A 57,671-nucleotide genomic window follows, 5' to 3' on the forward strand; every position below is an offset into this window, starting at 1 on the left:
CCGTATTATTCACAGTCGCAGATGGCCACTGCGCTTAACCAGACGACCGATGTTCTTGCTGCCAACAGTGACTTGAAGGGTATTTTTGGAGCGAATGAGCCGACCGCAATCGGCATGGGCCGGGCGATCAAGCAGGCAGGCAAGGCGGGCAAGGTTACTGCAATCGGTTTCGACGGGAACCAGGATCTGCAGGAATTCGTCAAGGACGGCACACTCTCTGCAACTGTTGTTCAGGGCTCATACCAGATGGGCGATATAGGCGTTGCGACGCTGCTGAAGCTGCTCAAGAAGGAAAAGGTCGAAAAGACAATCGATACTGGTGTCGTTGTTGTCACAAAGGACAATGTCGACAAGCCGGAAGCGAAGAACGTTCTTTACTAAGTTAAGGCTGGCGCGCGGAACATATCCGCGCGCTCTTTTCTGTTGGATTGGGAATCGGCTCATCATGAAGGTTTCAGACAAACGCAAGTTGCGCAATCGTGACGTCTCGTTCACGCTAATGGGTCTCGGCTGTGCCCAGATGGGTAATCTCTATCGAGTGACGAGTTATCAGGAATCTCTGAGTGCTTTCGATGCGGCTTGGGATGCTGGTATCCGTTATTTCGATACAGCGCCATTTTATGGCTATACGCGTTCAGAGCGTCGCCTCGGCACCATGGTCACGGAGTACAAGCGCGACGAGTATGTGATCAGCACGAAAGTTGGGCGTATCATGGTGCCGGACGAAACGGTCGGGCCAGAAGAAGACGCTTATGTGGAGCCGCTGCCATTCCGACCGACTTATGATTACAGTTACGACGCGATCATGCGTTCCTTGGAAGCAAGCCGCCAGCGCATTGGAGTGTTTGCTCCTGACGTTCTGTATATTCATGACATTGGTCGCGCCACCCACGGCGATCGTCATCAACACTATTGGGACCAGCTGACCAAGGGTGGCGGGTTCAAGGCGCTTGGAGAACTGCGTTCTGCAGGTTTGGTAAAGGCCGTCGGTTTAGGGGTCAACGAATGGCAGGTCGTATCCGACGCGATGCAGGAATTTGACATCGACGTCTCCATGCTCGCTGGCCGCTATACCTTGCTTGAGCAGGAAAGCCTTGATCTTCTCGACCGTTGCCACCGCGCAGGCGTTGGTATCGTCGTGGCGGGCGCATTCAACTCCGGTCTTCTGGCAGGCAATCGAAAGTTCAACTACGCTGAAGCGCCGGGTGATCTCCTTGGCCGTGTCGATGAGATCCAAGCGGCATGCGAATCCGAAGGGATTACCATGCAAGCGGCTGCGCTGGCCTTTCCTACGCTGCATCCGGCTGTGGTCACGGTCGTTTCGGGTGCTCGCAATGGCGAGCAGATGAAGGCAAATGTCGATTGGTTCGAGCAGGAAATTCCAGCTTCCTTCTGGGTACGCCTGAAGGATAAGGGCGTGATTTCGGCCGACGCGCCAACCGGTTGATCTGATGTAACAATATTGAAGGCAATGCTGGCCCAGGAGAGCTGACTACAACTCTCCTGGGCTTTAATTTTCACATAGGTTTTGTCCGAATTTCTGGGTTTTTATCTAAGAATAGCTCGAACCCGTTTGATGACTTCATCACGCTCTTGAAGCGAGGCGGTGAAAACTAGGAGGCGTGCCAATTATTCTCTTATAAGCACGGCTGAACGACGCTTCGGAATCATAACCAAGTTTGTTGGCAATGGAGGCGACGCGCTGGCCTTCACGTAACCACTGATGGGCCTGCTGCATACGCGTGCGTGCCACATAACGGGCAGGGGTTTCCCCTACGATATCAAGAAATCGCTGGGCAAAACTCGACCGTGACGCGCCCATAATGCTTGCCAGTTCTTCGACCGACCAATGGCGCGCGGGGTCAAGATGAACTGCCGCAAGTACCCGACCCACTTCATGATTGCGCAGCGCAGCAAGCCAGCCTGTTGCCTCACCGCATCCATGCTCGACCCAACTGCGTATCATCGTTGCGGTCAGGACATCGGCCAGCCGTGCCATGATCCCACACGCTCCAACACGGTTCATTTCGGCTTCCCGCGACATGCTTTCAAGCAGAGACGGAATGGAAGGTTCCTTGATTGCAAAGTCGTTTGCTCGGATAAAGCCCGGCATCAGTTGAAGAAGGGGATGGAATCTGTCCAAATTGAATTTCATAACGGCAAAGAAAAGCAGATTTCGAGCGTCGGCGTTGGGGCATTCGACATTGACGATGCCGTCTACGCTTTTACTTGGAAAATCGCTGATCGGTACGGGTGTGATGCCGGGACTGCTGGCAATCACATGTTCATCTCCACGCGGGAGGAGGACGGCATCGCCGGGCCTCAACTCATGCCAATCGCCGTCCGGCGATTGAATCCAGGCTGAACCCGAGACAAGAAAGTGGAACCGCGCCGGCTCACCGGATGGGAACAGGGTTGCCCATGGAGCACATGGCTGGCAGCGGCCATATTCAACGCCGTCAAGTCTTATGCCGCGCAGAATCTCCGTAAGTGGATCGATCATCGTGGTCTCGGCATATTTGGACGAATTGTCATGTTATTCGGATTTACTATCATAGAAACAACGAGGCGTCACTCCTATTTTCTGCCTAACTTAGGAAATGGAGTTCGCCATGGACATGAAGATAAACACGCGAAATGAATCCCGGGATGGGATTGAGGAGGCGGTGTGGCCTGCTATAATTTCGCTCTCTCTTGGCGTTTTCGGGCTCGTAACCGCTGAGTTTTTGCCGGTCAGTCTGCTCACGCCGATTTCAGCCGACCTTGGTGTGAGTGTGGGCGCCGCCGGGCAATCAATGACAATGACCGCGATCGTCGCCGCATTCGCCGGACCGGGCATCGTTATTGGAACGAGGCGCTTCGACCGCCGCTACGTTCTTTTGAGTCTCACTTTCGCACTCATCCTGTCCAGTCTCTTGTCGGCTTTCGCGAACAGTTTGACAGCCCTTTACGCGGCCAGAATTCTTCTGGGCGTAGGGTTGGGCGGCTTCTGGGCAATGTCCGTTGCATTGGCGATGAGGCTTGCGCCCAGTAAGATTCTACCGAGAGCCATGGCTGTGATCATGACAGGAGTGTCGGTGGCCACGGTGTGCGCAGCGCCTTTGGGGGCTTGGATCGGGGCGACGTTCGGGTGGCGCTATGCCTTTTTTGTTGCAGCGGCTATTGGAGCGGTAACCTTCATCGTACAGCTTTTGACAGTGCCGTCGCTGCCTTCTTCTGGCGATGCCAGCATTCGTACGCTCGTGGCGGTGTTACGCCGTCCTGTTATTCGGGTCGGCCTGACCACTCTTCTTTTTGTCGTTGCCGCTCATTTTGCCAGCTTTACATATATCCGGCCATTTCTGGAGAATGTCCCGCAGTTCGGTATCGACTCGATTTCGGGAATATTGCTTGCATTTGGCATCGGTGGTTTCTTTGGAAACTTGCTGGGCGGATTTATGTCTGAACGAAGCACCCGAATGTCTTTGGCGATCGCGGCGGCTGGCTTGTCATTGGCAACGATTGTGCTTTTCGTTTTCGGCTCTGTGCCCGTTGTGGCCATCGTGGCAACAGTGATCTGGGGGGTAGCGTTTGGAGCGGTGCCGGTAAGCGCACAAAGTTTCACGACACGCGCTGCGGGAGACGAAGCGGAAAGCGCGGGTGCATTGATGCTGACGACATTTCAAATAGCGATATCGAGCGGTGCGGTGCTCGGTGGGGTGCTCGTCGATTTGCAAGGAGCTGCAGGAAGTCTGCTGTTCTCTGCTGTGGCAGCGATCGCTGGAGCAACTCTGATAGCCACAAGTGCCACCGCGAGGATACAGATGGCTCAATGACTATCGGAAAAAATAGGGTGGCGCGTATTTTCGCGGCCACCCTGTCAGTCTTGACCGGCAATCTATTGGTAGGATTGGTCGTCGGCGATGATCGCCTTCCAATTCTCTCTATCTCGTCAAACCGTTAGAATACTCTATCCGATAGCGGAGTTGATGGCCGCTGCGATTGCAGAATCGCTTATGGGCTTGCGCACGATGGTTATGTCGCGAAGCTTTTCGGGGATGAGCACCCTGTCGCTATAGCCCGTCGTAAAAAGAAAAGGGATTTTCAGCTTTAGAAGCAATTCGGCGATATTCTCCGAAGTACGGTCTCCCAGATTAAAATCGAGGATTGCAAGGTTGGGTTTGGATCGTTCAATCATCTCAAATGCCTCTGGCGCACTGGAGGCAAGATGAATATGTTCGGCGCCCAATTTTCGTAAGGTGTTTTCCATATCAAGGGCGATCAGGCTCTGATCTTCGACAACCAGAATCTTCATTCCATTCATGTGGGTTTTCTCGACAACGTCTTTTGGAATATCTGCCGTTATTGCTTCATCGCTGAATTGCGACACATATAGAGATGGAACAGAAAACTGCGCTTGAAGCCCATCGCGATGGTATTCGATCCTGGCTTTACCCCGGAGGTCGTATTCGAAAGAATTTCTTATCAGCTTGCTACCGAACCCCGTTCGTGACGGCCACGTAACGGATGGCCCATTGGCTTCGTTCCAGAATATTTCGCAATCACCGGATGCTGCCAGTTTCCAACTGATTTCCAGGCGTCCTTTCGGAACCGAAAGCGCGCCATATTTCGCAGCATTGGTCATCATCTCGTGAAAGACCATGGCGATAACGCCAAATGCTCTTTGATCGAGATGGACCGGTGGACCCTCCAGAGTTATGCGACCGGGTGTGTCACTATAAAGATTGACTTCGGTTTTGAGCAAATCTGCTAGCGAACCGCCGTTTTCGCCGTCCAAAGACTGGTCGTGTGCTGATGCGAGCGCGCGTAATCGCCCTTCAAGCGTTTGAGCGTAGTCAGCAACATTTGCAGCGTTGACTCCTGTCTGAAGCGCAATCGACTTGACCAGAGAAAGAATGTTCTTAACGCGATGATTGAGTTCGGCGTTCAACACTCGACGTCGCTGTTCGGTTTTCGCTCTTTCCTGTTCAGACAGCTCATTTTGCCGAAGGATGACGTCGCGTAAGTAAGTGCCAATCGACTGCGCTACTGAGAGATCTGTAGTGGTCCAGGGCGTTGAACGCCCGCGAACTTCTTCCCGCCAGGTGTCAAAGCTGCCTCTGGGCGTTAATCTGGAACCGAAAGGTGTTTCGACGGTGGCTTTCACCGGTTCGCCCGCCCATTCGATAGCGTGGGCTTCTTCATTGCGGAACAGAACAAGATAATCATTGAACGCCATGGAAAGTGGAATTGCGAGTATGCCTGCAACGCTTCCGGCATAGTCGGCCAAGTGGGTTCTGATTTCCTGGCTTGCCCAAAGCTCGCGCGGAGAGTCATCGCCTGCGACTTTGAGCAGTTGGCGCGTTTGATGTTCGTTGAGTGTATCGCCACTTTGAAGCCACTGCCCATTCATCCACAATGCAGCTCCGTTGCCTGCAACCAGTTCGGAAAACCGGCTGAGTTGTTCTCCCAGACTGTCGCGAATTTCATCACTGATACTCAGCTGCGATACAATAGTGTCGAGCTTGGTTCTTGCGTCGGCTGTGATCTGCAGTGTTTTTCGTCTGTCACAATCGGCGATATGTAGCGAAAAATACTGCCCGAACAGTTCAGCTCCTATACGCAGGGGAAGAGGGGTCACTTTCGGGCTGCCGTGATGACAGGAAATCAGGCCCCATAGTTCACCATCAACAACAATCGAAATCGACAAAGAAGCGGAGACACCCATATTCTGCAGGTATTGGCAATGGATCGGGGAAACACTGCGCAACTGTGCAAAGGACATGTCGACAGCAGGTTCATCTGCTGCAAGTGAGGGACAAAGTGCAACGGGCTGATAGGATGTGTCGGAAATCATCCTGATTGTATTGACAAGATAGAGACGTCGAGCCTGGAGGGGTATATCCGATGCAGGAAAATGTTGTCCCATGAAGCTGCCAAGCGTGGGTGATTTTGCCTCCGCGATGACGCGACCTGCTCCGTTATGGAGAAATTGATAAATCATCACGCGGTCGTAACCCAGCATGGCCCTGACGAGGCGCGCGCCCGTTGCAGCGACCCTCTCTACTGTTTCCTCGCGACCAATGCGATGGATGACGCTACGCGTGAGATCAAGTGCCTGACGAGCACTTTGCCCTCGATCCGCGCAAGGCTCTATTTCGACGAAAGTCTTTCCCAGATGCGTGTGGATTACAGCGTCAAAAAGCGTGGATTTGCCTGGAAAGCGAAGCCCAAGTACCACAGACGATAAGCCCGGCTCTCTCGCTTTGGCGGCGGCGTTACGGAAATCATGCGCATTTTTCTCGCCAACAATCAAAGAAATGGCGGTGCCAGGGATCAAATCCCCTCTATAGCCCGTTATGCATGGAATATTAGCAGAAGCAAAAAGGAGATTTTGGCCAGACTGATCCATAACGAGCATTGCGCCGTGCGGTTGGATCGAACCTGGGATGTGGATTGGTTCGCGATCACAATTGGTGAGATTGACAGGTTCGGACACATCCATTGCGGCAGAACTTTCCCGGACTTAACCGTTCGTGAGCGCACCTTTTGCAGGATTGCTAAACTATCTGAGAGCTGAAAACGGCAAGACGTTGAGACCGCTGACAAACGAAAATATCCGTTGAGATTGTATTATCAACGATGGAGCACACAAACAAACCCGTCTTTTCAATGGGTTACGTTAATTACGTCTAAAAGTAACATAGACCGAAAGGATCGTCCGTCCACTATTGGACACAACGGCCGCGAAAAGAGGAACTCGACTGTATGAATTTAACATCGACCCACGAGATGTCGGGCAATTTGCTTCTGATGATGCTCAATGAGGAAGACCGACAAAAGCTGCTGCCCCATACGGTCTTCTACGAACTTGAGGCGGAGGCTGTTTTGCAGAAGGCCGGAGACGATGTTGTTCACACCTGGTTTCCGTGCGGATCCGCGTTGGCGAGTTTTCAGCGCTGGGTCGATGAAGACAACAGCGCTGTCGAGATTGCGTTGATCGGAAGGGAAGGGGCTGTAGGAGGTATTGTGTCGAACGGGAGTTTACCCGCCTATGCCACCGCCATCGTTCGCAACTCGGGAAGTTTTGTCAGGATAAAAACGGCTGCGCTCGAACAGTTGAAGCTGGATTCCATTTCGCTTCGGCACTGGTTTGCGCGCTATTCTGATTGCCTGATGGCTCAGGTATTTCAAACGGCCGCGTGTAACGCGACCCATACGATAACACAGCGAACGGCCAAATGGCTGCTATCAGCGGCAGAACGAACCGGCACAGATCAGTTTGAGATGACGCATGATCAGTTGTCGGAAATGCTTGGAGTCGGCAGGACATTTGTAACGCGCATTATCGGTCAATTGCGCAATGAGGGCATCATTGTCACCAGGCGCGGGTTATTTATCATAAAAGACAAGAGCGCTTTGAAGCGCAAGTCGTGCAAGTGCACACAGGAAATAGAAGAGCATTACGATGCCGTAATGCACGGAATCTATTCATAACGATATTATGTGGTCTTGGCCCGTGTAACGAACTATGGAAAGTTTGCTAATGAATCAACGCACCGTCCTGCAACGTCGTTGGGATTTGAAGGCGGCTACCGCACCCTACCACGAACGGATTGACAGGCTTGGTTTGTTATATGGCATGTTCAATTCGTTGGACGCCTACCGGAAATATCTGAAAGCCACCTGGCGCAGCAGATTGACACTGGAAACATTGCTGGATGTCAGTGACCTGAGACGGGTATTCTCAGATTGGGACAATCATAAAATTCAATCTGAACTTCAAATGGATTATGCGGACCTGTCGGACGGGGAAGAACTGAAGAAGCCGGAATTGCAGTTCGACGCAGGGGCGCCTGTCGATCTGCCTTCAGCGATTGGTACGCTATACGTGCTTGAAGGTTCCGCTTTGGGGGCAACAGTGCTCATCCAGAAGGCGCGATTGCTTGGTCTCGACGCCGGGTACGGTGCGCGACACCTGGCAAAGCAGGTCGGAAATCTGGCCGGTTGGAAGAAGACTGTTTCTTTGCTTGAAACCATGTCGCTCGACAAAAAAGATGAAGAACGGTGCATCGAAGCCGCGATTGACAGCTTTCGCACGTTTGAGATCAATTACGAGAAAGCGTTTGGTGAGCCATAAGATCGCGAGCAAAATAAGAGCTTGCTGGGCTGTTATGAATTCACTCAGCTGATGCATGATTTATTGCTGAAAAGGCAGAGTTCCAGAGTGCTGCTTGTGATGACGCCCTACATTTGAAATCTGGTGTGATCCAGATTAAATCTGTTTGCGTATAATGCTGATGAACACAAAAGTTTCGTTCCTCTCGCAACAGTGGCACATGGAAGCTCAGCGTAATTTACAGGTTCTGGCTTCGCTACATCTGAGCGGATGGGGTTTAATACGGATGAATGGACAGACCGCACCTGAAGATCAGCCCTCAATGGAGGAATTGATGCTGGCGGTCCGTTCCCGACGCGACGTGGACGCTTTCGAGGTGATTTTCAAGCATTTCGCACCCCGGGTGAAGGCTTATATGGCCAAACTGTCTGCTGATACGCAAACAGCGGAAGAATTAATGCAAGAGACCATGATTGCAGTCTGGAACAAGGCAGATCAGTTCGATGTTGCCAAAGGAGCCTTGTCCACCTGGATTTTCACCATCGCACGAAACCAGCGCATCGATGCGGTGCGACGCGCCCGGCGCCCGGAGTTCGACCCAACCGATCCGGCCTTTGTGCCGGATGAGGAACAGCCCGCTGACATGAGGATTGCCGAGCGGCAATCCGCCAGCCAGTTGCGCGCGGCAATGGCTGACTTGCCGAAGGAGCAATCCACCTTGCTTGAACTCGCTTATTTCGAGGAAAGCACGCATAGCGCCATCGCAAAGAAGCTGAACCTCCCGCTCGGCACGGTTAAATCCCGCCTGCGGCTGGCATTCAACAAATTGCGCGCAGCGCTCGATAATTCGGGAGCGCACTGATGGATATCAAGCATCATCTGAGCGACGAACTCCTTTCAAGCTATGCTGCAGGCACGTTGGCCGAGGGTTGGAGCATCGCAGTCGCCACTCATCTTGCGCTCTGCCCGGCCTGCCGTTCAAGGCTCAAGCAGTTTGAACAGATTGGCGGGCAGCTTCTTGACGCGGTTGAGCCGCAGAAACTCGAAGCATCCACATGGGATAGTTTCAAAGACAGGTTGCAGAAGACACTGCAATCAACAGAACATTCGGCACCGCGCTTCGAGATAAAGCAGCCTGCCGTGATACCGGAACCGCTGCGATCCTATGTCGGTGGCGATTTGCCGGACCTGAAATGGAAATCGCTTGGCCGGGGCGCCTATCAGGTGCCAATCGAGACCGGCGACAGCGAAACGCAGGTTCGCCTTTTGCAAATTCCCGCGGGGAAGCCAGTGCCAGAACATGGGCATGGCGGCCGCGAGCTGACATTGGTGTTGAGCGGCAGTTTCCATGATGGAACCGGGCTTTTTGCACGCGGTGATATTGAGGAAGCGGATGCTGATCTCGTGCATCAGCCGATTGCCTCACCGGAAGGCGATTGCATTTGTCTTGCGGTGACTGACGCACCGCTCAAATTCCAGAGCTGGCTTATGCGGCTCGTGCAGCCATTGATCGGCATCTAATGAAAAAGGCGGCATATTTGCCGCCTGTTTCATGAGTTCAACACGACAATTGCCGCATTCAACGCTGTCGCCAGCGATAGCCATATGAGATAAGGCACGAATAGCAGCGCCGAGATGCGATCTGGTTGCCATGCGCGCATGATAAACAAAAGTACGCAAAGCCAGACGCCGATGATTACGACAAGCCCCAGCACGGTCATATGAGCGCCGAAGAAAATCGGCGTCCAGATGAAGTTCAATACCATCTGGCCAAACCACGGTCCGCGCCGCTTCCACCCGCTATCACTTATCCATGTGCGCCAGCCCGTAATGGCAATGAAGATATAAAGTATCGTCCAGATGGGGCCAAAGGCTGCCTTAGGCGGGGTAAACCAAGGCTTTTGAAGCGCTGCATACCATTCGCCCGGCGGGAAACCGATGCCGATTGCCATTCCTACAACAATGATGACAAAGACGAAGACGGCCAGAAGACCCCATTTTTGCATATGCTTACTCCAACCTAGCCGCTGATCCGCGACGTAACCCAATAGCCAATATAGGCTGACGCGGCAGACAGGACAGTGCCCCAGACCACGTCTGCGATTGTCAGGGTCCATGACCAGTTTTTCAAAGTGGCCTGATTGGTCAGATCATAAGTCGCATAAGCGACGAATCCGAGAAGCGCCCCGTGAACGAGCGTGACTGTACCACTACCGGCCAGAAGTCCGGGCTTGACCGCAAAGAAAACCAGTCCAAACACGAAAATCACATAGAAAACGACAGCTGGCGCGAGACGAAAACTCGGTGCAAGCATGTCGCCCATGACAGGGCGGTAAAACACGTTCGCCATGTTGGATAGCCACACGGAGTCGATTGCCAAAAATGCAACCGCTGTCACCACATAGGCTATGAGATAATCTTTCATCGATAACTCGCTCTCTTACTTGATGCGGGTCCAGCCCACATTGCGACACAGGAGGCCCGCCAGAACGCAGCCATTGGTCGTCATAGTGTCGCCGTCGACTTTCACGCTGATCTTGTAGGTCAGGTTGCGTTGCGGATCGAAAGCCGTACCTGAATATCGCCCGTCCGCAGTTTCGTTGATGCTCATCACCAAGCGGTCGCCGGTTTTCTCTTTTGGTGTTCCGGGCTTGATCCAGGTGTTGGTCGCGCAGATATCCTTGCCGCATCCGGCAACTCTCACCCGCGCATTGCCATCTCCGCGCGCCCAGTTACCGTTGATCTCAGCCGCCTGCGCCGAGAAGGGAAACAACACCGTCATCATGCCGACCGTCAGTATCCATTTCATCGACGCTTCCTCCGTCAGTCGGTGTGGAGCCTAAGCATGTTCAATCGTGTAGAGCCCAACATTGATTGCACCTTCCTCGAACCCACCTTCGCAATAGCAAAGGTAGTATTCCCAAAGCCGCCGGAATTTATCGTCAAAGCCAAGCTTCTCGATTTCGGGCCAGTTGGCGATAAAGCGCTGACGCCATTCGGCAAGCGTAAGAGCATAGGAATGGCCGAAATGCTCGGTCTCCTTTAGAACCAGACCGGCCTTCGCAAGGTCGCGCTCAAGCACTTTATCTGACGGCAGAAAGCCGCCCGGAAAGATGAATTTCTGGATGAAATCGGCCTTGCGGCGATAATTTTCGTAGCGCGTTTCTTCTATTGAAATGACCTGCAGGACTGCTCTGCCGCCGGGCTTGAGACAGCGCTTCAGGGTTGCGAAATAATCCGGCCAATAGGCTTCGCCGACAGCCTCAAACATTTCAATTGATACAATGCGGTCGAACTGGCCCTGAACATCGCGGTAATCCTGCAAGCGAAGGTCAACGGCATCGCTCAGTCCCACGTTTTCAACGACGGCTTTTGCCCAGGTGAGCTGCGATGGCGACAGGGTTATTCCTTTCACATGGGCATTGCGATAGTTTGCGAGATAGCCCGCCAGGGCACCCCAACCGCAACCGATTTCAAGAATTTTCTCGCCGCCCTCAAGCGCCAGTTTTTCAGCGATATACTGCAACTTCTGCTCCTGCGCACTTTCAAGGCTATGCGTCGTTTCGTTCCAGATCGCAGATGAATAAAGCATCGAAGGGTCGAGCCATCGGGCATAGAAATCATTGCCGAGATCGTAGTGGGCTTCGATGTTGCGCCGGCTGCCGCGGCGCGTGTTTGCATTGAGCAGGTGGCTGATACGGTTCAGCGCCCGCATCCAGCCAGATCCGCGTAATGTGGATGTCAGCGTATCGCTATTGCGCGCCGCAAAGCGGATGACCGATGTGAGATGGGGCGATGTCCATTCGCCTTCGATATAGGCCTGCGCAAAGCCAATATCCCCGCCCGTCAGCAGGCGACGCAGGCTGTTCCATTTGACGATTGCAATTTTGGCTTCCGGTCCGGGCAATCGACCATTAACGGCAATGACCTCACCGCCGGGCAGCGAAAGTACCAATCGCCCATGCTGGACCTGCTTCAGCAGCCGTTTCAACACGATAGCCGAAGGGCTGAAAGCTGGTCGTTCAGTCCGGCTTGACGCCGATAGTTGATGATATTCGTCGAGCTGGCTCATGCGGCCTTGTTCCTCTGCTGGGCGGTCTCGTTACGAACAGATGTGATGGAAATCTTGGGCGCTGCAGGTCGTTTGCGTAAACTGATACCCTTCAACCATATTTTCAGCGCTTCCCAGTGAATGCCGCCAATCACTTTCAAGGTGAGAAACGGAATCGAAAAAAAGGCGCGTAGCAAGGCGGCGTCGCTCAGCTCAACCCGCCGCGCCAGATGGCGGGCCGTCAAAAGCAGGCCTTCATCATCAAAACTGTTGATGCGGATGGAAAGCCTGTCTGTGGGTGGCGTGACTTCAAACTCGTATCGCAGCTTCATATCCATGAAGGGCGATACGTAAAAAGCCTTGTCGCAGCTTTGTACGATGCGTCCGTTATCGCAGTTCTGGACCGGGATCATATAGCCGTGGCGCTGGCGAAAAGTGTTGTCAACTTCCCAGAGGATCGCCACGAGTTCGCCACCACAATTATAGCAGAAGAAAACACTGAGCGGGTTGAAAGCCCAGCCCGCAATACGCGGCATTGTGAGCAGGCGGATTGCACCGCCATCAGGTACTATTCCGGCTGCCTCCATGGCGCGTTCCACCTGCTCGCGCAGCGGCAGAGCCGATCCATCGCCTCTGTCTTTCCTGTAGAAAGAAAACAGGTTGAAACGGTCGAGAGAAAACAGTTTCAACTTGCGATCAAGGGCTTCCAGCTCGTCCAGATCGAGCAGGAGCGAGTAGATTTTATAGGCCAGTTTGTGAACCTTCGGTCGCAAACGCGCATGGGTCACATGACCGGGAAACAGTGCCGAGTGGAAGCCTTTGCTCATGCCAGCGCTCTTTCCCGGATATGCAAAGTCTGGCGAACGATGCGCCCACTTTCCTGCTCGACCTGCCATGGGCGGCGTAGACCGCCCAGATCTTCTGCCACGGCAAGACCGGCCTGAAGCCCGTCCTCATGAAAGCCAGAGCCGAAATGCGCGCCGCAAAACCATGTTCGGCGGCGCCCCTGCAATGACCAGATTTCCTTCTGCGCACGATCTGTCGCCATGTCGAAAATCGGATGTTCATAAATCTCGCGACGGATCGCCAGTTCCTCGCGCGGTGCGCGACAAGGATTGAGCGTAACAAAAGTCTCAGGCGCGTTGCCCAGCGGTTGCAGGCGGTTCATCCAGTAAGTGATGGATGGCTGCGCCGGGCCAGTGGCTGCATTGGTAAGGTAATTCCAGCTCGACCACGCCGCGCGGCGTTTGGGCATCAGCGACGCATCGCTGTGCAACACCGCTTCATTACGTAAATATTGAAACGCGCCGAGAATGCGGCTTTCATCTGCGCTCGGATCGGCCAACATTCGCAAAGCCTGATCCGCATGCGTGGCAATCACAACATCGTCGAACATATGAGTAATACCGTTTTCGTCGATCAACTCGACAGAATGCTCGGAACGTCGCACGGATTTGATCGGTGTTGAGAGCCTGATCCGGTCTGCATAGGGCTTGGTGATCCGCCTTAGATATTCTCGGCTGCCGCCGGTTACCGTGCGCCAGATTGGCCTGTCACGAAGAGCAAGAAGACCGTGATTGCAGCAGAAGCGGACGAAGCTTGCAGCCGGATATCGCCCCACTTCCATGGCGGGGGTGGACCAGATCGCTGCCGCCATCGGATAAAGATGATCTTCACGAAAAGCCCGGCCATAACCATTGCGTGCAAGATAATCATCAAGCGAAATACCGCCCATGATACTCAGGTCTTTGGGTGCATTGCGATAAAATCGCAACAGATCGCGGATCATCGACCAGAAGCGCGGGCTGACCAGATTGGAGCGCTGGGCAAAGAGGCCGAGGCCGGTACCGCCGGAATATTCGTAAGCGCCATTTCCGACTGAAACGGCAAACGACATGTTCGACGCGGCGGTTGGAACGTCAAGCGCGCGAAACAGGGCAGTCAGATTGGGATAGGTCACTTCATTATAGACAATGAACCCGGTATCGACGGCCACAGGACCGTGACCGCTCTCAAATTCGACAGTGTTGCTATGGCCGCCGATGCGGTCCGATGCTTCAAATAAAGTCACATCGTGGCTTTGCGAAAGCAGCCATGCAGCAGACAATCCGGAAATCCCGCTCCCGATAATCGCGACGTTGAGACGTTTAGGGCTGCCCGGACTGTTCGTGATATCCATAGTCCCTCTCTTCACCGCACGTTGAGCTGCGTGTGTGCTGCATTTTCATCGTTTTACGTTTTGAGAAGAAGTTTGGTTCAATCGGCGACTTATTTTTTTAATTTTTTTGCGTCGCTTAAGAAACCAACCGGTCAAACGGAACGTATTGCATAAGGAAAAGCGAGCTCTCCACTAAAGGTCCGCCATGCAACCCGGTCTGCTTTTAATTGTTGCCATTAGTCTGTCTGCCATCATGGCATTTGCCTGGGCGCTTGAACGAAAGACCGACAAAAGCGGCTGGATCGATGCCATCTGGTCGTTTTCGGTGGGGACGGGCTCAGTCATAGCCGTCATGCTTGCAGATGCGACCTGGCAACGACGTTCAGCGATACTGATCCTCATTCTGGCATGGTCGCTTCGCCTTGGCATTCACATCGCCAAGCGCAGCATGGGCCATGGTGAAGACCCTCGTTATGCAAGGCTGATAAAAGAATGGGGCGAAAACGCTTCCGTTCGCCTCTTCTGGTTTTTGCAGATACAGGCTCTCGCAGCCTTCATTCTGGTTCTGGTAGTCTATATCGCAGCTGTAAGTCGCCCCGGCTTTCCATATTTCTGGGATATGGTCGGGATCGCAATCGTCGCCATAGCACTGACGGGGGAAGCGCTATCTGACGCGCAGCTTGCTAAGTTTCGCAAAACCTTAGAAGCCAAAACTGAAATTTGTGAAACCGGTTTTTGGGCCTATTCCAGACATCCAAACTACTTCTTTGAATGGCTGTTCTGGTGTGCGTGGCCGCTGATGGCAATCACCGCATCGTCATGGAGCTGGTTGTCGCTGCTTGCTCCGATCCAGATGTATTGGCTGCTGGTGCATGTCTCCGGCATTCCCCCGCTTGAAGAGCACATGCTGAAATCGCGCGGTGAAAAATTCCGCGCCCTGCAACATCGCGTCAATGCATTCTTTCTCGGGCCGCGGAAAGGCAATGGAAGATCAAGGGGATCGATATGAATATGGTGGCCTCTGCGTGTCCGAAAATACGTTTTGCAACACATAAACCAAGGATTATTGAATGACCGCGAAAGCGCTTGTCTGGTTGCGCAACGATCTGCGCCTTGCTGACAATCCTGCCCTTCATGCCGCGTCTAAGCTGGGGGGCGCGGTCACGGCACTTTTCGTACATGAAACCAATCCACAATTGCGTGCACCCGGCGGTGCCGTCCGTTGGTGGCTGGAGCAGAGCTTGAACTTGCTCGAGAAAAGCCTCAACGAACGAAATGTCGAATTGATTGTTGCTGATGGCGAAGCGCTCAATATCATTGAACAGTTAATCGAGGAAAACGGTTTTGATACGATTTTCTGGAACCGCCGTTATGCTCCCCAGGAGCGTGAAGTCGATGCGCTCATCAAATCCATTTTAAAGGACAAAGGATTGCACGTGATGTCCTTCGCGGGCAATCTGCTGGTGGAACCCTGGGAGATTAAAACCGGCAACGGCAGTTCTTATCAAGTTTTTACACCATATGCCAAATCGCTGCGCAGGCACGGCGTGAGCAAACCACTACCCTCACAAGACCGGTTGGTCGAGCTATCGACCGTCAAACACAAGCCCAAGCGACAAATCTACAAAGAGGCAATCTGGTCAAGAAAGATGAGCGGTCTTTGGCAGATAGGTGAAGCGGCTGCCATTGACCAGCTATATCATTTCTTTGATGCAACTATCCGCAACTATGCCGGGGATCGCGATCGTCCCGACCTTGAAGGCACATCAAAACTGTCGCCCCATCTTCGCTTTGGCGAAATGAGTCCAAGACAAGCATGGCATGCTACGCTTTCGCTCATGGATCAGGATCAAAGCACCCAAGCTGGCGGTGAAAAATTTCTTTCTGAGCTGATCTGGCGCGATTTCCATTATCATCAGCTCTATTATCGTCCTGATATTGCTGAAAACGACATGCGCGACACATTGGCTGATATCCGTTGGCACAACGATTCAGAGATGTTTGATGTCTGGAAAACGGGCAAAACCGGCATCCCATTGATTGATGCCGGCATGCGTCAGCTTTGGGCGACAGGCTGGATGCACAACCGTGTGAGAATGCTGGTGGCTTCGGTTTTAAGCAAGAACATGCAGATCGACTGGCGTGAGGGCGAGAAATGGTTCTGGGATACGTTGGTGGACGCGGATATTGCCAGCAATCCGGGGAGCTGGCAGTGGGTAGCTGGTTGTGGCATGGATGCTGCGCCTTACTTTCGTGTGTTTAATCCGGTCTTGCAGGGCGACAAGTTCGATACCCATGGCGTCTATGTACGCAAATGGGTGCCCGAGATCGCCGCACTACCGGACCGCTGGATTCACAAGCCATTTGCAGCGCCCGAGGCTGTTTTGCGAGAAGCCGGGATTGTTTTGGGAAAAACTTACCCACTTCCCGCATTCACCGCACCTAAGGCCAATTAATGGTCTGTTTCCAACATTTGCATCCCTCGGTTCAAGCGCTGAGCAAATGCTGGAAACATAGAGACCACTAGCGCTTTAACCTGCGTCCGAAATTGATAGTATTTTGAACTGGACAGTAAGTTCTTGCGTCGCGGCAGAAGACCGCTTCGAGCATTGAAAAACGTTAACCAACAGCACGCTATCCAAGTATCACCACCGCTTAAATACGGCACCTGCCGTATATCATTCTACTTCAGCGAAGCCTAAATCTCTCAGCGTTTTGTCGATGGGGGAGGAACCATCATGATGTCGCTGGAGTTATTGATACCGTTTGCCGTCGCAACGCTGACATTTGCATGTATACCTGGGCCTGCAATACTCTACATGACTGCGCAAACCCTTGCACACGGTCGCAATGCTGGTCTGATGGCTGCTCTCGGCGTTCATCTTGGCTGCTATGTCCATATTGCGGCGGCTACGATCGGTCTTGCCTCGTTGATAGAGCATGCTCCGACCGTTTATGTGATCATAAGATTTGCCGGTGCCGCTTATCTTGTCTGGCTGGGGCTCGTCATATTCTTTGATTGGAACAAGGCGAGCGATCATATCAGCAGCCCGGTATCAAAGACGTTTCGGGATAGCATCGTTGTCGAGGTTCTCAATCCCAAGACGGCGCTATTTTTTGTGACCTTTCTCCCGCAATTTGTACAACCGACAGCCGAAATCCCACTCTGGCTCCAGTTCCTCGTTCTGGGCGTTGTGGTGAACCTGATTTTCTCAATAGCCGATGTTGCGGCGGTGGCTGTCGCCTCATTCGCTTTTGGTCGGTTCAACAGCGATAGATCGGGTTGGCTCGTGCCAAAGACTTGCGGCACCATTCTGATGGGATTGGGTGCAGCGCTTGTCAGCCATCACTTTTAGCGACAGCACGTCGCAGATGTGTGGGCTGCAGGTGTCCCGATTGTTAAAGATACAGCCCTGATCGAAGTGGGTCTCCTTCGGAGCGGGTTGTTGTTATGCCTTTGATCTGAATGTCCGATTTTGCCGATCTAGCACTGCGAAGCTGGCTGTCGTCGGCAAGCGACCCATACCGGACATTCCAGATTAGGCCTCATTGTGGTCGCTCAGAATTGCCAAAGGTCAATCTCAGATAGCCATTTAATCAATATTTTGTTCGGGCAATACGAAGAGCGATGGTATTTCAATCGGCATCATAGTGCTGTAGCGATCAACTCACTACCTAATTTTAAATGCATCCTGTCAACTGGCGAGATAATCCGGAAACCGTCGCATCAATGTCTGAAGCTCCCACAACACAGTCCTCATCTGATCGACTTGAAGCACTGAATATCAATGTTTCCTATGGCGACAGGCAGATCATCGAGGATTTGTCGTTGCGCGTTCCTGATGGAAAGTTCACAGTCATCGTCGGACCCAATGCCTGTGGCAAGTCAACGCTGTTGCGTACGCTCGCCCGAATTATCAGGCCGGACAAGGGTTCGGTGATACTGGATGGCAAGCAGATAGAGCGCGTCCCCGCCCGTGAAGTTGCGCGTATTTTGGGGCTTCTGCCGCAGAGTTCCATTGCTCCGAATGGAATTGCGGTTGCCGACCTCGTTGCCCGCGGACGTTATCCGCATCAGACTTTCTTGCAACGTTGGACCGTGGCGGACGAAAAAGCGGTCAATTGGGCGATGCAAACAGCTCGGGTCGACGATCTCGCTGCGCGTGCCGTAGATGAATTGTCCGGCGGACAGCGCCAGCGCGTCTGGATAGCGATGGTTCTGGCGCAGGAAACGCCGTTGCTTCTGCTTGATGAACCAACGACGTTTCTCGACATCTCGCATCAGATCGAACTTCTGAACCTGCTGCGTAATCTTAATCGCAGACAGGGTAATACGATTGTGGCTGTCCTGCATGATCTCAATCAGGCGTGCCGTTATGCTGACCACATCGTCGCCATGCGGCAAGGACATATTGTTGCCGAGGGCAATCCGCGCGACATCATGACTGCGGAACTGGTGGAAACGGTTTTTGGCCTGCCTTGTGTGGTTATTGACGATCCGATAACCGGTGATCCCATGGTGGTTCCGTTGGACGATGCGAGAGATGATTAAATCCGTCGGGATCGTGTCAGGTACCAGATGAGATAGAGCCCGCCCACAAGGCCGGTCACACGGCCCACTGGAAGGACGAGGCGGAAAGCTGCAAGCTGGATCAAAAGATCTGCAGCAATGAGTAGACAAGCCCCCATCAACGCGGCGCTGACGATTGGAATCCCATTTATCCTCGTCAGTCGGCTGACCAGTTGTGGCGCGGCAAGGGCTATGAATGCAATTGGTCCCGCTGCGGCTGTTGCGAGTCCCGCCAGCAAAACTGCACATAAGATCATCGCGAGACGGGTTCGTTCGACCCCTATCCCCAATTGCCGTGCCTGGTCGTCGCCCATTTCCATCATGGTTAGTCGCGTGGCGAAAAGGCTGATGAGCGGGATAATAAGAAGGCAGCCAGCCATGAGGGGTAAGACATGCTGCCATGTGCGACCGTTCAAAGAGCCAGCCAACCAGAGATTTGCGGTGATTGCGTTGTCCAGATCGCCTTTAACAAGCATGAGCCCGTTGAGGGCGCTCAGAGTAGCGCCAGCGCCGATACCAATCAGAACCAGCCGGTAGCCGCTTGTCGTGCCGTTTTTGAACGATAGAAGATAGACGATCCCTGCAGTTATTATACCGCCAGCGACTGCCGAGACAGCGACTGCGAGCGGGCCGCCACCCATGAAAACGATTTGCAGCAAGGCTCCCGTGGCTGCGCCCATGGTGAAGCCGATGATATCCGGCGATCCCAGCGGGTTGCGCGATACCGATTGGAATATGGCGCCTGAAACGCCGAGAGCTGCGCCGGTAAAGATGGCCGTCAATGTGCGTGGGAGGCGCAAATTGAGCAGAATCTGCTGCTGCATGGCGCTTGCATCGCTGTGACTGAACAGGATTGAAACCGCGGTTTCGACGGGAATATGGACCTTGCCGATCGTCATTGTGAAGAGGCCAGCAGCAGTGATCAGAACTGTCAACAACAGCATACAGACAACGAAGCGCGGCTTTAGGCTAAAAGACAGGCTGCGGCTGCGCCAGATCCATTCGTTCGAGCGTGTGAAACGTGACTGTTTCATAGTTGGGACATGCGATTTCGCCTGACGAGCAGGATGAAAAATGGTCCGCCGAAAAGACCGATCATGATGCCGACGCTGATCTCGCCGGGAGGTGCTATAGTGCGGCCGAGTGTATCGGCAATCGTAACCAGAATGGCGGCGACAACCATCGAATAGGGCAGGAGCCAGCGATGGCCCGGACCGGCGAGAAGCCGGGCGATATGCGGAGCCGTCAGACCGACAAAGGCGATAGGACCGGCGGCGGCGGTTGCTGCCCCTGATAGAAATATGATGGAGATTGCAGCAAGGCTCCAGACCCTGACTGGATTGGCGCCCAAGGCCTTGCTCAGGTCGCTGCCGAGTGCCGCCGTGTCCAGGGCGCTTGCGAGTGAAAATGCCAGAGCCAGGCCAATGAGCGTGAGACCGCCGACCGGAAGAAATACGGAATAGCCGCGCCCTTGCAGTGAGCCGACCGACCAGTTGCGGTATTGATCGAAGACTTGATCCGCGCTGTTGATGAGCACGATCTGGGCAATTGACATCAGGACAACGGAGACCGCGGCCCCCGCGAGAACAACGCGCAACTGACTGTCTTTTGCGCCAACATTGCCGAGCAGATAAACCGCAGTTCCGGCGAGACCAGCGCCGATGACACCGAATGCCATATAGAAAGTTACATCGCTGAAGCCGAGAAGCGTGATCGCAATGACGATTGCTACTGATGCGCCGGCATTGATGCCCAATATTCCGGGGTCAGACAGCGGATTGCGTGTCAGCGCCTGCATGACTGTTCCCGCCCCGCCGAGCGCGGCACCGACGATAATCGCCAGCAAAGTGCGCGGTATTCGCAGATTGCGCACAAGCAGATGGTCACTCGACTGCGGGTCGAAATGGAACATAGAGTCCCATGTTGTTGTAAGCGTCACCGGACGCGTACCTATTGTGAAGCCGAACAAGGCGCAGGCCACCAGAAGTACGAACAACCCCAGAAGAACAGCCAGACGACGGCCCGCCTCCGAATGGCGTCGTTCCATCGTGGACCCGGCTCCACTTCTGGCGCAGTCTGCTTTCAAAAATCAGGCTCCGAACTTCTTCACGATGTCGTCGACGATCTGTCGTGCGCTGTAATTATCGATGCGAAATGAATTGACGCCAAGACCGTAAACCTGACGGTTTTTAACTGATGGCACATTGGCAAGAAAGGGGTCATTCAGGAAAGTGGCGGCACCTGTATCATTCACGCGCAGGAGAAATGTGACGTTCGACTTCAAGTCGATGAGGTTTTCATAAGGAGCCCAAACGAAGTCTCCTCGACTTTCGGCTTGCGTATGCCAGGCCGGGTTGGGGTCTTCGATTGTAAATCCGAGTGAGGCCAGCAAAGAGGCATGAGGTCCGCCAACGCGTGCAATGGGATTGGCCTGTCCGGCCCCGTTGAAGCTGATGATATTGGCCATGCCATCCGGCAGTTTGATCTTTGCCTTGGCTGCGGCGACATAGGCGTCGAAATCGGCAATGGTTGCAGCGGCGTCCTTTTCCAACCCTGCGGCCTTGCCGAGTGTTTCGGCGAGTGCCTGCCATGTTTCGCTGCCGTCATCGACAAGAATGGTTGGCGCGATCTCACGGAATGCTGCAAGTTGATCCTTCGCCGATCCGGCGCCGCTGACTGCTACGACGATCAAGTCAGGCTGTGTAGCATAGACGGTTTCTAGATCTACCGCGCCTGCAGGCCAGGCGTTTTCCACGCCGCGTTCCTTGGCGACAGCATCCCATTGTGCGAAAAACTTGCCGTTTGCAGCAGAAGCGCTGGCAACAACGGGCGCGTCAATGGCAAGAAGTGTGCCGGTGGTTGATACAGATGTGGAGAGAATGCGCTCCGGTTTTTTCGGTATGATGGTCGTGCTACCGTCCGCGTTGATGAAGTTTCGCGGCCAGCCTTCATCTGCCCGGGCAATGCTGATCGGTGCAAGCACCATGAAGCACAGCGCGATCAACAGCGCGAGTAACTGGCGGATATCAGCAATTTTCATTTTGAAAATCTCCGGAAAAGATCGAACTGTTCGATCCCTATTAAATTGGCGGCATGTCTCGGGGGAAGTCCAAAATCCCGATTTTCTTTGTTTGGCTATCACAAAATCTCGATTGTCGGGATTAGGCTGCGTTTCATGGAGCGGGAGCAGTTGCCTGTTTGCGCAATGCGGATGGTGGATAACCAAAACGCTTTTTAAAGGCATTGGTGAAGTTTGGCAGATGGATATATCCGGCATCGAAAGCGATGTCAGAAATGGTATGGTTGCTGAATAGCAATGCTTCATGCGCCTCGTCCAGCCATCGGTAGCGGATAAACTCGTTCAGCGAACAATGATGACCCTTGCGCACCAGCCGCTGAAGTGTCGCCTGGCTCATTCCCAGCGCTCCTGACATGTCTGCCGCAGACAGATGATCATGGGCGGAATGCCTGTCGATATACTGTATCAAAGCATAAAGGCGCTGCTGTTCAAGCACAGTAAGATCGCTGGATTGGGCAACCGCTTCACTGCGATTGCTGAATGTCGTGGTCAATGCTTCCGCAATGATGGCAAGCGTGTTGCTTTCCAGGAGAAGCCCGGCAAAAGGCGGTTTACGCACGGCGACATCGAACATCTGACGGGCCAAAAATTCGACTTTCGGCCCCGGGTTCCATTGCCAGAAGCCAGTTTCTCCACTGAGCAGTGCTCTGAACCCCGCCGATACTTCCTTATTATCATTCCAACGCTGCAGCCATTCGCGCGACATGCCGATGACCATCTTGTCCAGATACTGTCCCTTTCGGGCGCGTCGGCGTAAACGCGCACCTTTTTCGTTGGAGACGATAACTGCGGAAGACTGCCACCGCCCTTTTGCAGTGCGTTTGGGCATGGGCAATGGTGTGCCGTTCAACGAGGCTTCGACATAGCCTTCAAGAAAAATATTGATGCAAACACGCGCGTCGAGCTCAAGCTCCATTTCGAGGTCTTCGAGCTGCATGCGACGACCGAAATTGGCATAGACGCCGCAATCCATCCGCACTTTGCCCACAACGCCGCAGCCGACAACCGCTTCCGTCTGGTCACCCGTATCGAGAAAGCGGACACCGCGCTTGCGCAAGGCGTGTCGCGTCAGAGTAGGTGTCTTATGTGCTTCCGCTGACGGAAAAACGCCGATTGTGCTGTTCACACCGGTCTCCTGCATAAGTTTATGCGTGGCAAACGTAAGCGGAGCCCCGCTTGACCTCTTATAGGAATATATGAAAGTTACAGTCAAGATTAGCGGATGCGAGAGCGATTTTCAGTCCGACCCGTTTTGGGGAAGGCAGTCTCTGCGGCGCTTGGGGGTGTTGAAATGAAGACGAAAACAATCGCAAATAAGTACCGTGTCGCCCAACTGACGTGTGTATTGCTGGGAACGACCATGTTGGCTGGGTTGGCGTTTGGCGCGCATGCTCAGGACACTGTTCAGGAAGCAGCGCAGAACGCAGTCAAGACCGAACAGGCAGCCGGTACGACGGTTCTTGCGCCGGTTGTGATCGAAGGCGCCAGTTACGAGACCGAAGGGACAGGCAGTTACGCGACCAAGATGATCAGCGTTGGCGACAAGGATACGCGCCCGCTGCGCGAAGTCCCCCAATCCACGACTGTTCTGACTCGCGAGCGTCTTGACGACGGTAGTTTCACATCGCTCGATACGGCAATGCGCAAAACGCCGGGAGTCGTCGTTCTGACGAATGATGATGGTCGTTCAAGTATTTATTCGCGTGGTTTCGAATTCGACACGATCTATATGAACGGTCTTTCGACGCCGATCCAGTCGATCTATGGCACACAGCCCGATATGGCGGTGGTTGACCATATTGAAATTCTGCGTGGCCCATCGGGTCTCTTCGGCGGAACCGGCGAGCCTGCAGGCGCAATCAACATGCGTCTCAAGCAGGCTTCCGATGAATTCAAGGCAAGCGCCAATACCATCTTCGATTCATGGAGCGGCAAGCGCATTGAAGGGGACGTCACTGGGCCACTCACTCCATCTGGCAATGTCCGTGGCCGTCTCGTCGGCGTGCTGTCGGCCAAGGATAGCTGGGTGGATGACAATGACAACAAGGTTGGCGTGCTGTACGGCACCATTCAGGCCGACCTGAATGAAAATACGACCGCAACCTTCAGCATCAACCATACCGAACGTAACATCACACCGTTTAATGGTCTTCCGACGCTCTCGGATGGAACATTGCTCGATCTCGACCGATCCACATTTACCGGTGCGGATTGGAACAATTTCGAAAGCAATGTCACTCAGTATATTGGTGAAATCGAACACCGTTTCGACGATGGCGGGCATGTCAAAGTGTCGGCACTCTATTCGCGCGTCGACACGAATTTCCTCTATGCCTATGCCGCAGGTGCGGCTAATACGTCGGGCATCGTCAGCAGTGGCACGCGCTGGTTGGCACGTGACTATCAGCAAGATTCGGTTTCGCTCGACGCGCATATCAGCCGCCCGTTCGAAATGTTCGGTCTGGAAAACAACATCATTGGTGGTGTCGATTATCGCGGTAGCAAAGACACGCTTTATTCGGCCACAGGTGTGATCTCTGGCGCTCAGAGCTTGTATAACTGGAACACCCATCTTGCCGAGCCAACGGTAAAATATGGTAGCCCGACCAAGACCGAAACCGATCAATATGGCGTTTATGGTCAGTGGCGCATCAAGCCTGTTGATAAACTGACCTTGATCGGTGGTGGTCGTTTCAGCTGGTATGATGGTCAGTCAAGCGGCGATGAAGTCAAGATCGATGGTGAGTTCACACCTTATGGCGGTGTGGTTTACGACCTGACGGATTGGCTTTCGGCCTATGGCAGTTACACGGAAATATTCCAGCCGCAATCGGTTACGGACGCAAACGGCTCGATCATCGATCCGCGCACCGGGCGTCAGTTTGAAATAGGCTTGAAGGCTGATCTGACCGATAATATCAACGCTTCGCTCGCCTGGTTCGATCTGAGCGACAAGAACCGCGCTGTCGCTGATCCAAGCAATACCAGCGACTATCTCGCGCTGGGCAAGGCGCATCTGAAGGGCGTCGAATTCGAAGTCAACGGCGAAGTCCTGCCTTATTGGGAGGTAACTGCCGGCTATACCTAAACCGACACCGTGTATGAGGATACGCAGCGCGCTGCCGGTTCGGAATTCTATACGCCGGAACATATGCTACAGCTGTTCACCAAGTATACATTTAACGGTCGTGGTGACTGGACAGATGGCATTTTCGTTGGCGGTGGCGTTAAGGTATTCTCGTCATTCAAGAATATTTCAAGAACTGCCGCTGGTGGTGCGACGACAATTGAGGCGCCGGGCTATGGTGTGGTCGACTTACAAGCGGGTTACAAGTTCAATGAACATGTGACCGCCACCCTTGCCGTCAACAATGTGTTCGACAAGAAATATTACGAACGCGTTGGTGGAACATCTGTCTTCAACTTCTATGGCGAGCCGCGCAGTGTTTCGTTCAAGTTGGGAACGACGTTCTAAGCAACGGATACAAATACCAATATAAAAAGCCCGAAACGTTGGTTCCGGGCTTTTCTTCTTTTACGTGAAGGCGCCTTCTTAGCTGAAGGCAAGCAGTTGCACGCGTCGTACGCCGTGCATCAACATATCGAAATGATCGTGATCCTTGGCAATGATCAATTGCATCTCAAGATACGGGTTTGCTTCCGCAATCCTCTGTGCCGCCTCGGTGATGTTGTCTACCATTGCGCGTCTGTCCAGATGCGCCTGCCGCTGGTCGTTCAGGGGTTGCGAGGCATATTGCTCGTCCTGGCCGACCGTAATGACCAGCTTTTCACACGCAGTGATTGCTGGGAGTGCGCGGAGACGGCGGAGCATCATCGTCTCACTGAACCATAGCGAAGGACTTGCGGCCCAATAACGCTGGAAATGACCGGGATGGTTCAACAAAACATGGATGGCAAAAAGCCCGCCATAGGAATGCCCGAAGAGTGTTTGTCGTGTGAGATCGAATGGGAATTTTGCAGCCAGAAGGGGACGCAATTCTTCGACAATGAAAGACAGGAAGTCAGAAGCATTACCGAACTCATCGGAAACACGATCGTCTGTCTCACCGTCCGGTATGGGGGTGTAGTTGCGCGCGCGCGCTGCGGGGTTGCGGAGCGGGCCGCCCGGAAAACCTATTGCGATGATCAGGCCATCGGCTGTTTCCGCACCATCGACCGGCGAGCCTGCTATAAAGTTGCGTGTGGGCCGACTGTAGGTCAGCGGAAAACTTCTTTCGGCATCCAGCATCCACAAAACCGGATATCCACTTTCCGGAGCAGGATAGTTTGGAACACGCACCAGAACTCTGTATGACTCACCAGTGTGCTTTGAGTAGAGCTCAAAGCTTTGCGATCCGGACAGATATACCGGTTGCCATTCACTGGTTTTCATTTTCATTATCCGGCTCTTTTCAACGAGATACGATAGCTGGGCTCAATTCTTATACGCATCAAAATTGTCATGATTTCAAGCGGTAACGTCACCTTGAATGCGCGAATTTTTCCGAGAGACATAATAGATGCCAAAGGCCATGCATTTTGGATATTTATTTAATAATATCAGGCAAATAGATGCCAGTAAGAACTGGTGGAGCATCCCCACGTATCTGAACCAGAATTCAACAGCATTGCCACCATTTCCTTCTGATTACGCAAGCTCGGATTATAGGCCAGTTGCCATCGCCCGCATAAAAGTATCCCTGACTTGCCGAAATGCTGCGCTATCGGTTGACTCAGAAGCCAAATGCCAAAATAATAAACATGTTAAATAAATGGGTGGAGGAACCAGAATGTTCATGACTGGATAGCGTTTCAGTTGGATCGCTTGATGACCAAGCTTCAATCGGAAGCGGGGAAACTCACAGAGGCGCGATAGCGAGAGCATGCCGTGCTGGCGTCTTAGTCAGCGCAATAGGTTTAAATATCTACAGCATCATTCTCTGATTGTGGCTGCGTTAAGCGTTTCCAACACAGGAAAACCCGAAGTCAATTTTATCCCTTCACATTTGAGGTTTGCAATGAGCATTGTTTCTCTTCTGCCCGAGGTGGAAGCGTTTATCGGCCGCGAGCATGGTTTGTTTATTGATGGCGTCGCGACGCCTGCAACGACCACAGGACGGATCAGCATCACCAACCCGGCGAATGGTCGGATTTTCGCATCGATCGCGGATGCCTCTGATGAGGACGTGGACAAGGCCGTTCAGTCGTCGCGCAGCGCTTTCAAGGGCGTGTGGGCCAGGACAAGCCCTGCGGAACGCGCGAATATTTTGCTGCGGCTTGCCGATCTTTTTGGCAAGTACCGCGAGGAACTTGCACAGATTGAGACCCTTCAGTCGGGCAAACTCATCCAGATATCGCGCGGGTTTGAAGTTGATGCGGCGGCGGCATTCCTGCGCTATTATGCAGGATGGGCTACCAAGATTACCGGTGAGACCATTCAACCATCGCTGCCTTCGTTCAATGGTGAGCAGTACACGGCTTATACCCTTCGTCAGCCTGTTGGTGTGGTCGTTGGTATTGTACCGTGGAATTTCTCGATCCTGATTGCAGTCTGGAAATTTGCATCCGCACTGGCGACTGGTTGCACATCGATTATCAAGCCGTCGGAGTTTACGCCGCTGACTATGCTTCGTATTGCGGAGATCGCGAAGGAAGCCGGTGTGCCTGACGGGGTTCTGAATGTTGTTACGGGTACCGGCAAGGTTGGAGCCGCTTTGATTGCTCATCGGGGAACCAACAAGGTCAGCTTCACCGGGTCGGTGCCGACGGGTATTGCCGTTGGCAAGAGTGCATTCGATGCGAAACTCACCCGCGCGACGCTGGAGCTAGGTGGCAAGAACGCTGTTGGCTTCTTGCGTGATGTCGATGCCGACAAGGCGGTGAATGGCATTTTCGAGGCGGGCTTCATCCATCAGGGGCAGATCTGCGCGGCTGGTGAACGCTTTTATGTGCATCGCTCGCGCATGGATGAAATTCTGGAAAAGCTCTCGGTCCGGATTTCCAGTCTGAATGTCGGCAATCCAATGGATGAAGATGCCCAGTTCGGCCCACTGTCCAATAAGCCTCACCTTGAGAAAATCGCCGGTTTCTTCGAGCAAGCCCGTTCTCAAGACGCGCAGATAATCTGTGGTGGCAAGGTTCTTGATCGCCCCGGTTTCTATGTAGAGCCGACGGTCATTCGCGTTGATAAGCCTGACGCAGCGCTGATCCGAGAAGAGACCTTTGGTCCAATCGGCACGTTCTTTGCCTATGACGATGAAGAAGAGTTGCTGGAACTGATGAATGATACGCCATTTGGGCTTTCTGCCAGTCTGTGGACGGAGGATCTTTCCAAAGCGCTGCGCATGATCCCACGCATTGAAGCAGGTACTGTCTGGGTCAACATGCACACCATACTTGATCCGGCAGTCCCATTTGGCGGGATTAAATCATCGGGCATTGGGCGCGAGTTTGGGAGTGCATTCATCAATGACTATACGGAACTCAAGTCGGTCATGATCCGCTATTGAATTGAAAGGCCCCAACGTCTCATCTGACGTGGGGGCCTTTTGCTTGTTATTGCTATAGTCTCAACACTCGCACTATCGCGCGGCGATTCCCTCGCACTGATCGTCGATCAGGCAGGGGCGGCTGGATGAATAAAGGGCCACGGACTTGTCTCAGAGGCGCGTTCCACGGTGACCTCGATAAGTGCGGGAGCATCAAGAAGAAGCGCTTGTTCCAGAGCCTTCTTCAGGTCGGCGGGGTTTTCAGCGCGCCATGCTGCCACACCAAAACTCTCGGCAAGTTTGACGAAGTCCGGGTTATCAAGGTTAGATCCGATGTAGCGTCCCTGATAGGCCTGACGCTGGTCACGGAGCACGTTTCCATAAGACTGGTTGTTGAAGACAACAGCGACAACATTGATCGCGTGTTGCGCGGCGGTGGCGAGTTCTTGTACGCCGAACAGAAATCCACCATCGCCGGATATCGACACAACTGCCTTATCGGGGTTGGCAACTTTGACGCCAAGCGCCGTATTATATCCAAAACCCAGATTGTCCTGATAGCCACACGTCACATACTGACGTGGAGCATAAACAGGGAAGCCAAATCGCGCGGTGAAACCAACCTGGCTGATTTCTTCCACCAGAAAGCCATCACGGGGCAGAACTTCACGTATGGCGTCGAGATAGGCCATTTGCGGTTGAACGCTGGAGAATGCCTCACGCGCTTGTAGTTTTCTCTCGCTGAACTCTGCCGTACGATCCTGACTGGTCGGGTTGACAGCATTCGTAAGCGCAAGCGTTGCTTCTGCGGCATCGGCCACAATTGCAACATCAGGCTTGAGGCGAACCATTTCTGTCGCATCGATATCAATACGAATGACTTTGATGCCTTTGGGCATCCAGCGCCAGCGCATGAATTGCAGTTCGAGACGGCTGCCAATACCGATGAGAAGATCGCAATCTTTCCAATAGTCGAAACCAGCAACCGAGTTGAAAGCGTAAGGATCATCGTCCGGTACGATACCCTTGCCTGAACGGTGCGCGGTGACGGGCGCTTGTATCGCCTCCGACAGTGCCTTGATTTCGGCAGCTGCGTCGACAGCACCACCGCCAACCATGATGAGAGGGTTCTTCGCCGCAGCAATCAGTTTGACGGCGGCTTCGATGCTGTCGGGATCGACCGGCGGTGGCGCCAGCGGCTCGCCAACCAGGGGAGAAGCAATCAGTCCCTTCTGGCCAAAGACGTCCCACGGGGCTTCAACCGCAACAGGTCGCTGCCGTCCGGACGACATCTGTGTGAACAGGCCTGCCATCACGTTATAGGTTGAGGACGGGTGTTCGATGCGTTCCGCCACTTTTGTCAGGCCACGAAGCGTACCTAATTGATCCGGTAACTCATGCAATTGTCCACGGCCACGACCGATCAGGTCTGCCATGATGTTGCCGGTGATACAAAAGACGGGAGCATTGGCGCCATAGGCTGTGCAAAGCGCTGCGCCCGAATTGAGAACGCCGGGGCCAGGGACAACGGTATAGACGCCGGTTCGCCCAGAGGACTTGGCATAACCATAGGCCATGTAACCAGCGCCTTGTTCGTGGCGCGTATGGATAAAACGAAGCTTGTCCCGGTATTCATAGAGCGCGTCATTGAAGTCATACATATGTGCGCCGGGAATACCAAAGACCGTATCGACGCCGTTCGCAATCAGGGACCGTGCGATCTTCTGACCTGTCGTTTCATGCTCATTCATGGTCTGTTACTTTCTTTCGTCTTCGTTCCATTCGCAACGTTTTTAACGCTGGTTGACGATTGCAGCGGAAAACCGCAGCGCCATTAGCCCGCCAAGAGCGATCAGTGCGGCCAGCACATACAAAGCTATCGATGAGCTTTGCGTTTGGTCGCGCATCCAGCCAATAAAATATGGAGCGACAAATGCAGCCAGATTTCCAAGGCAGCTAATGAAAGCAAAGCCGGCTGCCTGCGTGCCCGGTGCAATGAAGGAGGGGGGCAACTGCCAGAACTGTGGCAGCGAAGCGCTCGCACCCATGCCGGCAATGATAAGACCCAGCATAACAAGCATCGGGTTTGGCGCAGCAAAGCCGACCAGAAAGAGGCCGCCAGCGGCCATCAGAGACGGAATGACAAGGTGCCAGCGGCGCTCGGCGCGTCGGTCGGAGGAATAGCCAAAAGCAACCATGGCTATACAACCCGCAAGATACGGAAGAGCACTCAGAAGACCGATGGTTGCGTCACTTGCTATGCCGGTTTCGTGAATGAGTGCAGGCATCCAGAAGGCGATGGTGTTGACCGCCAGCATGACCGAGAAATAAATGCCGACAAGTTGCCAGATCTTTGCATCGCTGATGCATGCCCACAAAGACGTATTGGCGACGGGACTGGCTTCGCGCGCCAGTTGATTGGTGAGGTAGTCTTTCTGGGTCTTGTCCAGCCAAGGCGCATCCTTGATGCGATCTGGGATGACGCAATAAACGATAACGCCCAATAGCAAAACGGGCAGACCTTCCAGCAAGAACATCCATTGCCAGCCACGCAATCCGGCGAACTGGTTGAAGCTTTCCAGAATCCAGCCTGAAACGGGACCGCCGATCAGCCCAGCCGCCGGTACAGACAGGCTGAATATTGCGATGATCTGACCACGGCGACGTCCGGGAAACCATCGGTTGATGTAAACCAGCATGCCGGGATAGAAACTGCATTCGGCAATACCAAGCAGAAAGCGCACGACGTAGAATTGTTGGGCAGATGTGACCAACAAGGTTGATGCGGAGAGAATGCCCCATACTATCATGATGAAGGCGATCCAGCGTCGTGGACCGACCTTGTCGAGCATTATATTGCAGGGGACGCCGAAAATAGCATAGGCGATGAAGAAAAGGCCGGCTCCAAGCCCATAAGCCGTGTCGCTGAAGCCAAGATCCGACGTCATTTGCAGCTTGGCAAAGCCGATATTGATGCGGTCCAGATGCGCGAATATATAGCTCACGATCAGGAGCGGCATGATACGCCATGTCACGATGCGGTGGATCGTGTCGCCAAGTTTGTCTTCGTCAGCATGACGGCTATTCAGTACTGCTTCCGCAGGTGCTTGTGATGTTAATCCCTGAATTCTCATATTGCCTCCCAGCAATCACGGTCCTCTTCCGTGGTCCATTTCCTCGATCAGCTTTTCAGCTGGTATGCGGTATCAACTCTTCAATTTATTAAACATGTTAAGTAAATAGATATACGAGAAACGGCGGAATAGTGTTGAAACCGATTGAATCATGCGGTGAAATATCATCGATAGATAGAATATTCTTAATTGATTTGCAGGTATATGTTCTCTTAGAAAATTCCAATCGGTGTATTATATAATTCTTACAAGTATAATAATGTAAATCAATGAATTCATCGTGGGTTATCTCCCAAAAACCGTATGAAATTTATTTCTGGTCGCATTTGTTGCGAGGCATCGTATCTATTCGTTACATCTAATTTTCGATAAAGTGAACATGTTAATTAAAAGTAGGTGCTTCCGACAAGCAAGCCGGGCCGACGCGTTATAGGCGCGGTGCGATCATTGTGGCGGGCACTATCAAGGAGGACCCCGCCTGCTCAAGCCGCAATAGGGAAACGGTTGGAAAAGGCTGGAACTAGTCGTTGATTGCTGCCAAATCTTCCAGTGTGTCGAGAAGTTGCTCGATGCGCTCGCGTCCAAAGCGTTCTTCCAGTCTTGCGTAGATCAACCGGCTTTCCGGCGCGACGTCCTTGATGATAGCCAGGCCGATGGGGGTTATTTCCAGCAGCACCCGGCGACCGTCATTATGATCCTTGGCTTTGGTGATAATTCCACGCTCTTCCAGAGACCGTATAATGCGAGTCAGGCTCGGAGCCAGGATGAAGGCCTTGTCAGCCATCTCCGACGCATCGACCACGCCCATTTCTGCCAAAATACGCAGAACGCGCCATTGCTGCTCAGTAATATCATGCTGTGCAAGCATTGGCCGAAAGTGGCTCATAACGGCCTCGCGGGCACGCAGCAATGCAATCGGCACCGAACGCCGCGTGTCGCGAGGTAGCAGGTCTTCTTGCGATGATTTCGATTTCGGAGCGGAATGATTTTGCATGCAAGCTTTATCCTGCATTTTCCAACGCTTTTCAATCATGTGTACGCTGCATCCCCTGTCGTGTCGTTTAGCGGGCTTGACATTATCATTAACATGTTAAATAAACCCTGCTATACATGGTCGCCAGATATTGATGGCCACCAAATTTGGTTCAGTTCGTGGGAGGAACGATGCCGCATTTCACCATGGAGTATTCCGCCAATCTCGATATGGCGGTCGATTTCGACGGTCTGTGCGAAGCTGTGCATGCGACCATGATGGAGACAGGGCTTTTCGAGCTTGGTGCGGTTCGTGTGCGTGCATTCAGAGCTGAAGCCTACGCTGTAGCAGATCTGCTAGCCGAAAATGGTTTCATCGACATGTCCCTTCGCATTGGCCATGGTCGCAGCGAGGATGAGAAGCGGAGAGCTGGAGAGGCGATCTTCGCTACGGTCAGTGTGTTCCTCAACCCATTGTTCCAGACGCCGCATTTCGCGTTGACCCTTGAGGTCCGCGAGATCGACCCAAATTTGAGCTGGAAGAAAAACGCCATTCATCCGCGCCTGCGCCAGAAACAGGCCTGATCCAAAAGCGCACACCGCCGCTGTCGCGGTCGGCTATTTCCTTATGACGGAGTAAAGCATGTCAAAGCTCGACGATAATGTCGCCAAGGCGAAAGCCTATCTGGCCCATTTTGAAAATGGAGTTCTGAACCGCATTGGCGGAGAGGATGTGGCCGCCTCCGACGGAGCAACATTCGAAACGCTTTCGCCGGTGGATTTGAAGCCTCTGGCTAAGGTTGCGCACGGTAAGGCTGCAGATATTGATCGAGCGGCCAAAGCAGCCAAACAGGCCTTTCCAGAATGGGCAGCCATGCCGGGCATGGAGCGAAAGAAGCTGCTTCACAAAATCGCCGATGCCATTGTTGCCCGTTCAGAAGAAATTGCCTTCGTGGAATGCATGGATACGGGGCAGTCTCTGAAATTCATGGCCAAGGCCGCTTTGCGTGGCGCGGAGAATTTCCGGTTCTTCGCTGATCGCGCACCCGAAGCGCGGGATGGCAAGGCGCTGCGCGCTCCTGGTCAGGTCAATTTGACGACACGTGTGCCTGTCGGCCCAGTCGGTGTCATCACGCCGTGGAATACGCCGTTCATGCTGTCGACCTGGAAGATTGCACCAGCTTTGGCCGCCGGTTGCACGATTGTTCATAAGCCAGCCGAGTTCTCACCGCTCACGGCCCGCCTGCTGATTGAGATTGCCGAAGAAGCCGGCCTGCCCAAAGGTGTTTGGAACCTCGTCAACGGCTTTGGTGAAGATGCGGGCAAGGCACTGACGGAACATCCCGATATCAAGGCTATTGGTTTTGTTGGTGAAAGCCGCACCGGATCGATGATCATGAAACAGGGTGCGGATACGCTGAAGCGCGTTCATTTTGAACTGGGCGGCAAGAATCCGGTTGTCGTTTTTGCGGATGCGGATCTGGAGCGCGCTGCCGATGCGGCGGTCTTCATGATCTATTCGCTCAATGGCGAGCGTTGCACTTCATCTTCGCGCTTGCTGGTCGAAGATACGATCTATGACCGTTTCACGGCTCTGGTTGCAGAAAAAGCCAAGCGGATAAAGGTCGGGCATCCGCTGGACCCTGAAACGGTCGTGGGGCCGTTGATCCATCCCGTTCATGAAAAGAAGGTGCTGGAATATATCGAGATCGGTCGCAACGAAGGGGCAACTGTTGCCGCCGGTGGCACAAAATTCGACGGCCCGGGTGGCGGTTGCTATGTTTCCCCGACATTGTTCACGGGTGCAAACAACCGGATGCGTATCGCTCAGGAAGAAATTTTCGGTCCGGTTCTGACGGCTATTCCATTCAAGGACGAGGCTGAAGCGCTCGCCCTTGCCAATGACGTTCAATATGGCCTTACCGGCTATTTGTGGACCAACGATGTTACGCGCGCATTCCGTTTTACTGATAGTCTGGAAGCGGGCATGATCTGGGTCAATTCCGAGAATGTTCGCCATCTGCCGACCCCGTTCGGCGGAGTTAAAAGCTCCGGCATCGGTCGTGATGGCGGTGACTGGTCATTCGATTTTTACATGGAAACCAAAAATATTGCGTTTGCCAATAAAGCTCATGCAATTCAGAAACTTGGCGGTTGAATAAGGCGCACGTACGTTCCGCTTTACGATAACTGCCGTTCCGAGGAGGAAATAATGGCTCTGCCGAAACCAAATCTCTATCCGCCTTTCAATATTCTGCGACTATCGCATGTTGAGTTGGCCGTCACCGATCTTGCGAAGTCGCGTGCCTTTTATGTGGACATTCTTGGGCTGCAGGTGACGGACGAGACCGCCGACGCGATTTATCTACGCGCCATGGAAGAGCGCGGACATCATTGCATCGTGCTGCGCAAATCCGATAAGGCAGAAGCCTGCGAACTTGGTTTCAAGGTGTTTTCCGAAGAAGACCTCGACAAGGCCGAGCACTTCTTCCGCAGCAAGGAACTGCCCGTCGAATGGGTGGAGCGGCCCTATCAGTCGCGCACATTCCGCACCCGCGATCCACATGGTGTTCCGTTGGAGTTTTATTCCAAAATGGATCGCCTGCCGCCGATCCACCAGAAATATGCGCTTTATAAAGGCGTGAAGCCGCTGCGCATTGATCATTTCAACTGCTTCTCGCCGAATGTCGACGAAAGCGTCGCTTTCTATAACGAAATCGGGTTTCGCGTCACCGAATATACTGAAGATGCCGAGACCGGCCGACTCTGGGCAGCATGGACGCATCGCAAGGGTGGCGTACATGACATTGCTTTCACCAATGGCAAAGGTCCTCGTCTGCATCATACCGCCTTCTGGGTGCCAACGCCGCTCAACATCATCGATCTGCTTGATGTGATGTCGACGTCCGGCTGGATCGCCAATATCGAGCGCGGTCCTGGCCGCCATGGCATTTCCAATGCCTTCTTCCTCTATATTCTTGATCCTGACGGTCATCGTATCGAGATTTATTGCTCGGATTACCAGACCGTTGATCCCGATCTGGAGCCGATCAAGTGGGATCTGAAAGATCCGCAGCGGCAGACGCTCTGGGGCGCACCTGCGCCGAAATCCTGGTTTGAACACGGCAGCCTGTTTGCCGGGGCGGAAGTGCGGGATTCTATTCTAAAGGCGCAGCCGATCATAGCTCCTTGAACCGCTTCGAGGGACAACGGACGGGAACAAAAGCGAGACATATATATATGGCCAGATTGGTGAGTTTTTCGACTGCTGCGGGCAAGGGTTATGGCCTGCTTAAAGACGGTGGTGTTGTCGATCTTTCGAAGATGCACGGCCAGATTTGGCCGACCTTGCGCGAAGTTATTGAAGCGGGAGAACTGGTAAGGCTTGCGGAGGAAGGAGCAAGTCTTGCCCCAGATATTCCGCTTGCTGAAATCACTTACGAAATCCCCGTTCCGTCACCGGAAAAGATTATCTGTGTCGGCGTGAATTTTCCTGACCGCAATGAAGAGTATAAGGATGGGCAGGCGGCGCCACCCAATCCATCACTCTTCATTCGGTTTGCGCGCTCGTTCACTGGTCATGATCAACCGCTGATCCGCCCGCCTGAAAGCCCGCAACTCGATTACGAAGGCGAAATCGTCATTGTCATTGGCAAGGGCGGTCGGCGCATTGCTGAAAAAGACGCGCTCGACCATATTGCTGCGCTCACGCTTTGCAACGAGGGTACGATCCGCGACTGGGTGCGCCATGCCAAGTTCAATGTCACGCAAGGCAAGAACTTCGATGCAACCGGTTCTATCGGACCATGGCTGGTGCCGTATACGGATGAAAGTCAGCTGGCTGATATCCAGCTGACCACGCGGGTCAATGGAGATATTCGCCAGCAGGACCGCACCAGCCGGATGATTTTCTCTTTCCGCAAGATCATCAATTACGTCTCCACCTTCACCACGCTTGTACCGGGCGATGTACTGGTCTGCGGGACACCAACGGGTGCAGGCGCGCGTTTTGATCCACCGATCTGGCTGAAACCGGGCGATGTGATCGAGGTGGAAGCGGATGGCCTTGGTATTCTCCGCAATACTGTTGCCGACGAGAAAGTCTGATTCATGCTGACTGAAACGGAAATAGCAGCGGCTGCAAATGCGCTCGACGATGCCGAGAAGAGCCGCACACAAATCGGCCTTCTGTCGCTGAAGCATAGCGGCATGACAATGGATGACGCTTACGCTGTGCAAGCTGCTTGGGTAAAGCAAAAGCTTGCTGCGGGCCGCAAACAGATCGGCTGGAAAATAGGCCTCACGTCCAAGGCCATGCAATATGCGTTGAACATCGACATTCCGGATTCGGGCGCTCTGCTCGATGATATGGTGTTCGATGATGGTGCGGTCATCCCGGCAGATCGCTTCATCCAACCACGTATTGAGGCGGAAATTGCCTTTGTTATGAAGGCGCCGCTCAAGGGGCCGAATATTTCGGTCTTTGATGTGCTAAAGGCCACCGATTATATTACGCCCGCACTGGAAATTCTGGATACTCGTGTTTTACGCGCCGATCCAGAGGCGAAGAAGACGCGCAGTATCGTCGATACGATTTCCGACAACGCCGCCAATGCGGGCATCGTCATCGGGGGACGACAGATGCGGCCCGACCAGGTCGACATGCGCTGGATGGGCGCGATCGTTTCACGTAACGCCGAAGTCGAAGAAACCGGGCTCGGCGCGGGGGTTCTCAATCATCCCGCGCGCGGTATTGCATGGCTCGCAAATCGTCTGGCACAATATGGCGATGGCATTGATGCCGGTCAGATCGTGCTCGCAGGGTCGTTTATCCGTCCTATCGAAGCCCGTCACGGAGATACCATCAGTGCGGACTTCGGGCCTTGCGGTACGATTGCTTGCCACTTCCTGTAATGAAGGCTGTGCCATCGGCTATCGCTGCTCAGGAGTGATGGTCGTTACTCCTGAGCAGCGATATAGCTGCGGTGCAAAAGGCTGGCTGGCACGCGTCGCCTTATTGACGAGGCTGGCACAAGGCACCCCGACCGATTATGACGGCGAGCATCAAGATGATCCCGTCTGCTAACGGAAATGCCAGCCAGATGCCTGATACTCCGAACCGGGCGGCGAGCACGAGGATGAGCGCGGGTGTTAAAAGCCAGGGTTTTATCAAAATGAGCGCCGCCGTCTGGCCAACTCGACCAAGAGCCTGGAAATACAACGCCAAGACAAGCACGGGGCCGGCGGATGCGTAGATTAACATCATGCGCCGCAGTATCAGTGCAACGGCGCTGATTACAGCGGGATCATCGCTGAACCAACTGCCGAGAGTGGTTCCCGCAAAGATACCAAACGCCGCGACAGACAGGCTCCAGAGGAAAGCGACCCCCATGGACAGCCGCAATGCGGCTAGCACACGGTCAATTCTTCCCGCACCAGCATTGTTGCCGGTAATGCTCTGCGTGCTCAGCGCGATAGCCATTTGCGGCAGAAAGGCAAAGCCTAGAAGCCGCGTTACTACGCCATAAGCTGCCACCCATGTACTATATTCAGTCCCAACGTGACGCCTCAGAGACAGCATTACGATACTGGCTACCACGGCAATGCCGAGGAAACTGAGACACAATGGCAGGCCAAGGCGAATGATTTGAGACCACCCACTTTGCCAGCTCTGCATATGCAAAGTTGGTAGTGGTAACAGATCCTTGCTGTGTTTTCTGAAGCCAACGACCAATGCCAATCCGAGCGCTTGCGCCGCGACTGTACCCAGAGCCGAACCGGAAACACCGAGGCCAAACACTGCAATCCCCAGCCAATTGGCGCCGATATTGAACAGGTTGACCAGCACGGACAAGACCGCAATCAAGCCTGCCCGACCTTCATTTCGCAAAGCATCGGCATGGACGCCAAGCATCAGTTGTATCGGCGCGCCAACAATCATGATCTGCAAATAGTCATGCGTCAGACGGGCGACTATCGGATTGACCGCAGCCATGGAAGCGACAAGCGCAGTACCGCTCAGCGCCCACAGTCCGATCAGGCCGACCGAAATTGCCAGCACCAACCCATGCGCACCTGCAAAGATGCGCCCGGCAGCGATACGATCCCCAGCACCCAGAAGCCGTGCCATGAGGCTCGACATCCCGCCACCCACCAATGTGGTGAGCGCGGAAAGGACCATGATCACAGGAAATGCCAAACTTACTGCCGCGAGAGCGTCGGAGCCGATGAAGTGACCGACGAAAATCCCATCGACGACATTGAGAACGCCACTCATCGACATAACAACGGCCATAGGAAGAGCGTTGGACAGAAACAGCCGCCCGACAGGGACGGTCAGAAAAGGATCAATCCTTTGGGCGTGCCGCATAGAAATCGCTCAGTCCTCATACGAGGCATTTCAAATAGGATGGGAGCCCGCATTGCCACCGTGCGAAATGCTTCGAGGGTGAGGTGTCTTATCGATCCGGGCTTGACCATGACTTACGTCTGCAGGAGGCAGGTGCCGGAACCTTTTCAATAGACATAGAGGACGACCGCTGTCGGGTCAATCAAATCTACAGCCTTAGAAGAGTGCTGTCATAAAGTCAGCCTGAGCGAAGCCGATCCGGATGGCTGCGTGCTGGATAAGATCGTTCAAACTCTCGACAATACCAAGGCTGCGTCGAATGCTGTAGCTCATCAACACACCTGAAAACCAGAACCGGGCCATTCCGCGCTTGAATTCAAGCAATGTGAAGGCACCAATGTGATTGCTATCGAGACCGCATCAACACCGAAGAAGATTGATCAGTGCTCTGAGCGCCGCAGGGACATGACGGCGACCTGGATAGTAAAGATAGAAGCCGGGATAGGGAGGGCACCAGTCTTCAAGAACACGGACGAGCTTTCCAGACACAAGATGTTCGCTGACATGCGGCTCGGTACCGTAGGCTAGTCCGATGCCATCAAGTGCCGCAGCGATCATAAGTTCCGGATCGTCCAGAACCAGTGTTCCGTCGACGGCAACATTGAGTGTTTGTCCGTCTTTCGAAAACTCCCAGCGATATAAACCACCATTCGCGATCTGGCGGAACCCGATACAATTGTGCTGGTGAAGATCGCGCGGCGTTTCTGGTGGTGAATAACGTGTAAAATATTCCGGTGAAGCGACAATGGCTGTACGCAAATCGGGTGTAATGCGAACCGCAATCATGTCTTGATCAAGACTTTCGCCGAGCCGAATGCCCGCGTCAAAGCCTTGCTGGACTATGTCGACAAATCCGTTTTGTGCTGCAATCTCCAGGGTGACATCTGGGTAAAGATCGCAATAGGTGCGGATTTTAGGCCCTAAGACCCGCATTGCTACCGTGCGTGGCGTGCTGATCTTTAACCTGCCGGCTGGCTGTTCGCGATAATCATTGAGCGTTTCCACCGCTGTTTCGATGCTGGCAAATGCTGGACCGATCTGACGCAAAAGGGCGTGTCCTGCTTCAGTTAGCGCAATCGTCCGCGTCGTTCGGTTAAAAAGACGAACCCCCAGTTTTTGTTCAAGTGAGCGGATGGAATGTGACAGAGCAGACGGCGTTACATTCAGCCTGACTGCTGCTTTGCGAAATCTGCCTTCTTCCGCAATAGCTACGAACGCCGCTAATTCACCAAGATCGCTTGTCCTCATTATTAGTGAATATAGCTCATCATCGGATGCAATGAAAGGTGGATAAAAATGAATAATGAACTGGTCTAGCTTGAAGGAAATGAGCCACCTGAGAGGTAGATATGTCGGATTTTTCGGGACAAACAGCAGCTTCAAGCCGCTTTCAAAATAAGGTCGTTATTGTATCAGGCGCTGGTACCGGCATCGGTCGCGCTGCGGCAATCGGTTATGCCCGCGAGGGTGCGAAGGTAGTGTTGGCAGGACGCCGAGCCGCCGAGATTGAATCCGTGGCGCATGAAATCTTTGAGGGCGGTGGTAAGGCAATTGCCGCCCCCACCGATGTATCGCAGGAAGAAGATGTCCGTCGTCTGATCAAAACGGCATTCGATCAATATGGCAGGCTGGATGCAGCATTCAACAATGCAGGAATCCTCGGCAACTTCGCACCAATTATCGAACAGACGAGCGCTGATTTTGATGCGGTAATAGCCGTCAATCTTAAGGGTATCTGGCTTTCGATGAAGTATGAAATCGAGGCGTTCTTGAAACAAGGCTTTGGTGGGTCGATTGTAAATACCTCATCCTGGCTCACGAAGGGAGCGCTTCGCGGGTCATCGAGCTATTCGGCCAGCAAGGGGGCGCTTGATGCGATGATCCCGGCACTGGTGCTCGAATATGCTGCCAACGGTATTCGCATCAACAATATCAATCCGGGTATCATTGAAACCCCGATGGCTCACGGCAGTGTCAATGGCGACATGACGGCATTTACGCCTTTCGTGGCGCATACGCCTGCGGAACGGCTTGGCCAGCCGGATGATGTCGCTGATCTTGCAATCTGGCTTTCATCGGATGAAGCCCGCTTTGTAACTGGCCAGACAATTCTCGTGGACGGCGGCTACACGATCGCCGGTGTGCGTTGAAGCTGAACCGGCTGGGGGTGTTGGCAGTTGCGCACCGACTTGAGGCTCCAAATTGTCGGGCAGAAGTGGTCTCGATTGGAGAAAGAAGAATGAAATACGTTTCTCTTGGCCATAGCGGGTTGAAGGTGTCACGCCTCGCTCTTGGTTGCATGACCTATGGCGATCCGTCCTGGAGTCCATGGGTCCTCAAAGAGGACGAAGCCCGTCCGTTCATTCGGGATGCACTGGAAGCGGGGATCAACTTCTTCGATACGGCAAATATCTATTCGGCCGGTGAAAGTGAGCGGATTCTGGGACGCGCGCTGAAGGATCTTGGCTCTCGTGACGATGCGGTCATTGCCACCAAGGCTTTCTTTCCGGTGGATGAAAAGCCAAATAATCGCGGCCTTTCGCGGAAGCACATTCTGGCAAGCGTTGATGCTTCCCTGAAACGGCTTGGCACTGATTATATTGATTTATTCGTCATCCATCGTTTTGATCCTGAAACACCTATCGAAGAAACTGCCGATGCACTTGATGCGGTCGTTCGGGCCGGTAAGGTGCGCTATCTCGGGGCGTCTTCCATGCATGCTTGGAGATTTATGAAGTTACTCGCCTTTCAGCGTAACAACGGCCTGGCCAGCTTCATCTCAATGCAAAGCCAGTACAATCTGATTGTCCGTGACGATGAAGAGGAATTGATACCTCTATGTCGGGAGGAAGGTATTGGCCTTACGCCTTGGTCGCCTTTGGCACGAGGCAGGCTTGCTGCAACGCAAAGTATTGAAACATTGCGCGCTGGTACGGATGAACAATCTGCCCAATGGTATCAAGGCACTGGCGGAGTTGACAAAACGGTGGCGATTGTTGGTGATCTTGCCAAAGCGCGTGGCGTCTCACCAGCACAAATCGCTTTGGCTTGGGTGCTGGCGAAGCCGGATATAGTATCTCCGATAGTTGGTATGTCCAAGCCTCATCATCTCCCCGATGCGCTTGGCGCGGTATCGCTCGAACTGTCGAGCGATGAAATGATCAGACTGGAAACCGCCTTCAATGCAAATCGTCGAGCGCCGCACTGGTGAGCGTTTTGGTTGCGATATCGAGCAAAGTTTTTGAGCACTTTACGATCGAAGGATGAGAGTATGAAACACGCTTTTCAACATCGTTCAGGTTTGGCTGCAATGACATTTCTTTCGATCGTGGCCTTGAGTGATGCAAAGGCGCAATTTTCGCCCGATCCTGAGTGCAAGGCTTCGACGATGATGCTACCGTCTGGAGATCTCTACCCAAATGGCATCGCCCGTGCGAACAATGGCGCGCTTTATGTAGGCCTTGTTACGAGTGGGAAAATTCTGAGCAAGCGGCCGGACCAAGACTGGCAGGTGTTTTTTGAGGGTAACGAACAGGTCTTTTCCGGAACCACACTACGATTGGATGAAAAGCGAGGCTTGTTGTGGGGCAATTCACCGGATTTTCTTCCATCAGGAGAAACACGTCCGCACCGCATCTTTGCCATAGAAACTTCGACGGGAAAACAACGTCTTGACGTTCTCGTACCAAACGGCGGTATGGGCAACGATATTGCTTTGGCACCCGACGGTACAGTCTTTCTGACGGAAACCAAAAATGGTGGAATTCTGCGCCTGCAGCCGGATACTGACCAGCTACAAGCCATCGTCAGCGACGAGCGCCTCAGCGGTGGAGCCGGGGGAATAGGAACGGCTGGAATTGTCTATCTGAATAACCAAACTTTGATCGTATCGAATTTTGGCACAGGAAAGCTCTATGTTGTCAACAATGTTGACACCGAGACACCGACCTTACGCGAAATTCAGCTGCCACGGTTGATCGAGAACCCTGACGGAATGGCTTTGGCGCCCGACGGATCGCTTATTGTCCTTGAAAACGCAATAAACAGCGGGCAGGGCCGAATACTCAGAATCCGTGAACCACTTGTTACGGATATGCGTAACATTGAAGTGCTTCGGGATGGATTGGAAAACCCAGTTAATCTGACGATTAGCCCGCAAGGATGTGCTTTTGTATCCGAAGCGCGTATCCGCCACCGACTTCTTCCCGGAATGGAAGCAAACGTACCAGATGAATTCCGCATTCTAGAACTCCCACTCCCTTCAGGGGCGAGCGACGACGCACAATAGTGTCGAGCCGTCGCTTTCCACGAGTTCTTTGATGAGTTTACTGGAGTGATTTTCCATGTCTATATTCAGTTTGAAACAATCTCTCATCATCTGCCTGTTGCTCACCGGTTCTGTTCAAGCGCAGGATCTATCCGAAATCGAGTTTGAGCCCGAGCTGGGGGGCGGATATCCGGAAGGCATCGCCTGGAACCCGCTGACAAACGCCTTCATGGTTTCTTCCCTTCGTGGGGGACAAGTCGGGTCGGTGACGCCTGACGGCCATTATAGGATCTTTTCCAACGATAATTCCTTGATCACGACTTCAGGCATCGTCGTTGATGTTGATCGCAATCGTCTGCTGATTTGTAACGAGGATGTCGGCATATCAACGCGCTCGCTGCCCGGCACTCGCCACAGAGTGGCTCAGGTGGTCGAACTAGATCTTGATACCGGTGCGGTCCAGAGAATGTACGATCTTTCGTCACTGAGTTCTGGTGCGACGCTCGCTAACGATTTGGCGGTTGACGCGCAGGGCAATATCTATGTTACTGATAGCTTGCAGCCGCAAATATACAAGGTTGATTACTTGACCAAAGAGGTGTCGGTCTTCGTGCGTTCCGATCTTTTGATGTCAGCTGAAAAAACGGAAGCGAGCGGTACCAAACCTTATCTGAACGGCATTGTCTATCATCCTGACGGATTTCTGATTGCGTCTGATTATTCACGCGGACTCCTGTGGAAGATCCCCCTGAACAACCCGCAATCCTTCACCGAGGTTCAGCTGTCGGCGCGGCTGGATGGGCCTGACGGTTTGGTTCTGAAAAGTCCAAAGGAGTTGGTCGCGGTTCAATCGTTCACCGACAATAATGGAAAAATGACGGGTAATGTAGTTCTTTTAGATTCACCAGATAGTTGGGCTACCGCTCGCATAAAAGCCGTGGCTTCGCCAACCAGACTGGATGGACCTACCACTGCAACATTGAGAGGCGATGAGGTATGGGTGGTCAACTCAAGATATCCACGTCTGTTTTCCGACCCGGATAATGCCGATAACACGAAGGCTTTCACTATCTTGAAAGTTGGTTTCGAGTAGTAAAGTAAGCAGGTAATCTCGTTGTCGTCTATGAAAACAACATTGAGGCGAGAACCAGTATTGTAACTTCGACTTTGTCGTAAAACTTAGTCGCCGATAAGAGGGTATGCACGACATTCGCAGATCAATACGCGTCGGATTACGGGTTAGGGTTACGGTGCCTTAGTCAGCTTGGGGCGGCGTCGCCCAGATAGAGCTTATGAAGCCGGGTGGGGTCTTTGACGAGCACTTCACTGCTGCCGTCATAGACGATTTGCCCGCGACGCAAGACATATGCATGATTGCTTATGGAAAGCGCCAGCGCCGCAAATTGTTCCACCAGTATGATCGCCATGCCGTTATCCGCTAGCTGTCTCACGGCACGCATGAGCCGATTCACGATGACGGGTGCCAGACCGGATGACATTTCATCAATCAGCATAACCTTCGGCCGATTAACGATGGAGCGCGCAATCACCACCATTTGCTGTTCACCGCCCGATAGCATACCCGCTTTGACGTCACGCCGCTGAACGAGTTCTGGAAACAGATAATAGGCTTCATCCAGGCTTGCATCAGGATGTAAGGCGACCTTCAGATTTTCTTCCGTTGTCATATCCGAAAAGACGGTCCGTCCCTGCTCGACATGGCTCAGGCCAGCCTTCGTTCGCAGGCCCGGTCTTAGTCTGGTCAGCTCTGCCTCGCCGAGGCTGATCGAACCGGCTCGTACCGATATGATGCCGGACAAACTCTCAAGGAAGGTGGTTTTACCGGCACCATTGGAACCCAGCAGCACGCTGATTTCACCGCTTTGCACCCTCAGATCGACACCGCGAATTACCGGAATGCCCGAACGGTCGACCTGCAATGCCTTGACTGAAAAACAGGTCATTCGGCAGCCTCTTCAAACTCGATGCCCATATAGGCTTTTTGGACGGACGGAAGATCCAGAACTTCAGCGGTCACGCCATTGGCGATGACGCGTCCAAAGTCGAGGACCGTGATTGATGAACAGGCGTTGCGCACAAGGTCCATGTCATGTTCGATCAATAATATCGAACTACCAAATGTTGCAGGGATGGCAGCGATGCGCTGGCCAAGTTTCAGCGCCTCGTCATAAGAGATGCCGGCTGCCGGTTCATCAAGCAAGATAACAGGCGCCCGTGACGCGACTGCTCCCGCTACGTCGATCAGGCGGCGCGTTCCCACGTCGACAGAGCTGATGAGGATATCCGGGCCGGGACAACCGAACCAGGCAAGCAGGCTTTCAACCTCGTTTTGCGCAATGGGGCCTGCTGCCAGCCGCATATATTCACCGATCCGCAGTTCAGGAGCGATACGTGTGGTCTGCCACGTACGGCGAACACCCCTTTGCGCGCGTGATGCTGCCGAATGCCCTTCCAGCGGGTTCCCGTTCAAGAGGACGGCGCCGTCGTATCGGGGCAGGAAACCGGCAATGGCATCGACCAGTGTGGATTTCCCGGCGCCGTTTGGTCCGACAAGTCCAATGACAGCACCTGCAGGTACTGTGATGCTAACACCATCTAGTGCGGTAATTGCTCCGTAGCGCACGGTAAGATCACGCACTTCAAGCGCTGTGCCGGTGCTTCTTTTTGCACTCCGCGACGTGGTTTCCGGCAGGGCTTGAGCACTGGATGGTTCTGTTTGCCTTTTCTTGCGGGAAATCAGTTTGCGCCCGAGCCTCGACCAGGATTGGGCTATTGTTTCGCCGGTCGACAAGGCCTGTACGGCTCCGAGTGCAAAGAAGATGTTGCCCACATCCTGCGGTAGATTGATACGACGTAACAGCTCTGGGAAAAGCACGATAAGGATGCCGCCAATAATAGCTCCCATCGTGAAATGAGCACCCGTCATTGTCGCAACGGCAAATAATGCCAACGACTGCATCATCGAAAAATTTTCAGAAACGAGTGTGCCCAGATACCCCGCAAGAAGGCCGCCAGAGATGCCTGATATGAAAGCACTGATAGCGAAGGCGCTCAGTTTGGCAAGCGGCACACTGATCGCGTTGGCGGCAGCGGCACGTTCGGAATAGCGTACTGCAAGCCAGGAAGAACCAAGTCGGGAATGACCAATGAATTCCAGTAGAACGGCGATGACTGTGTAAAACAGCAAGACAAGCAAGAAGTAGCCCTGATCGGAGGTGAAAATATCGGGACGGGCAACCTGGGTAAAACTCGTCTGCCCCGGAAAGGTGATTGTGGCAAGTACCGTGTCAAAAGCTGCGGCAAAACCCAGCGTGACAATGGCAAGATTGATGCCGCGCAACCTGAGAGCGGGCAGGCCGATCGCAATCCCCACCGGCACGGCTGCCAGGCCGCCAATCAAGACCCAGAGGATCAATCCGCCCGGTGCTTCGATCAGGTTGAGATAACCCGTAACCCAGGCTCCTACGCCGGCGAAGGACATTTGGCACAGCGAAATCATACCTGTTCGACCAGTGACGAGACCGAGGCTTTGTAGTGCAATGCCGACGATGAAGACTGCTGTAATCAGGAATATCCAGTATTTGGGCAAGAGGGTCAGGGCAAGCGCGCCGAGCGCAGCTAGTGACAGAACGATGATGATGGCGTGAAAACTAGCGTGCTTCATCCCAGCGGGCTCCTCGTTGCGACCACAAAAGGACGGCCAGAATGACCAGAAATGGAACGGTGCTGCGATACTGGCCGATGGAACCCATCGCACTGACCATGCCTTCCAGCACACCAATCATCACGCCGCCAACGAGTGCAATGCGGAAGCTTGAAAAAGCGCCGATCAGGGCGGCAGCCAGCGCTGGCACGACCAGAAGGCTGAGAGATGAGAAATCTGGGGAACGCAAGGGCGCTATCACCATCAAGGCGAAGGATGTCACAGCGCCGGTGACCGCCCAGACGCCAAGCGCAAGCAGGCGCACCCGGATGCCGATCAGTTCAGCGGCCATGGGGCGCTGCGACAGCGCGCGGAGCTGAAGCCCTGTACGCGTGCGGGCCAGGAATTGTTCAGTTGCAACCGTGAAGAAGAGGGCAAGCAGAAGCGTTGTGACAGCAGCCCATGTAACTTCTACCCCCGCCAGACGAAAGGCTGAACCGGGTATCACTGCGGGAAAGTAGTGGGGATGCTGACCACCGGTGAAACGCAGCCCCAGTGCTATGATGCCAACGAGAAGCGCCGCGGTTACCGCTGCTTTGGTTGAGGCATTAGCGTTGGCAAACCAGGTGGTCATGACGATACCGATCATGATACCTGCAAGCACACCAATAGCGATGCCAAGGGCAACTGCGAGTACCAATGGCACATTCATTTCGAACAGGCTGACCATCGCGAATGTCCCGATGGCACCTATTGCAGCGCCCGTAAAATTTACCACGGCAACCAGCCGATAAGTGAAGATGGCGCAGACGCCAAGGATCGCATAAGCGCCACCTGCCGATAGTCCGGCTACTGCGGCTGTGAGAAGAGAGCTCATGGCTGGAACCCCAAAACAGTCGGGTGCAAAGCCCGAACGATGAATAACGGTATGCCTGTCGCGGTACTAGCGGCGGCGGTCGTCCGGTTCTCGAGAGAGCCGGGAAAGAGCACCCTGCTGTTCAATCAGTCTCGATTATTCCGCTTTTGGTAGCGAGAACCAATCGTTGGTCTTTACCGTCCACTTACCTGCTTCGAGTTGCATGACCTTGGTGGCCTGCATTGGCGCGTGCGCTTTGGCTTCGCCGAAGACGTAAGGACTGCCCGCCATGGCATAATGCAATTCCTTGCTGGATTTAAGCGCAGAGGTCACGCTCTCGCGCGTGACCTCGCCATCAATGCCTGAAATAGTGTCGATAAGTGCTCTTGCGGCAAGGAAGCCACCTTGCGAGAAAGCAGTCTTGGGCAGGCCAGCCGCGTCCATTGTCTTGATCCAGTCGGCATTGGCGTCGGTGGCCTCGGTATAAGGCTCCCATTCGGTGCCAATATAGATTGGCTGCTTGCTATCGGCCAGCGCTTTGGCGACTCCCTCCGTATAGCCGGGGGCAAGAAAGAGCCAGTTCATACCGCTGATCTTCTGTGCGTCGGCGGTCTTCACCCATTGAACGACACCCGGCTCGACTTGGTTGGTCAAGACCGTATCACATCCAGCGTTGCGAGCTTTGATGAGATAGGGGGTGAGATCACCTTGTGCAGGCAAGGTCATGTCACTGAGGGCGATCTTCTTTCCGCTGATCTTTTCCCAGCGCGTGACGGCTGCAGCATAGGCCTCCTGAGTGCCGCCGATGACGAGGAAAAAAGCGCAGAGTTTCTGAGCACCAAGATTTTTTGTCGCATAATCGAGCATGGCTGTCGTCAACGTATAGGGGCCGACATTCACGGGCGCGATGCTGGGAGCATTAAAACACAGTGGATCGACGCCGACGCCCTGTATCGCCAGAACGTCATTTCGATTGTAGGTGGCCGCATTGACGGCGCAATCGAGCAAACTTGCGCCTCCGGATAAGGCAACAACAGATTTGTTGTCGATCAGATCACGGGCTGCCTGAGCTGCGACCTGTGGGTCTCCCTTATCGTCGGCGATGGTGTAGTCAATCTTACAGCCGTTGATACCTCCAGCCGCATTTAGCTGTTCGAAGACGGCCGCCGCCGCTTTGGGAGCGTCGGAAAAATCGACGACGCCCGTTATCGTGGAAACAGCACCTATCTGGATGGGCCCATTTTCACAGGAAGGGGAAGCCTGAGCCTCCCCGGCGAAAACCCACATGCCTGACAACATTACTGCTGAAGCGAGAAGGAGGTTTCTGGTCGATTGCATGCTGTTCCCTTTTTTATTTGCCCGCAATGCATCGGGAGAGGTTTCATGAAACGGCTAGCGCTGATAGACGGCTCGCCCTTCGAAGAAGGTGGTCAGAACTTTGGTGCTGGCGATCTGATTGGCCGGGACATCGAAGACATTCTGGTCGAGAATGATGAGGTCTGCCGACTTGCCGGGCTCCAAAGACCCGGTCTGTTCCGCGATACCCATCGCGGTTGCGGAATTCAGGGTGAATATCTTGATTGCGGTTGCTAGATCGATGGCCTGTTCGGGCCAAAGCGAAACGCCTGGAAACGCGCCGGATGGATTTTGCCGGGTTACCATTCCTTCGATACCGGTCCATGGGTCGGGTACAGGAATGACCGGCCAGTCGGAGCCGCCTGCCAGAAGTGCGCCAGACTGATGGAGATCGGCTATCGGCCAGAACCGCGATGCCCGCTCTTCGCCCATGGCCGCCTTGTGGCCCTCAAGAAAGGTGGTTGGGTACCAAATCATCGGGCAGAGGTCGGCAACCACCGAGAGTTTTGCAAAGCGCTCGATATCCTGTGGGCGGATATAGCTCGCATGCGCTATATGGTGCAGGACCTTTGCCGGACCCTTGAAATAGCGCACTGCTTCTACGGCATCCAGCATTTCGCTGACCGCAAAGTCTCCGGCACAGTGGATTTTCAGCCCCATGCCGAGCATTTCCGATCTGTCGATATATTTGACCAGATCGGCATAGCTGACGAGCGTTTCTCCTCTATAACCATGGGGGTGAGCGTCGTCGTTCAAATAAGCGTCGTGAAAAGCCCCGGTACGTGCTCCGGGTACGCCATCGAGGAAAATCTTGGTGAAGTTCGGTCGCACATGATGCGTGCGATAATGTTCGCGAACCGCCAGAAGCTCATCACCGGAAAGCCCGAACATGAATGACGGTTCGATCAAGGGAAGGGACGTGACAGCCCAGGCTGTCAGTTTGTTCTTGTTATCGAGATTTGTGAGTGCTTGGAGAACCGGCTGTACCGAGGCGGCATCCTGAAAGGCGGTGATGCCATATGAATTGGCCAATTCGACGGCGCGTATGACTGCGGCTTCCCCCATGGCTTCGGTAAAGTGGCTCGCCGCTACTCGTTCAACAATGCCGGCTGCAGATTCCACTAATAGTCCAGTCAATCGACCGTTCGTCGAATCTCTTCCGAACGCACCGGCAGGTGGGTCCGGCTGGTGCTCGTCAATGCCAGACAGGTGCATTGCAACGCTGTTGATCCAGCGATTGTGCATGGTTTCATCACGTAACAATACTGGATAGCCGAGGCTGGCAGCATCAAGTTTTTGCAATGCTTCCTTGGTATTGAGCGCGGCGATCATGTCCGCGCCCCATTGGTTGGCGATAATCCATTGACCAGGTGCAGCGGTTTTCGCCTGCTCACGTACATGGGCGCAAATGTCGTCGATAGTTGCGCCTTTGGGCAACTGCGTTTCAAACAGTTCGGCCTGGCCAGCCATCATGATGTGGTTGTGTACATCAACAAAGCCCGGCATCACCATGCGGCCTTCAAGATCAATGACCTCGGTTGTGTCTGTTCTATAGCGTGCGATTTCAGACACGCTGCCGACAGCAAGTATCTTCCCATCTGCGACTGCAATGGCCTGCGCCCAGGGTTGTGAAGCGTCGATCGTATAGATACGGCCATCAGTGAGAATGAGGTCTGCGTGTCGCGTCACTGTCATGCTGATGTTCCCTTTGGGTTCATTATTTGAACCTGCTATTCACTATTAGAGTGCCGCCCGGATTTACATGTGTCAAGATAATTCACACGTTAAATAAAAGGTTGAAGTTTTACTTTCAGCTGCCCCATGAACTGGCAATGGAATACTGGACAAAGCGCGTTTACCCGCGCTCCCGATGGGTTGTCGATTGAACTGCCTTGGATCGGGGCACTTGGAGCCGCCCGAGCCAGCCTGGATTCAAAGTTGAATCCAGGCCGTTTTCAAATCTGTATATTTATCCAGCGCGTGAAGGGATTTGTCGTGACCGTTGCCGGACTGCTTGACGCCTCCAAGCGGGACAGAGTTGTCTGCGCCACCATATGTGTTGACGTGTACGACCCCAGCTCGAATATTGCGAACCATGCGGTGTGCGCGTGACAGACTGGAAGTCCATACCGCTGAAGCGAGGCCATAGCTTGTATCATTGGCGATTTTCAATGCATCGTCTTCCGTGTCAAAGGGGATGATTGCAAGAATGGGTCCAAACACTTCTTCACGGGCCAATGTCATGTCAGGGGTCACATCGAAGACAGTCGGTTGCATGTAATAACCTCCAGTTTCTTCCAGAATGCGATTGCCCCCGGTTCGCAACTGCGCACCTTCCGATAGCGCCTGCGCGGCGAAACCGAGATTTTTGCCTAGCTGCACCTCGCTGGAAATGGCGCCGGCCTCGGTGGCGAGGTCCAATGGGTTGCCAAGTCTCATGGCGCCAGCAATGGCGCTCACGCGTTCTGCAAACTCCTCCGCAATGGAGCGCTCAACCAGCAATCGCGATCCTGCAACGCATACCTGACCCGAATTGCGGAATATTCCGTAAGCGGAGACCTTTGCTGCCCGGTCAAGGTCGGGGGCATCGGCGAATACGATATTCGGCGATTTGCCACCAAGTTCCAGATAGACGCGTTTCAGGTTCGAACGGGCTGAATATTCGAGCAGTTTGCGACCGACATGTCCTGATCCGGTAAAGGCCATCACATCAATATCGCTGTGAAGCCCAAGTGCCTCACCCGTGATCGCGCCTGCACCGGTTACAACATTCAAAACGCCTTCTGGCAACCCGGCTTCAGCGCATAGTTCAGCGAGACGGAGCAGTGTCAGCGACGCACCTTCGGCCGGTTTGAGTATGACTGAATTACCAGCGGCCAAAGCCGGTGCAATTTTCCATGCGCCGATCATCATCGGAAAATTCCAGGGCACGATCGCGGCCACAACACCAATGGGCGTGCGATGGATGAGGCCGAGCACATCTTCTGCAGTTGGGGCGATCTCGCCGTAAACCTTGTCAATGGCTTCCGCATAGTAGCGGAACGTGTTTGCGGCACTCCCCGGTTCAGCTTTGATAGCCATCGAGATCTCGGTGCCGTTGTCGCGTACCCCAAGTACCGCAAGTTCAAGCGCGTGTTTTTCGATCAGTTCGGCGATCTTTAACAACACCTTTTTTCGTTCGGCGGGCGAGGCTCTTGACCAGAGGCCCTTGTCGAAGCTACGGCGAGCAGCCATCACGGCACGATCTACATCGACCGTTCCAGCAGCCGCCAGACTGGTCAGCTGCTGGCCATCGATAGGTGAGATGATCGCCATTGTGGCTTCGTCTACAGCGGACTGCCATCGCCCGTCGATAAACAGCAATTGTGGCGTTATGTTTTGCTGGCCGAGAGCGTCAATCTTGTCTTGCATGGCAAGTTCCTTGAACTGGTAGATGATAAAGCCATTGATGAGTGGTGCAGGTCAGACGATCTGACCTGCACCAAGACGGGCAAAACCGGTTGCATTGTTGGTCCTGAGCCTCATGGCAAGCAACAGCCCGATGATAGCAGCAACAAGTACCAACCCCGGCAGGATAATGGCCATAATGCCGTTGGCACCGGCGATACTGCCGAAATTCAGTGCGATATAAATGACCAGAATGCCAAGGACAGTGCCTGTTATCAGCGGCATAATCCGTGTGGTCATAACGCTATTTTCAAGTCCGGGATGACGGGCAAAGAAGGTTATGATGGCGAAGACGGTGAAGGTCATCAGCAGCATGATTGCCAGGGTGCCGACATTGGTGAGCCAGGAGAAGAGCGCCAGTACCGGGTCCTGTCCTGTGGCAGCGAAAATTGTCACCACAAGCAACGCGATAACCGTCTGCACCAGCGAGCCAATATGGGGGCTCTGATAGAGGGAATGCGTTGTGCCAAGGCGGGCAGGCAGCAAACCTTCGCGACCTGCGACATACATGTAACGGGCAACGCCATTGTGAAAGGCAACGACACCGGCAAACAGGCTGGTAATGAAGAGAAGGTTCATAACCGGTATGATCCAATGGCCGACATATCTTTCTGCAAGACCGAAGAGGAAGGTGGTCGGATCCTGAAGACCCTGCAACTCGCCCACCAGTTTGTCGGCACCCGCACCGTTGACCATGAGCCATGAGGTGAGCATATAAAACAGGCCAATCATCAGCACGGAGATATAGGTTGCACGTGGTACGGTGCGACCTGGATCACGGGCTTCTTCGCTATAGATTGTCGTGGCTTCAAAGCCAATGAAGGCAGCAAAACAGAACAGGATTCCAATGGCGGGTGTGCCGCTCAGAAATGCCGACGGCGTAAAGGGCGTGATGGAAAGACCGCTATCGCCACCGGTGAAGAGAATGGCCATGTCAATGATAAGCACCACGACATATTCGAGCACGACAAGAACTGTCAGCACCCGCGCCGAAAGATCGACACGGCGATAACCGAGCACCGCTACAGCAGCAATACCGATATAGGTCCATGCCCACCAGGGTAGATCAATGCCGAAGCTGGCCAGAAACCCGGCCGTTGCCGCGCCGAAGAGGCCGAACACGCCAATCTGCATGGCATTATAGGCGAGGATTGCGAGAAGGGCGGCGACGCCCCCCATCAATCCGCCCAATCCCTGTGCCGTGAAGGCATAGAATGCTCCGGCATTGCGGATGTGTCTGGCCATCGCAACATAGCCGACAGAAAACATCAAAAGGACAATTGTGACCAGAAGAAAGGCCAGCGGTATGCCCGCACCATTTCCCAGGAGCATGGACAAGGGCACGCCGCCTGCAACGGCGGTCAATGGCGCTGCGGCTGAGACGACGAGAAAAGTTACAGCCGCGACACCGAGGCTGTTTTTACGCAATTGGTTTGCCGATTGGTCGGCTTGCGAAGACGGTTCAGTGGTTGTTGTCATAGTTTTTGTTCCCCAGAATCTTCAATGCACCTCGCTCCTATCGAGGCGGAAGCTATGTGGGCCGTTCGGGCAATTTCTTTTATTTTTCCCAAAGTACGGCGGTTCAATATATGAACCAGTGCTTCAAATATAGACTTGCAAGCGGTCTGGCTTTCTGTCAAGTTATTTCTCATGTTAAGTATCTAAGTCATGTGAAGCGCCCAAAGAGGCGTAGCTGCAAAGCGTGCTGGCAGACCTAGAGCTTGGTATGAGGAGAACGACAATGAGCACTATCAGCAAAGCTTTGGCACTTCTTGATGTCTTGTCGCGGTTGAATGCCGATGCCGGATTGACCGAGATCGCCCAAGCCTGCGGCTATGACAAAGCAACGACGCGCCGTTTTCTGGTCGATCTGGAAAAACACGGGTTTGTCGAGCAGCTTCCAGAAAGCCGTAAATATCGCATTGGGGCAGAGCCTTTACGGTTGGCCCGCATTCGTGAGGCGCGCTATCCGTTTCTCGGTACGGCTCTTTCTTTTGTGAAAGAACTTGCTGAACAGACTGGCGAAACGGTTCATCTGTCCGAATTTTCCAACGGGCGACTTTCCACCATTCATGTTGAAGAATCTCCGCGCGCCCATCGTGTGTTCGTCAATGTGGGTACCATCTTGCCCTACCACGCGACGGCGTCGGGCCTGGCTTATTTGGCCGCCTGTTCAGACGAAGCAATAAATGTAGCTTTGTCGGAAGCATTGGAAACCTACACGGAATTCACGGTTGTTGATGCTCTGGGTGTACGGCGCCTTTTGAGAGAAACACGCATAAAAGGGTTTTCTGTCAACCGACAGGGCATGGAAACCGGCGTGGTCAGTACGTCGGCAGCGATTCTGGCTCCAACCGGCTCTCCGGTCGGCTGCGTAACTGTGGCAGCGCCGCTCGTCAGAGCAGACGATGCGGTGGTCCAACAGCATGGAGCCGCAGCATTACATACGGCCGAAGCGATCGCTGCTGCGCTGTTCGGCGAACGTCGTCATGCAGGTCTCTCCGGCCATATGAAGAGGAACGGCTGATGCGTGTGAATGCCAGTTCCCCCCGGATTATCGTCATTGGCACCGGAGATACCAAAAGCGACGAACTTCTGTTCATGGCTGGGATCATCGAAGATGCAGGCGGCATTCCTGTAATGATCGATGTCAGTATTCTGGGAAACCCTACCTATACACCGGATCACTCCAAGCATGATGTGGCGCAGGCCGCAGACACGACTATACAAGCGATTATCGATAGTGGTGATGAAAACAGTGCCATGGCTTTGATGGCTGAAGGTGCAACCCGCTTGGTTCGCGAGCTCTCTGCTATGGGGCAGGTAGACGGAATGATTGCGCTCGGCGGATCGCTAGGCACTGATCTCGCCCTCGATATCGCTGCCATCCTACCGCTTGGTGTGCCGAAATTCATTGTTTCTACAATCGCCTATTCTCATCTTCTTCCACCTGAACGCATCGCGCCGGATTTGATGATGATCTTGTGGGCTGGTGGCCTATATGGATTGAACCCTATCTGCCGGTCAGTTTTGTCACAGGCCTGTGGTGCGGTGGTTGGTGCAGCGAAGATGACGGAAAAGCCCAATGGCAATCGGCCATTGATCGGGATGACGTCGCTTGGTTCGTCCTGTCTGAAATATATGCGCTTTCTAAAGCCGGAACTCGAAAAGCGAGGCTATGACGTCGCGATCTTTCATGCGACGGGCATGGGCGGACGGGCTTTTGAAGCGGTGGCCGCGCAGGGTGGCTTTGTTGCAGTATTTGATTTTTGCATACAGGAAGTAACCAATGCGCATAGCGGATCTGTTGTAACGTCAGGACCGGATCGGATGGAAAATGCCGGTCGCGCCGGAATCCCCCAGATTGTCGCACCAGGCGCCGTCGATATGGTTGACGTTCCAGCGTGGCAGCGAGCGCCGAAGGCATTCGACGGTCGTCCTTATCATGCTCATAACCGGTTGATCGCTTCGGTTACAGTGGCACCGGAACAGCGGCGGGAAGTGGCCCGTGTCATTGCCGCCAAGCTTGAAAGTGCTGTGGCTCCGGTTGCTTTTATGCTGCCCTCTGGTGGCGTTCAGGAATGGGACCGTCATGGCGAACCCCTATATGAGCCGGAGGCACTCGGGGCATTTCTGGATGAGATGCGCAAGGTCGCACCGGCAGCGGTGGCTCTCGAAGAAGTGGACGCACATATAAATACCCCCGATTTTGCGGCGAGAGCACTGGAAGTCTTCGATCGTTGGGTCGAGCAAGGCATCGTTATGAAAGGCAATGCTGCATGAACAAAGCCCTCATTCTCGATTTCGGTGGCGTGGTGACGCGGACTTTGTTTGAGACCCATGACGTGACCGAAAGGGCGCTCGGCCTTGCGCCGGGAACGCTGAGCTGGCGTGGGCCGTTTGATATTGCAACCGATCCCCTGTGGGCATCGATGCAGGCGCGGGAGATTACCGAGCGCGACTATTGGCAAATACGCACGCGAGAGGTTGGCGCATTGCTTGGTGAAGACTGGACGGAGATGAAGACATTCGTTCGACGGGCGCGCGGTGCCGAGCCTGATCTGGTTTTGCGCCCTGAAGCTCGTGAAAGCATTGTCAAGGCGAAGCAGGCAGGCATCAAACTCGCCATATTGTCAAACGAACTCGACCTTTTTTACGGTGTCGAATTTCGCAAACGTTTTCCGTTGATCGAGCTTTTCGATGTGATCGTAGATGCAACCTACACCAAGGTTCTGAAGCCCGATCCGCGCGCCTATGAACAGGTGCTGGCCGAGCTGAATATAGACCGCGCCGATTGCGTGTTCGTTGATGATCAGAAGAAGAATATTGAGGGAGCGGAAGCCGTCGGTCTCCCCCATGTACATTTCGATGTGACCCGGCCCGCGGAAGCCTATGCGCGAGCACTCACCATGCTTGGAATATAAGAGGATATCTATGCGCGACTCCAATTTTCTGATCGAAAACAATGCCCGCCACCTCTGGCATCCCATGGCGCATCCTGCTGAGATGCAGGCCAAGCCGCCTCGCATCATCAATTCGGGCGAAGGCGTGGAAGTGGTGGATATCCACGGCAAGAAGGTGCTGGATGCTGTCGGGGGGCTTTGGAACGTCAATCTTGGCTATTCCTGTGAACCGGTGAAAAAGGCGATCCAAGACCAGCTCAACGAATTACCTTATTACTCGACTTTCCGCGGTACGACGAACTCACCGCTGATCGAACTGTCTTATGAACTGGCTGAATTCTTCAAACCAGACGGCTTGAGCCGCTCATTCTTCACATCGGGCGGCTCTGACTCGGTCGAAACGGCACTGCGTCTGGCCCGACAGTATCACAAGATCAACGGGCAGCCGGAGCGCACCAAGTTCTTTGCCTTGAAGAAGGGTTATCACGGCACGCATTTCGGCGGTGCATCGGTCAACGGAAATGCCAATTTCCGTCGGAACTATGAACCGCTGTTGCTAGGTGTGTTCCATCTCGCGGCGCCGTATCCGTACCGTAATCCGTTCAATATGACGGATCCTTCGGAACTCGCTGCTGCAATTGCGCGGCAGTTCGAAGACGAGATTACATTTCAGGGGGCGGATACGATTGCCGCTTTCATCATGGAACCCGTGCTGGGAG

At 53.7% G+C, this 57,671-nt stretch carries 50 protein-coding genes and 1 pseudogene (2 of these 51 cut by a window edge); 26 read left to right on the top strand and 25 right to left on the bottom strand.

Annotated elements, in window-relative coordinates:
• On the top strand, positions 1-381 hold the end of the coding sequence (locus FHW00_RS19290) for an ABC transporter substrate-binding protein (protein WP_078340008.1). 564 nt of this gene lie to the left of the window's left edge; the window shows 381 of its 945 coding nt (coding positions 565-945); its start codon lies off the left edge, out of view; its stop codon occupies positions 379-381.
• Between the two features lie 64 nt (positions 382-445).
• Positions 446-1,447, top strand: coding sequence for an aldo/keto reductase (locus tag FHW00_RS19295; RefSeq protein ID WP_078340009.1), 1,002 nt, complete (start codon positions 446-448; stop codon positions 1,445-1,447).
• 138 nt (positions 1,448-1,585) lie between these two features.
• Here FHW00_RS19295 and FHW00_RS19300 read toward each other — a convergent pair whose 3' ends face one another.
• On the bottom strand, positions 1,586-2,503 hold the full coding sequence (locus FHW00_RS19300) for an AraC family transcriptional regulator (RefSeq protein ID WP_078340010.1): 918 nt from the start codon (positions 2,501-2,503) through the stop codon (positions 1,586-1,588).
• A gap of 109 nt (positions 2,504-2,612) precedes the next feature.
• Between FHW00_RS19300 and FHW00_RS19305 the strand changes: the two genes are divergently transcribed.
• Positions 2,613-3,815: an MFS transporter gene (locus FHW00_RS19305; RefSeq protein WP_078340011.1), complete on the top strand. Its 1,203-nt coding sequence runs from the start codon at positions 2,613-2,615 to the stop codon at positions 3,813-3,815.
• Between the two features lie 134 nt (positions 3,816-3,949).
• On the opposite strand, the gene FHW00_RS19310 is transcribed toward FHW00_RS19305, so the two are convergent.
• Complete coding sequence (locus FHW00_RS19310) at positions 3,950-6,484, bottom strand: HWE histidine kinase domain-containing protein (RefSeq protein WP_078340012.1); 2,535 nt, start codon at positions 6,482-6,484, stop codon at positions 3,950-3,952.
• Positions 6,485-6,747: 263 nt separating this feature from the next.
• Here FHW00_RS19310 and FHW00_RS19315 point away from each other — a divergent pair, with 263 nt between their 5' ends.
• The 4 genes from FHW00_RS19315 (at position 6,748) to FHW00_RS19330 (ending at position 9,619) form a co-directional block, all read left to right on the top strand.
• Positions 6,748-7,476 carry a Crp/Fnr family transcriptional regulator gene (locus FHW00_RS19315; protein WP_078340013.1) on the top strand — a complete coding sequence of 243 codons (729 nt, stop codon included), beginning with the start codon at positions 6,748-6,750 and terminating at the stop codon, positions 7,474-7,476.
• A 49-nt stretch (positions 7,477-7,525) separates the two neighbouring features.
• Complete coding sequence (locus FHW00_RS19320; RefSeq protein WP_176168349.1) at positions 7,526-8,119, top strand: biliverdin-producing heme oxygenase; 594 nt, start codon at positions 7,526-7,528, stop codon at positions 8,117-8,119.
• 301 nt (positions 8,120-8,420) lie between these two features.
• On the top strand, positions 8,421-8,960 hold the full coding sequence (locus FHW00_RS19325; protein ID WP_078340015.1) for a sigma-70 family RNA polymerase sigma factor: 540 nt from the start codon (positions 8,421-8,423) through the stop codon (positions 8,958-8,960).
• Positions 8,960-9,619: a ChrR family anti-sigma-E factor gene (locus FHW00_RS19330; protein ID WP_078340016.1), complete on the top strand. Its 660-nt coding sequence runs from the start codon at positions 8,960-8,962 to the stop codon at positions 9,617-9,619. The genes FHW00_RS19325 and FHW00_RS19330 overlap by 1 nt, the downstream gene beginning before the upstream one ends.
• Positions 9,620-9,648: 29 nt before the next feature.
• On the opposite strand, the gene FHW00_RS19335 is transcribed toward FHW00_RS19330, so the two are convergent.
• Genes FHW00_RS19335 through FHW00_RS19360 form a run of 6 tightly spaced genes read right to left on the bottom strand, consistent with a single transcriptional unit; the run spans position 9,649 to position 14,328 of the window.
• Entirely contained in the window at positions 9,649-10,104 is a 456-nt protein-coding gene (locus FHW00_RS19335) for a TspO/MBR family protein (RefSeq protein WP_078340017.1), read from the bottom strand.
• 14 nt (positions 10,105-10,118) lie between these two features.
• Positions 10,119-10,523 (bottom strand): DUF2177 family protein, encoded by a 405-nt coding sequence (locus FHW00_RS19340; RefSeq protein WP_078340018.1) that lies wholly within the window; start codon positions 10,521-10,523, stop codon positions 10,119-10,121.
• A gap of 15 nt (positions 10,524-10,538) precedes the next feature.
• Positions 10,539-10,907, bottom strand: coding sequence for a DUF2147 domain-containing protein (locus tag FHW00_RS19345; RefSeq protein ID WP_078340019.1), 369 nt, complete (start codon positions 10,905-10,907; stop codon positions 10,539-10,541).
• A 30-nt stretch (positions 10,908-10,937) separates the two neighbouring features.
• On the bottom strand, positions 10,938-12,170 hold the full coding sequence (locus FHW00_RS19350; RefSeq protein ID WP_078340020.1) for an SAM-dependent methyltransferase: 1,233 nt from the start codon (positions 12,168-12,170) through the stop codon (positions 10,938-10,940).
• On the bottom strand, positions 12,167-12,976 hold the full coding sequence (locus FHW00_RS19355; RefSeq protein WP_078340021.1) for a DUF1365 domain-containing protein: 810 nt from the start codon (positions 12,974-12,976) through the stop codon (positions 12,167-12,169). Before FHW00_RS19355 ends, FHW00_RS19350 begins: the two co-directional genes overlap by 4 nt.
• On the bottom strand, positions 12,973-14,328 hold the full coding sequence (locus tag FHW00_RS19360; RefSeq protein WP_078340022.1) for an NAD(P)/FAD-dependent oxidoreductase: 1,356 nt from the start codon (positions 14,326-14,328) through the stop codon (positions 12,973-12,975). Before FHW00_RS19360 ends, FHW00_RS19355 begins: the two co-directional genes overlap by 4 nt.
• Before the next feature lie 184 nt (positions 14,329-14,512).
• Here FHW00_RS19360 and FHW00_RS19365 point away from each other — a divergent pair, with 184 nt between their 5' ends.
• The 4 genes from FHW00_RS19365 to FHW00_RS19380 all read left to right on the top strand — a co-directional run bounded on the left by FHW00_RS19365 (position 14,513) and on the right by FHW00_RS19380 (position 18,859).
• Complete coding sequence (locus tag FHW00_RS19365; protein WP_078340023.1) at positions 14,513-15,316, top strand: DUF1295 domain-containing protein; 804 nt, start codon at positions 14,513-14,515, stop codon at positions 15,314-15,316.
• 61 nt (positions 15,317-15,377) lie between these two features.
• Positions 15,378-16,763, top strand: coding sequence for a cryptochrome/photolyase family protein (locus FHW00_RS19370; protein WP_078340024.1), 1,386 nt, complete (start codon positions 15,378-15,380; stop codon positions 16,761-16,763).
• A gap of 282 nt (positions 16,764-17,045) precedes the next feature.
• Positions 17,046-17,663: a LysE family translocator gene (locus tag FHW00_RS19375; RefSeq protein ID WP_078340025.1), complete on the top strand. Its 618-nt coding sequence runs from the start codon at positions 17,046-17,048 to the stop codon at positions 17,661-17,663.
• 374 nt (positions 17,664-18,037) lie between these two features.
• Positions 18,038-18,859, top strand: coding sequence for an ABC transporter ATP-binding protein (locus FHW00_RS19380; RefSeq protein ID WP_078340026.1), 822 nt, complete (start codon positions 18,038-18,040; stop codon positions 18,857-18,859).
• On the opposite strand, the gene FHW00_RS19385 is transcribed toward FHW00_RS19380, so the two are convergent.
• The 4 genes from FHW00_RS19385 to FHW00_RS19400 form a co-directional block, all read right to left on the bottom strand.
• A complete protein-coding gene (locus FHW00_RS19385; RefSeq protein ID WP_078340027.1) occupies positions 18,856-19,911 on the bottom strand; it encodes a FecCD family ABC transporter permease in 1,056 nt (351 codons plus the stop codon). The genes FHW00_RS19380 and FHW00_RS19385 overlap by 4 nt on opposite strands.
• Complete coding sequence (locus FHW00_RS19390) at positions 19,908-20,924, bottom strand: FecCD family ABC transporter permease (protein ID WP_078340028.1); 1,017 nt, start codon at positions 20,922-20,924, stop codon at positions 19,908-19,910. Before FHW00_RS19390 ends, FHW00_RS19385 begins: the two co-directional genes overlap by 4 nt.
• Positions 20,925-20,966: 42 nt before the next feature.
• Positions 20,967-21,917 carry a Fe2+-enterobactin ABC transporter substrate-binding protein gene (gene fepB / locus FHW00_RS19395; protein ID WP_078340029.1) on the bottom strand — a complete coding sequence of 317 codons (951 nt, stop codon included), beginning with the start codon at positions 21,915-21,917 and terminating at the stop codon, positions 20,967-20,969.
• A 133-nt stretch (positions 21,918-22,050) separates the two neighbouring features.
• Entirely contained in the window at positions 22,051-22,893 is an 843-nt protein-coding gene (locus FHW00_RS19400) for a helix-turn-helix domain-containing protein (protein ID WP_176168350.1), read from the bottom strand.
• A 588-nt stretch (positions 22,894-23,481) separates the two neighbouring features.
• On the opposite strand from FHW00_RS19400, the pseudogene FHW00_RS19405 reads away from it, so the two are divergent.
• Positions 23,482-25,431 (top strand): annotated as a pseudogene (locus tag FHW00_RS19405) (TonB-dependent siderophore receptor).
• Positions 25,432-25,509: 78 nt separating this feature from the next.
• Here FHW00_RS19405 and FHW00_RS19415 read toward each other — a convergent pair.
• Positions 25,510-26,355 carry an alpha/beta hydrolase gene (locus tag FHW00_RS19415; RefSeq protein WP_078340033.1) on the bottom strand — a complete coding sequence of 282 codons (846 nt, stop codon included), beginning with the start codon at positions 26,353-26,355 and terminating at the stop codon, positions 25,510-25,512.
• 619 nt (positions 26,356-26,974) lie between these two features.
• Here FHW00_RS19415 and FHW00_RS19425 point away from each other — a divergent pair.
• Positions 26,975-28,465 (top strand): aldehyde dehydrogenase family protein, encoded by a 1,491-nt coding sequence (locus FHW00_RS19425; protein WP_078340034.1) that lies wholly within the window; start codon positions 26,975-26,977, stop codon positions 28,463-28,465.
• 107 nt (positions 28,466-28,572) lie between these two features.
• On the opposite strand, the gene FHW00_RS19430 is transcribed toward FHW00_RS19425, so the two are convergent.
• The 3 genes from FHW00_RS19430 to hpaR all read right to left on the bottom strand — a co-directional run bounded on the left by FHW00_RS19430 (position 28,573) and on the right by hpaR (position 32,590).
• Positions 28,573-30,195, bottom strand: a complete 1,623-nt coding sequence (locus FHW00_RS19430; protein WP_078340035.1) for a thiamine pyrophosphate-dependent enzyme — start codon at positions 30,193-30,195, stop codon at positions 28,573-28,575.
• A 42-nt stretch (positions 30,196-30,237) separates the two neighbouring features.
• The gene (locus FHW00_RS19435) at positions 30,238-31,578 is read right to left on the bottom strand and encodes an MFS transporter (protein WP_078340036.1); all 1,341 of its coding nucleotides are present in this window, start codon (positions 31,576-31,578) and stop codon (positions 30,238-30,240) included.
• Between the two features lie 520 nt (positions 31,579-32,098).
• Positions 32,099-32,590: a homoprotocatechuate degradation operon regulator HpaR gene (hpaR, locus tag FHW00_RS19440; protein WP_176168352.1), complete on the bottom strand. Its 492-nt coding sequence runs from the start codon at positions 32,588-32,590 to the stop codon at positions 32,099-32,101.
• 152 nt (positions 32,591-32,742) lie between these two features.
• On the opposite strand from hpaR, the gene FHW00_RS19445 reads away from it, so the two are divergent.
• Genes FHW00_RS19445 through hpaH form a run of 5 tightly spaced genes read left to right on the top strand, consistent with a single transcriptional unit; the run spans position 32,743 to position 37,464 of the window.
• Positions 32,743-33,135 (top strand): 5-carboxymethyl-2-hydroxymuconate Delta-isomerase, encoded by a 393-nt coding sequence (locus FHW00_RS19445; RefSeq protein ID WP_078340037.1) that lies wholly within the window; start codon positions 32,743-32,745, stop codon positions 33,133-33,135.
• Positions 33,136-33,193: 58 nt separating this feature from the next.
• Complete coding sequence (gene hpaE, locus FHW00_RS19450; protein ID WP_078340038.1) at positions 33,194-34,708, top strand: 5-carboxymethyl-2-hydroxymuconate semialdehyde dehydrogenase; 1,515 nt, start codon at positions 33,194-33,196, stop codon at positions 34,706-34,708.
• 54 nt (positions 34,709-34,762) lie between these two features.
• The gene (gene hpaD, locus FHW00_RS19455) at positions 34,763-35,743 is read left to right on the top strand and encodes a 3,4-dihydroxyphenylacetate 2,3-dioxygenase (RefSeq protein WP_182514683.1); all 981 of its coding nucleotides are present in this window, start codon (positions 34,763-34,765) and stop codon (positions 35,741-35,743) included.
• 47 nt (positions 35,744-35,790) lie between these two features.
• Entirely contained in the window at positions 35,791-36,657 is an 867-nt protein-coding gene (locus FHW00_RS19460; RefSeq protein ID WP_078340039.1) for a fumarylacetoacetate hydrolase family protein, read from the top strand.
• Positions 36,658-36,660: 3 nt separating this feature from the next.
• The gene (gene hpaH / locus FHW00_RS19465) at positions 36,661-37,464 is read left to right on the top strand and encodes a 2-oxo-hept-4-ene-1,7-dioate hydratase (RefSeq protein ID WP_182514684.1); all 804 of its coding nucleotides are present in this window, start codon (positions 36,661-36,663) and stop codon (positions 37,462-37,464) included.
• Between the two features lie 100 nt (positions 37,465-37,564).
• On the opposite strand, the gene FHW00_RS19470 is transcribed toward hpaH, so the two are convergent.
• Together FHW00_RS19470 and FHW00_RS19475 are read right to left on the bottom strand one after the other, a co-directional pair.
• Positions 37,565-38,920, bottom strand: coding sequence for an MATE family efflux transporter (locus tag FHW00_RS19470; protein WP_210276594.1), 1,356 nt, complete (start codon positions 38,918-38,920; stop codon positions 37,565-37,567).
• A gap of 399 nt (positions 38,921-39,319) precedes the next feature.
• Positions 39,320-40,207 (bottom strand): LysR family transcriptional regulator, encoded by an 888-nt coding sequence (locus FHW00_RS19475; protein ID WP_078340040.1) that lies wholly within the window; start codon positions 40,205-40,207, stop codon positions 39,320-39,322.
• Positions 40,208-40,308: 101 nt separating this feature from the next.
• Here FHW00_RS19475 and FHW00_RS19480 point away from each other — a divergent pair, with 101 nt between their 5' ends.
• From FHW00_RS19480 to FHW00_RS19495, 4 genes are all read left to right on the top strand, one after another.
• Positions 40,309-41,109 carry an SDR family NAD(P)-dependent oxidoreductase gene (locus tag FHW00_RS19480; protein WP_078340041.1) on the top strand — a complete coding sequence of 267 codons (801 nt, stop codon included), beginning with the start codon at positions 40,309-40,311 and terminating at the stop codon, positions 41,107-41,109.
• A gap of 89 nt (positions 41,110-41,198) precedes the next feature.
• Entirely contained in the window at positions 41,199-42,170 is a 972-nt protein-coding gene (locus FHW00_RS19485) for an aldo/keto reductase (protein ID WP_078340042.1), read from the top strand.
• A 60-nt stretch (positions 42,171-42,230) separates the two neighbouring features.
• Complete coding sequence (locus tag FHW00_RS19490; protein ID WP_078340043.1) at positions 42,231-43,247, top strand: hypothetical protein; 1,017 nt, start codon at positions 42,231-42,233, stop codon at positions 43,245-43,247.
• Between the two features lie 55 nt (positions 43,248-43,302).
• A complete protein-coding gene (locus tag FHW00_RS19495; RefSeq protein WP_078340044.1) occupies positions 43,303-44,319 on the top strand; it encodes an SMP-30/gluconolactonase/LRE family protein in 1,017 nt (338 codons plus the stop codon).
• Positions 44,320-44,485: 166 nt separating this feature from the next.
• Here the strand turns inward: FHW00_RS19495 and FHW00_RS19500 are convergent, their stop codons facing one another.
• The 7 genes from FHW00_RS19500 to FHW00_RS19530 all read right to left on the bottom strand — a co-directional run bounded on the left by FHW00_RS19500 (position 44,486) and on the right by FHW00_RS19530 (position 54,028).
• Positions 44,486-45,190, bottom strand: a complete 705-nt coding sequence (locus FHW00_RS19500; protein WP_078340045.1) for an ABC transporter ATP-binding protein — start codon at positions 45,188-45,190, stop codon at positions 44,486-44,488.
• Complete coding sequence (locus tag FHW00_RS19505; protein ID WP_078340046.1) at positions 45,187-46,911, bottom strand: branched-chain amino acid ABC transporter ATP-binding protein/permease; 1,725 nt, start codon at positions 46,909-46,911, stop codon at positions 45,187-45,189. The genes FHW00_RS19500 and FHW00_RS19505 overlap by 4 nt, the downstream gene beginning before the upstream one ends.
• Entirely contained in the window at positions 46,898-47,767 is an 870-nt protein-coding gene (locus FHW00_RS19510) for a branched-chain amino acid ABC transporter permease (RefSeq protein WP_078340047.1), read from the bottom strand. Before FHW00_RS19510 ends, FHW00_RS19505 begins: the two co-directional genes overlap by 14 nt.
• Positions 47,768-47,902: 135 nt before the next feature.
• Positions 47,903-49,084: an ABC transporter substrate-binding protein gene (locus FHW00_RS19515; protein ID WP_078340048.1), complete on the bottom strand. Its 1,182-nt coding sequence runs from the start codon at positions 49,082-49,084 to the stop codon at positions 47,903-47,905.
• 54 nt (positions 49,085-49,138) lie between these two features.
• Positions 49,139-50,797, bottom strand: coding sequence for an amidohydrolase (locus tag FHW00_RS19520; protein WP_078340049.1), 1,659 nt, complete (start codon positions 50,795-50,797; stop codon positions 49,139-49,141).
• 237 nt (positions 50,798-51,034) lie between these two features.
• Positions 51,035-52,513, bottom strand: a complete 1,479-nt coding sequence (locus tag FHW00_RS19525) for an aldehyde dehydrogenase (protein ID WP_078340050.1) — start codon at positions 52,511-52,513, stop codon at positions 51,035-51,037.
• 51 nt (positions 52,514-52,564) lie between these two features.
• Positions 52,565-54,028: an APC family permease gene (locus FHW00_RS19530; RefSeq protein ID WP_078340051.1), complete on the bottom strand. Its 1,464-nt coding sequence runs from the start codon at positions 54,026-54,028 to the stop codon at positions 52,565-52,567.
• A gap of 262 nt (positions 54,029-54,290) precedes the next feature.
• On the opposite strand from FHW00_RS19530, the gene FHW00_RS19535 reads away from it, so the two are divergent.
• The 4 genes in view from FHW00_RS19535 to FHW00_RS19550 are tightly spaced (at most 10 nt apart) and all read left to right on the top strand, a layout consistent with a single transcriptional unit that may run on beyond the window.
• Positions 54,291-55,076, top strand: a complete 786-nt coding sequence (locus FHW00_RS19535) for an IclR family transcriptional regulator (RefSeq protein WP_078340052.1) — start codon at positions 54,291-54,293, stop codon at positions 55,074-55,076.
• On the top strand, positions 55,076-56,332 hold the full coding sequence (locus FHW00_RS19540) for a Tm-1-like ATP-binding domain-containing protein (RefSeq protein ID WP_078340053.1): 1,257 nt from the start codon (positions 55,076-55,078) through the stop codon (positions 56,330-56,332). Before FHW00_RS19535 ends, FHW00_RS19540 begins: the two co-directional genes overlap by 1 nt.
• Positions 56,329-56,973 (top strand): HAD family hydrolase, encoded by a 645-nt coding sequence (locus FHW00_RS19545; protein WP_078340054.1) that lies wholly within the window; start codon positions 56,329-56,331, stop codon positions 56,971-56,973. Before FHW00_RS19540 ends, FHW00_RS19545 begins: the two co-directional genes overlap by 4 nt.
• Before the next feature lie 10 nt (positions 56,974-56,983).
• Positions 56,984-57,671, top strand: the 5' portion of a protein-coding gene (locus FHW00_RS19550; RefSeq protein WP_078340055.1) for an aspartate aminotransferase family protein. It continues 671 nt past the right edge of the window; 688 of the gene's 1,359 nt are visible here — the first part of the coding sequence; it begins with the start codon at positions 56,984-56,986; the stop codon falls past the right edge of the window.

Source organism: Ochrobactrum sp. P6BSIII (genome assembly GCF_014138065.1).
GTDB lineage: Bacteria > Pseudomonadota > Alphaproteobacteria > Rhizobiales > Rhizobiaceae > Brucella.

Excerpts from the sequence above, each read along its gene's own strand:
- FHW00_RS19295 (WP_078340009.1), top strand. The coding sequence starts at position 446 with ATGAAGGTTTCAGACAAACGCAAGTTGCGCAATCGTGACGTCTCGTTC.
- FHW00_RS19300 (WP_078340010.1), bottom strand. The coding sequence starts at position 2,503 with ATGATCGATCCACTTACGGAGATTCTGCGCGGCATAAGACTTGACGGC.
- FHW00_RS19305 (WP_078340011.1), top strand. The coding sequence starts at position 2,613 with ATGGACATGAAGATAAACACGCGAAATGAATCCCGGGATGGGATTGAG.
- FHW00_RS19310 (WP_078340012.1), bottom strand. The coding sequence starts at position 6,484 with ATGGATGTGTCCGAACCTGTCAATCTCACCAATTGTGATCGCGAACCA.
- FHW00_RS19315 (WP_078340013.1), top strand. The coding sequence starts at position 6,748 with ATGAATTTAACATCGACCCACGAGATGTCGGGCAATTTGCTTCTGATG.
- FHW00_RS19320 (WP_176168349.1), top strand. The coding sequence starts at position 7,526 with ATGAATCAACGCACCGTCCTGCAACGTCGTTGGGATTTGAAGGCGGCT.
- FHW00_RS19325 (WP_078340015.1), top strand. The coding sequence starts at position 8,421 with ATGGAGGAATTGATGCTGGCGGTCCGTTCCCGACGCGACGTGGACGCT.
- FHW00_RS19330 (WP_078340016.1), top strand. The coding sequence starts at position 8,960 with ATGGATATCAAGCATCATCTGAGCGACGAACTCCTTTCAAGCTATGCT.
- FHW00_RS19335 (WP_078340017.1), bottom strand. The coding sequence starts at position 10,104 with ATGCAAAAATGGGGTCTTCTGGCCGTCTTCGTCTTTGTCATCATTGTT.
- FHW00_RS19340 (WP_078340018.1), bottom strand. The coding sequence starts at position 10,523 with ATGAAAGATTATCTCATAGCCTATGTGGTGACAGCGGTTGCATTTTTG.
- FHW00_RS19345 (WP_078340019.1), bottom strand. The coding sequence starts at position 10,907 with ATGAAATGGATACTGACGGTCGGCATGATGACGGTGTTGTTTCCCTTC.
- FHW00_RS19350 (WP_078340020.1), bottom strand. The coding sequence starts at position 12,170 with ATGAGCCAGCTCGACGAATATCATCAACTATCGGCGTCAAGCCGGACT.
- FHW00_RS19355 (WP_078340021.1), bottom strand. The coding sequence starts at position 12,976 with ATGAGCAAAGGCTTCCACTCGGCACTGTTTCCCGGTCATGTGACCCAT.
- FHW00_RS19360 (WP_078340022.1), bottom strand. The coding sequence starts at position 14,328 with ATGGATATCACGAACAGTCCGGGCAGCCCTAAACGTCTCAACGTCGCG.
- FHW00_RS19365 (WP_078340023.1), top strand. The coding sequence starts at position 14,513 with ATGCAACCCGGTCTGCTTTTAATTGTTGCCATTAGTCTGTCTGCCATC.
- FHW00_RS19370 (WP_078340024.1), top strand. The coding sequence starts at position 15,378 with ATGACCGCGAAAGCGCTTGTCTGGTTGCGCAACGATCTGCGCCTTGCT.
- FHW00_RS19375 (WP_078340025.1), top strand. The coding sequence starts at position 17,046 with ATGATGTCGCTGGAGTTATTGATACCGTTTGCCGTCGCAACGCTGACA.
- FHW00_RS19380 (WP_078340026.1), top strand. The coding sequence starts at position 18,038 with ATGTCTGAAGCTCCCACAACACAGTCCTCATCTGATCGACTTGAAGCA.
- FHW00_RS19385 (WP_078340027.1), bottom strand. The coding sequence starts at position 19,911 with ATGAAACAGTCACGTTTCACACGCTCGAACGAATGGATCTGGCGCAGC.
- FHW00_RS19390 (WP_078340028.1), bottom strand. The coding sequence starts at position 20,924 with ATGGAACGACGCCATTCGGAGGCGGGCCGTCGTCTGGCTGTTCTTCTG.
- fepB (WP_078340029.1), bottom strand. The coding sequence starts at position 21,917 with ATGAAAATTGCTGATATCCGCCAGTTACTCGCGCTGTTGATCGCGCTG.
- FHW00_RS19400 (WP_176168350.1), bottom strand. The coding sequence starts at position 22,893 with ATGCAGCTCGAAGACCTCGAAATGGAGCTTGAGCTCGACGCGCGTGTT.
- FHW00_RS19415 (WP_078340033.1), bottom strand. The coding sequence starts at position 26,355 with ATGAAAATGAAAACCAGTGAATGGCAACCGGTATATCTGTCCGGATCG.
- FHW00_RS19425 (WP_078340034.1), top strand. The coding sequence starts at position 26,975 with ATGAGCATTGTTTCTCTTCTGCCCGAGGTGGAAGCGTTTATCGGCCGC.
- FHW00_RS19430 (WP_078340035.1), bottom strand. The coding sequence starts at position 30,195 with ATGAATGAGCATGAAACGACAGGTCAGAAGATCGCACGGTCCCTGATT.
- FHW00_RS19435 (WP_078340036.1), bottom strand. The coding sequence starts at position 31,578 with ATGAGAATTCAGGGATTAACATCACAAGCACCTGCGGAAGCAGTACTG.
- hpaR (WP_176168352.1), bottom strand. The coding sequence starts at position 32,590 with ATGCAGGATAAAGCTTGCATGCAAAATCATTCCGCTCCGAAATCGAAA.
- FHW00_RS19445 (WP_078340037.1), top strand. The coding sequence starts at position 32,743 with ATGCCGCATTTCACCATGGAGTATTCCGCCAATCTCGATATGGCGGTC.
- hpaE (WP_078340038.1), top strand. The coding sequence starts at position 33,194 with ATGTCAAAGCTCGACGATAATGTCGCCAAGGCGAAAGCCTATCTGGCC.
- hpaD (WP_182514683.1), top strand. The coding sequence starts at position 34,763 with ATGGCTCTGCCGAAACCAAATCTCTATCCGCCTTTCAATATTCTGCGA.
- FHW00_RS19460 (WP_078340039.1), top strand. The coding sequence starts at position 35,791 with ATGGCCAGATTGGTGAGTTTTTCGACTGCTGCGGGCAAGGGTTATGGC.
- hpaH (WP_182514684.1), top strand. The coding sequence starts at position 36,661 with ATGCTGACTGAAACGGAAATAGCAGCGGCTGCAAATGCGCTCGACGAT.
- FHW00_RS19470 (WP_210276594.1), bottom strand. The coding sequence starts at position 38,920 with ATGCGGCACGCCCAAAGGATTGATCCTTTTCTGACCGTCCCTGTCGGG.
- FHW00_RS19475 (WP_078340040.1), bottom strand. The coding sequence starts at position 40,207 with ATGAGGACAAGCGATCTTGGTGAATTAGCGGCGTTCGTAGCTATTGCG.
- FHW00_RS19480 (WP_078340041.1), top strand. The coding sequence starts at position 40,309 with ATGTCGGATTTTTCGGGACAAACAGCAGCTTCAAGCCGCTTTCAAAAT.
- FHW00_RS19485 (WP_078340042.1), top strand. The coding sequence starts at position 41,199 with ATGAAATACGTTTCTCTTGGCCATAGCGGGTTGAAGGTGTCACGCCTC.
- FHW00_RS19490 (WP_078340043.1), top strand. The coding sequence starts at position 42,231 with ATGAAACACGCTTTTCAACATCGTTCAGGTTTGGCTGCAATGACATTT.
- FHW00_RS19495 (WP_078340044.1), top strand. The coding sequence starts at position 43,303 with ATGTCTATATTCAGTTTGAAACAATCTCTCATCATCTGCCTGTTGCTC.
- FHW00_RS19500 (WP_078340045.1), bottom strand. The coding sequence starts at position 45,190 with ATGACCTGTTTTTCAGTCAAGGCATTGCAGGTCGACCGTTCGGGCATT.
- FHW00_RS19505 (WP_078340046.1), bottom strand. The coding sequence starts at position 46,911 with ATGAAGCACGCTAGTTTTCACGCCATCATCATCGTTCTGTCACTAGCT.
- FHW00_RS19510 (WP_078340047.1), bottom strand. The coding sequence starts at position 47,767 with ATGAGCTCTCTTCTCACAGCCGCAGTAGCCGGACTATCGGCAGGTGGC.
- FHW00_RS19515 (WP_078340048.1), bottom strand. The coding sequence starts at position 49,084 with ATGCAATCGACCAGAAACCTCCTTCTCGCTTCAGCAGTAATGTTGTCA.
- FHW00_RS19520 (WP_078340049.1), bottom strand. The coding sequence starts at position 50,797 with ATGACAGTGACGCGACACGCAGACCTCATTCTCACTGATGGCCGTATC.
- FHW00_RS19525 (WP_078340050.1), bottom strand. The coding sequence starts at position 52,513 with ATGCAAGACAAGATTGACGCTCTCGGCCAGCAAAACATAACGCCACAA.
- FHW00_RS19530 (WP_078340051.1), bottom strand. The coding sequence starts at position 54,028 with ATGACAACAACCACTGAACCGTCTTCGCAAGCCGACCAATCGGCAAAC.
- FHW00_RS19535 (WP_078340052.1), top strand. The coding sequence starts at position 54,291 with ATGAGCACTATCAGCAAAGCTTTGGCACTTCTTGATGTCTTGTCGCGG.
- FHW00_RS19540 (WP_078340053.1), top strand. The coding sequence starts at position 55,076 with ATGCGTGTGAATGCCAGTTCCCCCCGGATTATCGTCATTGGCACCGGA.
- FHW00_RS19545 (WP_078340054.1), top strand. The coding sequence starts at position 56,329 with ATGAACAAAGCCCTCATTCTCGATTTCGGTGGCGTGGTGACGCGGACT.